The 57671-nt window shown below is 50.8% G+C and carries 49 protein-coding genes, 1 tRNA gene and 2 pseudogenes (2 of these 52 running past the window's edge); 27 read left to right on the forward strand and 25 right to left on the reverse strand.

Annotation, left to right across the window (positions count from 1 at the left end; translation table 11 throughout):
• Nucleotides 1-372: the 5' end (the start) of an MFS transporter gene (locus BGE37_RS05570; protein ID WP_105277057.1), read on the reverse strand. Its footprint begins 837 nt before the window's first position; the window shows 372 of its 1209 coding nt (coding positions 1-372); its start codon is at nt 370-372; the stop codon falls past the left edge of the window.
• Nucleotides 373-455: 83 nt separating this feature from the next.
• Here BGE37_RS05570 and rcdA point away from each other — a divergent pair, with 83 nt between their 5' ends.
• The gene (rcdA, locus tag BGE37_RS05575) at nt 456-992 is read left to right on the forward strand and encodes a DNA-binding transcriptional regulator RcdA (RefSeq protein ID WP_001295289.1); all 537 of its coding nucleotides are present in this window, start codon (nt 456-458) and stop codon (nt 990-992) included.
• A 174-nt stretch (nt 993-1166) separates the two neighbouring features.
• Here rcdA and BGE37_RS05580 read toward each other — a convergent pair whose 3' ends face one another.
• Nucleotides 1167-2852, reverse strand: a complete 1686-nt coding sequence (locus BGE37_RS05580) for an aspartate:alanine antiporter (RefSeq protein ID WP_001024876.1) — start codon at nt 2850-2852, stop codon at nt 1167-1169.
• A 269-nt stretch (nt 2853-3121) separates the two neighbouring features.
• Between BGE37_RS05580 and BGE37_RS05585 the strand changes: the two genes are divergently transcribed.
• The gene (locus BGE37_RS05585) at nt 3122-3496 is read left to right on the forward strand and encodes an inner membrane protein YbjM (protein ID WP_000681109.1); all 375 of its coding nucleotides are present in this window, start codon (nt 3122-3124) and stop codon (nt 3494-3496) included.
• 32 nt (nt 3497-3528) lie between these two features.
• Here the strand turns inward: BGE37_RS05585 and grxA are convergent, their stop codons facing one another.
• Nucleotides 3529-3786, reverse strand: coding sequence for a glutaredoxin 1 (grxA, locus tag BGE37_RS05590; protein ID WP_001195231.1), 258 nt, complete (start codon nt 3784-3786; stop codon nt 3529-3531).
• 159 nt (nt 3787-3945) lie between these two features.
• Here grxA and BGE37_RS05595 point away from each other — a divergent pair, with 159 nt between their 5' ends.
• The 10 genes from BGE37_RS05595 (at nt 3946) to rlmC (ending at nt 12677) form a co-directional block, all read left to right on the forward strand.
• Nucleotides 3946-4233 carry a DUF1418 family protein gene (locus BGE37_RS05595; RefSeq protein ID WP_001201576.1) on the forward strand — a complete coding sequence of 96 codons (288 nt, stop codon included), beginning with the start codon at nt 3946-3948 and terminating at the stop codon, nt 4231-4233.
• Nucleotides 4217-4939 carry a nitroreductase NfsA gene (gene nfsA, locus BGE37_RS05600; protein ID WP_000189133.1) on the forward strand — a complete coding sequence of 241 codons (723 nt, stop codon included), beginning with the start codon at nt 4217-4219 and terminating at the stop codon, nt 4937-4939. Before BGE37_RS05595 ends, nfsA begins: the two co-directional genes overlap by 17 nt.
• A 60-nt stretch (nt 4940-4999) precedes the next feature.
• Nucleotides 5000-5902: a 30S ribosomal protein S6--L-glutamate ligase gene (gene rimK / locus BGE37_RS05605; RefSeq protein WP_000684326.1), complete on the forward strand. Its 903-nt coding sequence runs from the start codon at nt 5000-5002 to the stop codon at nt 5900-5902.
• Between the two features lie 87 nt (nt 5903-5989).
• Nucleotides 5990-6466, forward strand: a complete 477-nt coding sequence (locus BGE37_RS05610; RefSeq protein ID WP_000203025.1) for a YbjN domain-containing protein — start codon at nt 5990-5992, stop codon at nt 6464-6466.
• 349 nt (nt 6467-6815) lie between these two features.
• The gene (gene potF / locus BGE37_RS05620; protein WP_000126061.1) at nt 6816-7928 is read left to right on the forward strand and encodes a spermidine/putrescine ABC transporter substrate-binding protein PotF; all 1113 of its coding nucleotides are present in this window, start codon (nt 6816-6818) and stop codon (nt 7926-7928) included.
• A gap of 94 nt (nt 7929-8022) precedes the next feature.
• Entirely contained in the window at nt 8023-9156 is a 1134-nt protein-coding gene (gene potG, locus BGE37_RS05625; RefSeq protein WP_000996012.1) for a putrescine ABC transporter ATP-binding subunit PotG, read from the forward strand.
• Between the two features lie 9 nt (nt 9157-9165).
• Complete coding sequence (potH, locus tag BGE37_RS05630; protein WP_000105436.1) at nt 9166-10119, forward strand: putrescine ABC transporter permease PotH; 954 nt, start codon at nt 9166-9168, stop codon at nt 10117-10119.
• Entirely contained in the window at nt 10116-10961 is an 846-nt protein-coding gene (gene potI / locus BGE37_RS05635) for a putrescine ABC transporter permease PotI (RefSeq protein WP_001061668.1), read from the forward strand. Before potH ends, potI begins: the two co-directional genes overlap by 4 nt.
• Before the next feature lie 59 nt (nt 10962-11020).
• Complete coding sequence (locus tag BGE37_RS05640) at nt 11021-11509, forward strand: YbjO family protein (RefSeq protein WP_000389258.1); 489 nt, start codon at nt 11021-11023, stop codon at nt 11507-11509.
• Between the two features lie 40 nt (nt 11510-11549).
• Nucleotides 11550-12677 carry a 23S rRNA (uracil(747)-C(5))-methyltransferase RlmC gene (gene rlmC / locus BGE37_RS05645; RefSeq protein WP_105277059.1) on the forward strand — a complete coding sequence of 376 codons (1128 nt, stop codon included), beginning with the start codon at nt 11550-11552 and terminating at the stop codon, nt 12675-12677.
• Between the two features lie 174 nt (nt 12678-12851).
• On the opposite strand, the gene artJ is transcribed toward rlmC, so the two are convergent.
• The 6 genes from artJ to BGE37_RS05675 form a co-directional block, all read right to left on the reverse strand.
• The gene (gene artJ, locus BGE37_RS05650) at nt 12852-13583 is read right to left on the reverse strand and encodes an arginine ABC transporter substrate-binding protein ArtJ (RefSeq protein ID WP_001354873.1); all 732 of its coding nucleotides are present in this window, start codon (nt 13581-13583) and stop codon (nt 12852-12854) included.
• 290 nt (nt 13584-13873) lie between these two features.
• Nucleotides 13874-14542, reverse strand: coding sequence for an arginine ABC transporter permease ArtM (gene artM / locus BGE37_RS05655; RefSeq protein WP_000895400.1), 669 nt, complete (start codon nt 14540-14542; stop codon nt 13874-13876).
• Nucleotides 14542-15258, reverse strand: coding sequence for an arginine ABC transporter permease ArtQ (gene artQ, locus BGE37_RS05660; RefSeq protein WP_039020450.1), 717 nt, complete (start codon nt 15256-15258; stop codon nt 14542-14544). Before artQ ends, artM begins: the two co-directional genes overlap by 1 nt.
• A 6-nt stretch (nt 15259-15264) precedes the next feature.
• Nucleotides 15265-15996: an arginine ABC transporter substrate-binding protein ArtI gene (artI, locus tag BGE37_RS05665; protein WP_000756580.1), complete on the reverse strand. Its 732-nt coding sequence runs from the start codon at nt 15994-15996 to the stop codon at nt 15265-15267.
• 17 nt (nt 15997-16013) lie between these two features.
• Nucleotides 16014-16742 (reverse strand): arginine ABC transporter ATP-binding protein ArtP, encoded by a 729-nt coding sequence (gene artP / locus BGE37_RS05670; protein WP_000027198.1) that lies wholly within the window; start codon nt 16740-16742, stop codon nt 16014-16016.
• 217 nt (nt 16743-16959) lie between these two features.
• On the reverse strand, nt 16960-17475 hold the full coding sequence (locus tag BGE37_RS05675) for a lipoprotein (protein ID WP_001270657.1): 516 nt from the start codon (nt 17473-17475) through the stop codon (nt 16960-16962).
• A 622-nt stretch (nt 17476-18097) separates the two neighbouring features.
• On the opposite strand from BGE37_RS05675, the pseudogene BGE37_RS25410 reads away from it, so the two are divergent.
• From BGE37_RS25410 to amiD, 3 genes and pseudogenes are all read left to right on the forward strand, one after another.
• Nucleotides 18098-19899 (forward strand): annotated as a pseudogene (locus tag BGE37_RS25410) (pentapeptide repeat-containing protein).
• Nucleotides 19900-20108: 209 nt separating this feature from the next.
• Entirely contained in the window at nt 20109-20432 is a 324-nt protein-coding gene (locus BGE37_RS05695) for a heavy metal-binding domain-containing protein (RefSeq protein ID WP_001160732.1), read from the forward strand.
• Nucleotides 20429-21259, forward strand: a complete 831-nt coding sequence (gene amiD / locus BGE37_RS05700; protein WP_001255175.1) for an N-acetylmuramoyl-L-alanine amidase AmiD — start codon at nt 20429-20431, stop codon at nt 21257-21259. Before BGE37_RS05695 ends, amiD begins: the two co-directional genes overlap by 4 nt.
• On the opposite strand, the gene BGE37_RS05705 is transcribed toward amiD, so the two are convergent.
• The 8 genes from BGE37_RS05705 to aqpZ all read right to left on the reverse strand — a co-directional run bounded on the left by BGE37_RS05705 (nt 21256) and on the right by aqpZ (nt 31543).
• Entirely contained in the window at nt 21256-22269 is a 1014-nt protein-coding gene (locus tag BGE37_RS05705; RefSeq protein ID WP_024256718.1) for an NAD-dependent epimerase/dehydratase family protein, read from the reverse strand. The genes amiD and BGE37_RS05705 overlap by 4 nt on opposite strands.
• Before the next feature lie 98 nt (nt 22270-22367).
• Nucleotides 22368-23798 carry an SDR family oxidoreductase gene (locus BGE37_RS05710; protein WP_105277061.1) on the reverse strand — a complete coding sequence of 477 codons (1431 nt, stop codon included), beginning with the start codon at nt 23796-23798 and terminating at the stop codon, nt 22368-22370.
• A 10-nt stretch (nt 23799-23808) separates the two neighbouring features.
• Nucleotides 23809-24810, reverse strand: coding sequence for a low-specificity L-threonine aldolase (gene ltaE, locus BGE37_RS05715; protein WP_105277062.1), 1002 nt, complete (start codon nt 24808-24810; stop codon nt 23809-23811).
• A gap of 37 nt (nt 24811-24847) precedes the next feature.
• Nucleotides 24848-26566, reverse strand: coding sequence for a ubiquinone-dependent pyruvate dehydrogenase (poxB, locus tag BGE37_RS05720; protein ID WP_032302783.1), 1719 nt, complete (start codon nt 26564-26566; stop codon nt 24848-24850).
• A 132-nt stretch (nt 26567-26698) separates the two neighbouring features.
• Nucleotides 26699-27667: an NADH oxidoreductase gene (hcr, locus tag BGE37_RS05725; RefSeq protein WP_105277063.1), complete on the reverse strand. Its 969-nt coding sequence runs from the start codon at nt 27665-27667 to the stop codon at nt 26699-26701.
• Nucleotides 27668-27678: 11 nt separating this feature from the next.
• On the reverse strand, nt 27679-29331 hold the full coding sequence (hcp, locus tag BGE37_RS05730; protein WP_046077410.1) for a hydroxylamine reductase: 1653 nt from the start codon (nt 29329-29331) through the stop codon (nt 27679-27681).
• Nucleotides 29332-29474: 143 nt separating this feature from the next.
• Nucleotides 29475-30374 (reverse strand): L-lysine exporter LysO, encoded by a 900-nt coding sequence (gene lysO, locus BGE37_RS05735; protein ID WP_105277064.1) that lies wholly within the window; start codon nt 30372-30374, stop codon nt 29475-29477.
• Between the two features lie 473 nt (nt 30375-30847).
• Nucleotides 30848-31543, reverse strand: a complete 696-nt coding sequence (aqpZ, locus tag BGE37_RS05745; RefSeq protein WP_000488716.1) for an aquaporin Z — start codon at nt 31541-31543, stop codon at nt 30848-30850.
• A 425-nt stretch (nt 31544-31968) separates the two neighbouring features.
• Here aqpZ and BGE37_RS05750 point away from each other — a divergent pair, with 425 nt between their 5' ends.
• On the forward strand, nt 31969-33627 hold the full coding sequence (locus BGE37_RS05750; protein ID WP_000599806.1) for an ATP-dependent endonuclease: 1659 nt from the start codon (nt 31969-31971) through the stop codon (nt 33625-33627).
• On the opposite strand, the gene BGE37_RS05755 is transcribed toward BGE37_RS05750, so the two are convergent.
• A complete protein-coding gene (locus BGE37_RS05755) occupies nt 33624-34580 on the reverse strand; it encodes a VirK/YbjX family protein (RefSeq protein WP_134736206.1) in 957 nt (318 codons plus the stop codon). The two genes, BGE37_RS05750 and BGE37_RS05755, sit on opposite strands and share 4 nt — an antisense overlap.
• 150 nt (nt 34581-34730) lie before the next feature.
• On the opposite strand from BGE37_RS05755, the gene macA reads away from it, so the two are divergent.
• Together macA and macB are read left to right on the forward strand one after the other, a co-directional pair.
• Nucleotides 34731-35846: a macrolide transporter subunit MacA gene (gene macA / locus BGE37_RS05760; RefSeq protein WP_000746460.1), complete on the forward strand. Its 1116-nt coding sequence runs from the start codon at nt 34731-34733 to the stop codon at nt 35844-35846.
• The gene (gene macB / locus BGE37_RS05765) at nt 35843-37789 is read left to right on the forward strand and encodes a macrolide ABC transporter ATP-binding protein/permease MacB (RefSeq protein ID WP_105277066.1); all 1947 of its coding nucleotides are present in this window, start codon (nt 35843-35845) and stop codon (nt 37787-37789) included. The genes macA and macB overlap by 4 nt, the downstream gene beginning before the upstream one ends.
• A gap of 72 nt (nt 37790-37861) precedes the next feature.
• Here macB and cspD read toward each other — a convergent pair whose 3' ends face one another.
• A complete protein-coding gene (cspD, locus tag BGE37_RS05770; RefSeq protein ID WP_000410785.1) occupies nt 37862-38086 on the reverse strand; it encodes a cold shock-like protein CspD in 225 nt (74 codons plus the stop codon).
• A gap of 149 nt (nt 38087-38235) precedes the next feature.
• On the opposite strand from cspD, the gene yljB reads away from it, so the two are divergent.
• The 3 genes from yljB to clpA all read left to right on the forward strand — a co-directional run bounded on the left by yljB (nt 38236) and on the right by clpA (nt 41036).
• Nucleotides 38236-38310 (forward strand): protein YljB, encoded by a 75-nt coding sequence (yljB, locus tag BGE37_RS25555; RefSeq protein ID WP_001406719.1) that lies wholly within the window; start codon nt 38236-38238, stop codon nt 38308-38310.
• A gap of 98 nt (nt 38311-38408) precedes the next feature.
• Nucleotides 38409-38729 carry an ATP-dependent Clp protease adapter ClpS gene (gene clpS, locus BGE37_RS05775; protein WP_000520781.1) on the forward strand — a complete coding sequence of 107 codons (321 nt, stop codon included), beginning with the start codon at nt 38409-38411 and terminating at the stop codon, nt 38727-38729.
• Between the two features lie 30 nt (nt 38730-38759).
• A complete protein-coding gene (gene clpA, locus BGE37_RS05780; RefSeq protein ID WP_000934050.1) occupies nt 38760-41036 on the forward strand; it encodes an ATP-dependent Clp protease ATP-binding subunit ClpA in 2277 nt (758 codons plus the stop codon).
• Nucleotides 41037-41379: 343 nt separating this feature from the next.
• On the opposite strand, the gene BGE37_RS05790 is transcribed toward clpA, so the two are convergent.
• From BGE37_RS05790 to trxB, 6 genes are all read right to left on the reverse strand, one after another.
• Nucleotides 41380-41467, reverse strand: a tRNA-Ser gene (locus BGE37_RS05790).
• A gap of 258 nt (nt 41468-41725) precedes the next feature.
• Nucleotides 41726-41944 carry a translation initiation factor IF-1 gene (gene infA / locus BGE37_RS05795; RefSeq protein ID WP_001040187.1) on the reverse strand — a complete coding sequence of 73 codons (219 nt, stop codon included), beginning with the start codon at nt 41942-41944 and terminating at the stop codon, nt 41726-41728.
• 284 nt (nt 41945-42228) lie between these two features.
• Nucleotides 42229-42933 (reverse strand): leucyl/phenylalanyl-tRNA--protein transferase, encoded by a 705-nt coding sequence (gene aat, locus BGE37_RS05800; RefSeq protein ID WP_032183842.1) that lies wholly within the window; start codon nt 42931-42933, stop codon nt 42229-42231.
• Between the two features lie 41 nt (nt 42934-42974).
• On the reverse strand, nt 42975-44696 hold the full coding sequence (cydC, locus tag BGE37_RS05805; RefSeq protein WP_105277067.1) for a heme ABC transporter ATP-binding protein/permease CydC: 1722 nt from the start codon (nt 44694-44696) through the stop codon (nt 42975-42977).
• On the reverse strand, nt 44697-46463 hold the full coding sequence (gene cydD / locus BGE37_RS05810) for a heme ABC transporter permease/ATP-binding protein CydD (RefSeq protein ID WP_046083453.1): 1767 nt from the start codon (nt 46461-46463) through the stop codon (nt 44697-44699).
• A gap of 122 nt (nt 46464-46585) precedes the next feature.
• Entirely contained in the window at nt 46586-47551 is a 966-nt protein-coding gene (gene trxB, locus BGE37_RS05815) for a thioredoxin-disulfide reductase (protein WP_105270989.1), read from the reverse strand.
• Nucleotides 47552-48095: 544 nt separating this feature from the next.
• Here trxB and lrp point away from each other — a divergent pair.
• The 6 genes and pseudogenes from lrp to dmsA all read left to right on the forward strand — a co-directional run.
• Nucleotides 48096-48590: a leucine-responsive transcriptional regulator Lrp gene (lrp, locus tag BGE37_RS05825; protein ID WP_000228473.1), complete on the forward strand. Its 495-nt coding sequence runs from the start codon at nt 48096-48098 to the stop codon at nt 48588-48590.
• Nucleotides 48591-48724: 134 nt separating this feature from the next.
• Nucleotides 48725-52753, forward strand: coding sequence for a DNA translocase FtsK (ftsK, locus tag BGE37_RS05830; protein WP_105287855.1), 4029 nt, complete (start codon nt 48725-48727; stop codon nt 52751-52753).
• 158 nt (nt 52754-52911) lie between these two features.
• On the forward strand, nt 52912-53523 hold the full coding sequence (gene lolA / locus BGE37_RS05835; protein ID WP_001295343.1) for an outer membrane lipoprotein chaperone LolA: 612 nt from the start codon (nt 52912-52914) through the stop codon (nt 53521-53523).
• A 10-nt stretch (nt 53524-53533) separates the two neighbouring features.
• Nucleotides 53534-54877, forward strand: coding sequence for a replication-associated recombination protein RarA (gene rarA / locus BGE37_RS05840; protein ID WP_000067769.1), 1344 nt, complete (start codon nt 53534-53536; stop codon nt 54875-54877).
• A gap of 90 nt (nt 54878-54967) precedes the next feature.
• The gene (gene serS / locus BGE37_RS05845) at nt 54968-56260 is read left to right on the forward strand and encodes a serine--tRNA ligase (protein WP_000886683.1); all 1293 of its coding nucleotides are present in this window, start codon (nt 54968-54970) and stop codon (nt 56258-56260) included.
• Nucleotides 56261-56498: 238 nt separating this feature from the next.
• Nucleotides 56499-57671 (forward strand): annotated as a pseudogene (dmsA, locus tag BGE37_RS05850) (dimethylsulfoxide reductase subunit A); it runs 1272 nt beyond the window's last position.

Below are 57671 nucleotides of genomic sequence, written 5' to 3' on the forward strand. Positions count from 1 at the left end.
TATCGCCACTTCTGCAGAACCAAAACTAGCCCCAAAGACGCCGAGACCAACGGCAAAGAGCACGGGCGATGTCAGCCAGAGCGCCAGGCTTAATATCATCATCCCGAGCAATGCGCAGGACATCGTGACCAGGATGACATTACGCGTCCCAAAGCGTTTCACTAACCACGCCGAGCAGAGAATACCGCTCATTGAACCGATCGACAGACCAAAGAGGACTCCGCCCATTTCAGCGATCGAAACAGAAAGAATATCGCGGATAGCAGGTGTACGAGTTGCCCAGGACGCCATTAACAGGCCCGGCAAAAAGAAGAACATAAACAGCGCCCAGGTTCGGCGTTTCAATGCATTACGTGAAGAATTTACGGTCATAGATCACGTCAAAATAAGAAGAGGGAAGACAACATTAGCAAGGTTGTGTACATTTGTACACAATTGCAGAGAGAGGAAATGACATGCGTCGCGCTAACGATCCGCAACGGCGAGAAAAAATTATCCAGGCCACGCTGGAGGCGGTGAAACTTTACGGAATACATGCCGTTACGCACCGCAAAATTGCTACCCTTGCCGGGGTACCGTTGGGGTCGATGACCTACTATTTTTCAGGAATTGATGAGTTGTTGCTGGAGGCGTTCAGCAGTTTTACTGAGATCATGTCCCGGCAATATCAGGCATTTTTTAGCGATGTTAGTGATGCTCCGGGCGCATGCCAGGCTATCACCGATATGATCTACAGCTCACAGGTTGCAACGCCGGATAACATGGAGCTGATGTACCAGCTCTACGCGCTGGCTAGCCGAAAACCGCTATTAAAAACGGTAATGCAAAACTGGATGCAGCGCAGTCAGCAAACGCTCGAACAATGGTTTGAACCCGGAACCGCCCGCGCGCTTGATGCGTTTATTGAGGGGATGACGCTGCATTTTGTCACCGACCGTAAGCCGCTATCGCGCGAGGAGATTTTGAGGATGGTTGAGAGGGTTGCAGGGTAGTAGATAAATTTTAGATAACAAAAAACCCACCAACCTTGAACCAAAATGGCGGGGTTGATGGGCTCCACAAAATGGGGACATCAAAGAAAAGCAGTGGCACTAATTAAGACTGATGCCCTGAGGAAAAGTTCTGCGGTTGTGCAAAAAAATTTCATTTTCAGGGCAACTTCAGTTTTATCCTAATCCTGGCCATACCATGACGATGATTGTCCCAGCCAGCGTTAGCAGAACGTTGGCGATTGCGTAGGTGCCCGCATAGCCCAGCGCCGGGATATTACTGCGAGCTGTATCACTGATGATCTCCATTGCCGGCGCGCAGGTGCGTGCGCCCATCATTGCGCCGAACAACAGTGCGCGGTTCATTCGCAATACATAAGCACCGAACAAGAAGCAGATAACCACTGGCACCAGACTGACAATCAATCCGGCAATCAACATTTGACCGCCAATCGCGCCCAGGCCGTTATTAATACCGCTACCAGCGCTCAGACCAACGCCTGCCATAAACACCATCAAGCCGAACTCCTTCACCATGCTTAATGCACCCTGCGGAATGTAACCGAAGGTCGGGTGGTTAGCGCGCATAAAGCCCAGCATAATTCCGGCGAATAACAACCCGGCAGCGTTCCCCATGCCGAAACTGAATGTGCTGAACTGGAAGGTGATCATCCCGATCATCAGCCCAATAACAAAGAAGGCGCAGAATGCCAGCAAGTCAGTGACCTGGCTGTGAATCGAGATAAAGCCGATGCGATCGGCGATGGTTTTTACGCGACGGGCATCGCCGCTGACTTGTAAAACGTCACCTTTGTTAAGCACGACGTTGTCATCAATCGGCATCTCAATCTGACTACGAATGACGCGGTTGAGGAAGCAGCCGTGATCGGTCAACTTCAGTTGTGCGAGACGTTTGCCAACAGCGTTATGGTTTTTAACGACCACTTCTTCAGTGACGATACGCATGTCGAGGAGGTCGCGATCAAAAACTTCTTTGCCATTACGGAAACTGGGATCGAGTCGGGCGTGGGCGTCGGGATAGCCTACCAACGCTATTTCATCGCCCATTTGTAGTACGGCATCACCGTCTGGATTTGCCAGAATCCCGTTACGACGAATACGTTCAATGTAACAGCCAGTTTGTCGATAAATACCCAGTTCACGCAGATTTTTGCCGTCGGTCCAGGCTACCAGCTCCGGGCCGACGCGGTAGGCGCGGATCACCGGCAAATAAACCTTACGGTTGGCATCTGTGTCCAGGCCACGTTCGCGGGCGATTTGCTGGGCGCTGGTCTGTAAGTCCTGATGCTGCAATTTCGGCAAGTAACGCGCACCAACAATCAAACTCACCAGACCGATTAAATAGGTTAAGGCATACCCGAGGCTCAGATTATCCAGTGCCAGTGAGAGCTGCCTGCTTTCCATGCCGGAATGACGCAGTGTATCGCCAGCACCGACCAAAACCGGTGTTGACGTCATAGAGCCTGCTAACATACCGGCCGTCAGGCCAATATCCCAGCCAAACAGCTTACCTAACCCTAAGGCGATCACCAGCGCACTGCCAACCATCACCAGTGCTAACATTAGGTAATTTTTCCCATCGCGAAAAAAAATGGAAAAAAAGTTCGGTCCAGCTTCGACCCCGACGCAGAAAATAAACAGCATAAAGCCAAGATTAAGCGCGTCGGTGTTAATGCTGAAATGTTGTTGGCCTAATAACAGCGATACGACTAAAACGCCAATGGAATTACCCAGTTGGATCGAACCAAGTCGTAATTTCCCGAGACATAGCCCAAGCGCGAGGACCACAAATAATAACAGAATGTAATTCCCATTTAACAATTCGGCGACGTTTATATTCACGGAGGCTAACTTCTTGTTTACTAGTAAGCTGTTGAAAGAAATGGTAATTTACGATAATGTTTTTTACCAGAATTCAGGGCGCAGATTCATTCAGCGCACCTAAACGATAGTAAAGTAACAATATATTTTACTAGTGTAATCACATTAGGTATCAACGGCTATATGAATTGCGTTGGCCTATATTAGCATGGAATGCGAAGCGGCTTTATCTTACTGAACGCCACACTGGCGAAAAATGTGTTCGATAGACGCAGTGTCAGGAGGAACGAGTGAAACATAAACAACGTTGGGCGGGGGCAATCTGCTGTTTTGTCCTCTTCATTGTGGTGTGCCTTTTTCTGGCGACGCACATGAAAGGCGCTTTTCGGGCTGCCGGGCATCCTGAAATTGGTTTGCTGTTTTTCATTCTTCCTGGAGCGGTTGCCAGCTTCTTTTCACAGCGTAGAGAAGTCCTGAAACCTCTGTTTGGCGCAATGCTGGCGGCACCCTGTTCGATGCTCATAATGCGGCTGTTTTTTTCACCAACGCGCTCATTCTGGCAAGAGCTGGCATGGTTATTAAGTGCGGTGTTCTGGTGTGCGTTGGGGGCATTGTGTTTCTTATTTATCAGCAGTTTGTTTAAATCACAGCACAGAAAAAATTAATTAAGCCCTCAACACGAGGGCTTGTCAGACGCTCAGGCGTCCAGATTCTCTTTCACCCATGCAGCAAAATCGGTATAGCCGCCGATATGTTGCTGATCGACAAAAATCTGCGGCACGGTTTCTACGGGTTTACCTGCCTTTTGTTGTAGATCTTCTTTAGTGATCCCTTCCGCACGAATATCTACATACTGATACTGAAAATCATCGCGTTCATTGCTCAACTTCTCAGCCAGATCTTTTGCACGCACACAGTAAGGGCAACCCGGACGACCAAAAATAACGGTTTGCATTATTTCTCCCCTCATAGACTTATGCCTGTAATGATCACGCTAAAATGTATTCGCTGAAAGTAGGTTTAACCTGTTGCATTAATTGCTAAAAGCTATAACTGTTAAACACAATACAGTGAAAAGTTTTAGACTGAAGGCTCACTTTGCAGAGGGAAGCGTATGCGCGCGATCGGTAAATTGCCTAAAAGCGTGTTGATACTGGAATTTATCGGAATGATGTTGCTGGCGGTGGCGCTGCTGTCGGTAAGCGACTCCCTGTCGCTGCCTGAGCCATTTTCTCGGCCAGAAGTGCAGATTCTGATGATTTTTCTCGGTGTTTTGCTCATGCTTCCCGCTGCGGTGGTGGTTATTCTTCAGGTGGCAAAACGTCTTGCCCCACAGCTGATGAACCGTCCACCGCAATATTCACGTTCAGAAAGAGAAAAAGATAATGACGCCAACCATTGAACTTATTTGTGGCCATCGCTCCATTCGCCATTTCACTGATGAACCCATTTCCGAAGCGCAGCGTGAGGCGATTATTAACAGCGCCCGTGCGACGTCCAGTTCCAGTTTTTTGCAGTGCAGTAGCATTATTCGCATTACCGACAAAGCGTTACGTGATGAACTGGTGACGCTGACCGGCGGGCAAAAACACGTAGCGAAAGCGGCGGAGTTTTGGGTGTTCTGTGCCGACTTTAACCGCCATTTACAGATCTGTCCGGATGCACAACTTGGCCTGGCGGAACAACTGTTGCTCGGTGTCGTTGATACGGCAATGATGGCGCAGAATGCGTTAACCGCAGCGGAATCGCTGGGATTGGGCGGGGTATATATCGGCGGCCTGCGCAATAATATTGAAGCGGTGACGGAACTGCTGAAATTACCGCAGCATGTTCTGCCGCTGTTTGGGCTGTGCCTTGGCTGGCCTGCGGATAATCCAGATCTTAAGCCGCGTTTACCGGCTTCCATTTTGGTGCATGAAAACAGCTATCAACCGCTGGATAAAGACGCACTGGCGCAGTATGACGAACAACTGGCGGAATATTACCTCACCCGTGGCAGCAATAATCGCCGGGATACCTGGAGCGATCATATCCGCCGAACAATCATTAAAGAAAGCCGCCCATTTATACTGGATTATTTGCACAAACAGGGTTGGGCTACGCGCTAAAATCGCCACGCCGATGTATGATACGCGGGCTTTTGACCAGGTCTGACAGAGAGGTGCAGGGTGAAAATTGCCATATTGTCCCGGGATGGAACGCTCTATTCGTGTAAGCGGCTGCGTGAAGCCGCTATACAGCGTGGTCACCTGGTTGAAATTCTTGATCCGCTTTCTTGCTACATGAACATAAATCCTGCGGCGTCTTCAATTCACTACAAAGGCCGCAAGTTACCCCATTTTGACGCTGTGATCCCGCGTATTGGCACCGCCATTACCTTTTATGGGACGGCGGCACTGCGCCAGTTCGAGATGCTGGGGAGCTATCCGCTCAATGAGTCGGTCGCCATTGCCCGGGCGCGTGACAAATTGCGTTCCATGCAACTGCTGGCGCGTCAGGGCATCGACCTGCCTGTCACGGGCATTGCGCATTCGCCGGATGATACCAGCGATTTAATCGACATGGTCGGTGGTGCGCCGCTGGTGGTTAAGCTGGTTGAAGGTACGCAGGGAATTGGTGTCGTGCTGGCGGAGACGCGTCAGGCGGCGGAAAGCGTGATTGACGCCTTTCGCGGTCTGAACGCGCATATTTTGGTGCAGGAATATATCAAAGAGGCGCAAGGGTGCGATATCCGCTGTCTGGTTGTTGGCGATGAAGTGGTCGCTGCGATTGAACGGCGGGCGAAAGAGGGCGATTTTCGTTCCAATTTGCATCGTGGAGGCGCGGCAAGCGTCGCCAGTATCACACCACAGGAGCGTGAAATCGCGATAAAAGCCGCGCGAACGATGGCGCTGGACGTTGCTGGTGTGGATATTCTGCGTGCTAATCGCGGGCCATTGGTGATGGAGGTGAATGCGTCGCCGGGGCTGGAAGGAATAGAAAAAACCACCGGTATCGACATCGCGAGTAAAATGATCCGCTGGATCGAACGCAACGCCACGACAGAATATTGCCTGAAAACGGGTGGTTAGTCGCAATCACATTACTGATCATGGTTTTGCCTGCGCTTTTTGCGTAAGCTGTGCCGGTCTTTTTATCGGAAGAGGTTGTACAAAATTATGACATCGCTGGTCGTTCCTGGTCTGGATACGTTGCGTCAATGGCTCGATGACCTGGGGATGAGTTTTTTTGAATGTGATAACTGTCAGGCTCTGCATCTGCCCCATATGCAGAATTTCGACGGTGTCTTTGATGCCAAAATCGATCTGATCGATAACACGATCCTGTTTTCTGCCATGGCGGAAGTCCGACCTTCAGCCGTATTGCCGCTGGCGGCGGATTTATCCGCCATCAATGCCAGTTCGCTGACCGTGAAAGCATTTCTTGATATGCAGGATGATAATCTGCCAAAGCTGGTGGTTTGCCAGTCTTTATCCGTTATGCAGGGCGTAACCTATGAGCAGTTTGCATGGTTCGTGCGTCAGAGCGAAGAGCAGATTTCGATGGTCATTCTTGAAGCTAATGCCCATCAACTGCTGTTACCGACTGACGATGAAGGGCAAAACAACGTTACCGAAAACTATTTCCTCCACTGATAACTCCTTTCGAGTACGCAGTCGCTGCCGCAGTGACTGCGTGCTGCAAAATTATCTGCTGTTTTTAACCTTTTATTAAAGATTATTTCACTTCTCTTGTGCCGATTTGGCTTTATCACATAGAGCAAATACGCATAAAAATTTGTTAAATACCGTTTTTTAATCCGAGCTATAGTCTCAAACCCTGGCTAAAGTTATTCTTGCGATGCTTTTATATAGCGAGCAGTGCTGGCCGGGAGAGAGTTCTCTTTTCTTACACCGAGCCGATAAAAATATGCACGAATATTGCATATCTTTCAGTGTGACAACTTTTGTTCGTTTGTTAACGAACTTTCAGAAGGAAAGAGATATGACCGCCTTAAATAAAAAATGGCTATCGGGTCTGGTTGCGGGTGCTCTGATGGCCGTCTCTGTCGGCACGCTCGCGGCTGAACAAAAAACACTCCACATTTATAACTGGTCTGATTATATCGCCCCGGATACGGTGGCCAATTTTGAAAAAGAAACCGGTATTAAAGTCGTTTACGATGTTTTCGATTCCAACGAAGTACTGGAAGGAAAATTAATGGCGGGGAGCACCGGCTTTGACCTGGTGGTTCCATCTGCCAGCTTTCTGGAGCGCCAGTTGACTGCGGGAGTTTTCCAGCCACTGGATAAAAACAAATTGCCGGAGTGGAAGAATCTCGACCCGGAACTGCTGAAGCTGGTCGCTAAACATGACCCGGATAATAAATTTGCTATGCCCTATATGTGGGCGACGACCGGGATTGGCTATAACGTCGATAAAGTCAAAGCGGTACTGGGTGAAAACGCGCCCGTCGATAGCTGGGACTTGATCCTCAAACCTGAAAATCTGGAAAAACTGAAAAGCTGCGGCGTCTCTTTCCTTGATGCACCGGAAGAAGTGTTTGCTACCGTGCTGAATTATCTCGGTAAAGATCCCAACAGCACTAAAGCAGATGATTACACCGGACCGGCAACCGATCTGCTGTTAAAGCTGCGCCCGAACATTCGTTATTTCCATTCATCTCAATACATTAACGACCTGGCAAACGGCGATATTTGCGTCGCTATCGGCTGGGCGGGCGATGTCTGGCAGGCGTCAAACCGCGCGAAGGAAGCAAAGAATGGCGTGAATGTCTCGTTCTCGATTCCGAAAGAAGGGGCGATGGCATTCTTTGATGTATTTGCCATGCCTGCGGATGCCAAAAATAAAGACGAAGCTTATCAGTTCCTGAATTACCTGCTGCGTCCGGATGTCGTAGCGCATATCTCTGACCATGTGTTCTATGCCAACGCGAACAAAGAAGCTACGCCGCTGGTAAGCGCGGAAGTGCGTGATAACCCCGGTATTTACCCGCCTGCGGATGTCCGTGCGAAGCTGTTCACTCTGAAAGTGCAGGATCCGAAAATCGACCGTGTGCGCACCCGCGCGTGGACCAAAGTGAAGAGCGGAAAATAATCCGCAGCCGTAGATGCCGGACGGGCGCACCACACCCGCCGGCAATTCGCACCATCAGGGTGCGCTTGCACACATTCAATGCCGGAGAGCAGCCGTGAATGACGCTATCCCTCGCCCCCAGGCGAAAACCCGTAAGGCGCTGACGCCGCTATTAGAAATCCGTAATCTGACTAAATCTTACGATGGTCAGCATGCGGTCGATGATGTCAGCCTGACCATCTATAAAGGCGAAATCTTCGCGCTGCTGGGCGCATCCGGCTGTGGCAAGTCCACGCTGCTGCGTATGCTGGCAGGTTTCGAACAACCTTCTGCCGGGCAGATTATGCTCGATGGCGTCGATTTGTCACAGGTGCCGCCTTACCTGCGCCCCATCAATATGATGTTTCAGTCTTACGCGCTGTTTCCGCATATGACCGTGGAACAGAACATCGCTTTTGGCCTGAAACAGGACAAACTACCGAAAGCGGAAATTGCCAGCCGGGTCAATGAGATGCTTGGGCTGGTGCATATGCAGGAGTTCGCCAAACGCAAACCGCACCAGCTTTCCGGCGGTCAGCGACAGCGTGTGGCGCTGGCCCGAAGCCTTGCCAAGCGCCCGAAACTATTACTGCTCGATGAGCCGATGGGCGCGCTGGATAAAAAGCTGCGTGACCGGATGCAGCTTGAAGTGGTGGATATTCTGGAGCGCGTCGGTGTGACCTGCGTAATGGTCACTCACGATCAGGAAGAGGCGATGACCATGGCGGGGCGCATCGCCATTATGAATCGTGGGAAATTTGTCCAGATTGGCGAGCCGGAAGAGATCTACGAGCATCCGACCACGCGCTACAGTGCTGAATTTATCGGTTCGGTAAACGTCTTTGAAGGTGTACTCAAAGAGCGTCAGGAAGATGGTCTGGTGCTTTATTCGCCGGGGCTGGTGCATCCACTGAAAGTTGATGTAGATGCTTCGGTGGTCGATAACGTGCCGGTGCATGTGGCGCTGCGTCCGGAAAAAATCATGCTTTGTGAAGAACCGCCCGCCAATGGTTGTAACTTCGCGGTGGGGGAGGTGATGCACATTGCCTATCTCGGCGATCTTTCGGTCTATCACGTTCGCCTGAAAAGCGGGCAGATGATCAGCGCCCAGCTACAAAATGCCCATCGTTATCGTAAAGGATTACCCACCTGGGGCGATGAAGTGCGCTTGTGCTGGGAAGTGGACAGTTGTGTGGTGCTGACGGTTTAAGGAGCAAAGATGAGTACACTTGAACCTGCTGCCCAGTCGAAACCGCCGGGCGGATTTAAGCTGTGGTTGTCGCAGCTGCAAATGAAGCATGGGCGCAAACTGGTCATTGCGTTGCCGTATATCTGGTTGATCTTGCTGTTTCTGCTGCCATTTCTGATCGTCTTTAAAATAAGTCTGGCGGAGATGGCGCGCGCTATTCCACCTTATACCGAACTGATGGAGTGGGCTGACGGGCAACTTTCCATCACCCTCAATCTTGGTAATTTCCTGCAACTGACTGACGATCCGCTCTATTTCGATGCATATCTCCAGTCGTTACAGGTAGCGGCGATTTCGACAATTTGTTGTTTACTGATCGGCTATCCGCTGGCGTGGGCGGTGGCGCACAGTAAGCCTTCGACCCGCAATATCTTATTGCTGCTGGTGATCCTGCCGTCGTGGACCTCGTTTCTGATCCGCGTTTATGCCTGGATGGGAATATTAAAAAATAACGGCGTGCTGAATAATTTTCTGCTGTGGCTGGGGGTTATCGACCAGCCGCTGACCATTCTGCATACAAACCTGGCCGTTTATATTGGCATTGTTTATGCCTATGTACCGTTTATGGTGCTGCCGATCTACACCGCCTTGATTCGTATTGATTATTCGCTGGTGGAAGCGGCACTGGATCTCGGCGCTCGACCGCTGAAAACATTCTTTACTGTGATCGTGCCGCTCACCAAAGGGGGTATTATTGCCGGATCGATGCTGGTTTTTATTCCGGCAGTGGGAGAGTTTGTAATCCCGGAGCTGCTCGGCGGTCCGGATAGCATCATGATCGGACGCGTGCTGTGGCAGGAGTTCTTTAACAACCGTGACTGGCCGGTGGCCTCGGCAGTGGCGATCATCATGTTGTTGCTGCTAATTGTGCCGATAATGTGGTTCCACAAGCATCAGCAAAAAAGCGTGGGAGAACACGGATGAATAATTTACCGGTGGTTCGTTCGCCCTGGCGAATTGTGATTTTGCTGTTGGGCTTCACCTTTCTCTACGCGCCAATGCTGATGCTGGTGATCTATTCATTCAACAGCTCGAAGCTGGTGACGGTGTGGGCCGGCTGGTCAACGCGCTGGTATGGCGAATTATTGCGCGATGACGCGATGATGAGTGCGGTTGGTTTAAGCCTGACAATAGCTGCCTGTGCGGCAACGGCGGCGGCGATCCTCGGGACGATTGCGGCGGTCGTGCTGGTGCGCTTTGGCAGGTTTCGCGGATCAAATGGTTTTGCCTTTATGATCACCGCGCCGCTGGTGATGCCAGATGTCATCACGGGCTTGTCGCTGTTGTTGTTATTCGTCGCACTTGCACATGCCATCGGCTGGCCTGCGGAGCGAGGCATGCTCACCATCTGGCTGGCGCATGTCACTTTCTGTACGGCTTATGTGGCAGTCGTTATTTCGTCGCGTCTGCGGGAGCTGGACCGTTCCATTGAAGAAGCAGCGATGGATCTCGGTGCGACGCCGCTGAAAGTGTTTTTCGTCATTACGCTACCGATGATCATGCCCGCGATCATTTCTGGCTGGTTACTGGCTTTTACTCTGTCGCTCGACGATCTGGTGATTGCCAGCTTTGTTTCCGGGCCAGGAGCCACCACGTTACCGATGCTGGTCTTCTCCAGCGTGCGGATGGGGGTGAATCCGGAAATCAACGCCCTGGCAACATTAATCCTCGGCGCAGTCGGAATTGTCGGATTTATCGCCTGGTATCTGATGGCGCGCGCAGAAAAACAGCGGATACGCGACATCCAGCGTGCAAGACGTGGCTGAAGACACTAAAATTTGCCAACCTGGCTACATAATGCCGCGCATGTCGCGGCATTGTTTTCATGGAAGACGAAACGTTGGGATTTTTTAAGAAAACATCTTCATCTCATGCTCGCCTGAATGTGCCTGCGCTGGTGCAGGTGGCGGCGCTCGCCATTATTATGATCCGTGGCCTCGACGTGCTGATGATTTTCAATACGCTGGGCGTGCGCGGTATTGGCGAGTTCATTCATCGCAGTGTACAAACCTGGAGTTTAACACTGGTCTTTTTAAGCAGCCTGGTGCTGGTTTTCATTGAGATCTGGTGTGCGTTTTCACTGGTGAAAGGGCGTCGCTGGGCGCGCTGGCTGTATCTGTTGACACAAATCACGGCCGCCAGTTATTTGTGGGCGGCTTCGCTGGGGTATGGTTATCCGGAGCTGTTCAGCATTCCCGGTGAATCAAAACGTGAAATCTTCCATAGTCTGATGCTGCAGAAGTTGCCGGATATGCTCATCCTGTTGCTACTGTTCGTTCCCTCGACCAGTCGGCGGTTCTTCCAGTTGCAATAATGTGTATAATCGTCGCCCCTGATGATGTGAAGGTCAATGTATGCAGTGCGCACTTTACGACGCGGGTCGCTGTCGTTCCTGTCAGTGGATAACGCAGCTGATTCCAGAGCAACTCTCCGCTAAAACCGCCGATCTTAAAAATCTGCTCGCCGACTTTTCGGTTGAGGAATGGTGCGAGCCGGTGTCAGGCCCGGAGCAAGGGTTTCGTAATAAAGCCAAAATGGTGGTGAGTGGTAGCGTTGAAAAACCACTGCTCGGTATGCTGCATCGCGACGGCACACCAGAAGACCTTTGCGATTGTCCGCTTTATCCCTCCTCATTTGCGCCCGTTTTTGCGGCGTTAAAACCGTTTATCGCCCGTGCGGGGCTAACCCCCTACAATGTGGCGCGTAAGCGTGGCGAACTGAAATACATTCTGCTGACTGAAAGCCAAAGTGATGGTGGCATGATGTTGCGCTTTGTACTGCGTTCCGAAACCAAGCTGGCACAACTGCGTAAGGCGCTGCCGTGGTTACAGGAACAACTGCCGCAGCTGAAAGTCATTACCGCCAATATTCAGCCGATACATATGGCGATTATGGAAGGGGAGACGGAGATTTATCTGAGCGAACAACAGGCGCTGGCTGAGCGTTTTAACGATGTGCCGCTGTGGATCCGTCCACAAAGTTTCTTCCAGACTAATCCGGTAGTCGCCAGCCAGCTGTACGCTACTGCGCGCGACTGGGTACGACAGTTGCCGGTTAAACATATGTGGGATCTGTTCTGTGGCGTGGGCGGCTTTGGTTTACACTGCGCGACGCCTGACATGCAGTTAACCGGGATCGAAATTGCGCCAGAGGCCATTGCCTGTGCGAAGCAGTCAGCTGCTGAACTGGGCTTAACGCGTTTGCAATTTCAGGCGCTGGACTCCACTCAGTTTGTCACCACTCAGGGAGAGGTGCCGGAGCTGGTGCTGGTTAACCCGCCGCGCCGAGGTATTGGTAAACCGCTGTGTGATTATCTTTCAACGATGGCTCCGCGTTTTATCATCTACTCCAGCTGTAACGCCCAAACGATGGCCAAAGATATCCGCGAACTGTCAGGTTATCGTATTGAACGGGTACAGCTTTTTGATATGTTCCCGCACACCGCGCACTATGAAGTGCTGACACTGTTGGTGAAGCAATAAAAAAGCCGCGGCTGCGGCTTCAGATTGCTGATAAGGTGCGCGTTGTTCATGTCGGATGCGGCGTGAGCGCCTTGTTCGGCCTACAAAATCGTGCTAAATCAATGCATTGCAGGGTAAATGTAGGCCTGATAAGCGTAGCGCATCAGGCAATCTTACTTTTGTCATCAGTCCCGATTACTGCGGGAACCACTGGTCATTGATTTTCTGATACGTACCATCTGCTTTAATCGCTGCCAGTGCGTTATTCAGTTTTTCCAGCAGGGCTTTATTATCCGGACGTACAGCGATGCCCAGACCGGTGCCGAAGTACTGCGGGTCGGTTACTTTCTCTGTTGCAACGCCCAGTTGTGGATTGGTTTTCAGCCATTCATTAACCACCGCTGTGTCACCAAATACCCCATCAATACGACCATTTTTCAGGTCGATAAAGGCATTTTGATAACTGTCATAGGAGACAGTTTTTACTTCCGGGTGTTGATCCTGAATATATTTCTGGTGCGTTGTACCGTTTTCCATCCCAATGCGTTTGCCTTTCAGGTCGGCAAACGTTTTGTAGGTATCTTTTTTGGCAATCACAACAGCTGAGTTTTCGTAGTAGGGCGTGGTAAATGATACCTGCTTGCTACGCTCCGGCGTGATATCCATACCGGAGATAACGGCGTCATATTTTCTGAATTTCAGTGACGGGATGAGGCTGTCGAAAGCGTGATTGGTAAAAGTACATTCTGCCTGCATCTGTTTGCATAACGCTTTTGCCAGGTCGATATCAAAGCCGACAATCTCATTATTAGCACCTATAGATTCAAAGGGAGGATAGGTCGCTGATACGCCGAAATTGATTTTCTCTGCCGCAGAAGCGCCGAATGCACAGGATGAAAGTAAAGCGGCAAGAACTAACTTTTTCATGATGGAACTCCCGTCTGTCAATCTTATGATTTTTGGCCGTGTCTGCGGCATGAGATAACAATGCCATTAAGTGAATTTATATGCAATAAATATGATTAAATAATTCGTAATGAATAAAAAAAGACGGACAACTTAGTGGGTTGCCCGTCTTTATTATATTAATCTATGCACTATGTATGCCGGATAAGGCGTACACGCCGCATCCGGCATAGGCACCGTGCTGGTGTCTGATGCGACGCTGGCGCGTCTTATCAGACCTACAAATCATCCGGCATCAGCATGCAGCCATGTCAATTCCGTCGCTCGAACGCCAGCGCTTTGCGCTCGATCAAACGCATCATCAGTGTCAGCAGGCCGTTGACGACCAGGTAAATAATCCCCGCCGCACCGAACACCATGACATCGTAAGTGCGCCCGTACAACAACTGGCTGTATCCCATCACTTCCATCAGCGTAATGGTGTAAGCCAGAGAGGTACTTTTGAACACCAGCACCACTTCGTTGGAATAAGAAGAGAGTGAGCGTTTAAAGGCATACGGCAGCAGGATCGCCAGCGTATCTTTTTTGCTCATCCCCAGGGCGCTACAGGACTGCCACTGACCTTCCGGGATTGCACGAATTGCACCGTAAAATAGCTGCGTGGTATACGCCGCACTGTTCAGCGACAACGCAATCAGCGCGCACAACCACGGTTCTGACAACAGATGCCACAGTGCCGGATACTCCTGCAATGTCGGGAACTGGCCTGGACCGTAGTAAATCAGGAAGATCTGCACCAACAGCGGCGTACCGGTAAACAGCGTGATATAGCCCCGCACCAGCCACACCAGTACCGGCGTTTTCAGCGTCAGGATGATGGTAAAAATCAACGCCAGAATTAGCGCCACAATCAGCGAGGCAATCGTCAGCGTCAGGCTGGTGTGCAGCCCTTTCATCAGTTCGGGTAAATACTCAAGCATCAGCCAGGCCTCCGCTCAAAACGTGTCGCGCGCAGGTCAATGCGTTTGAGAATGTACTGACTGAGCAGGGTAATCACCAGATAGATCGCTGCTGCCACAATGTACCAGGTAAATGGCTCCTGGGTACGAGTGGCGATGCTTTTGGTTTGCAGCATTAAATCATTCACACTTATCAAACTGACCAGCGCGGTATCTTTCAGCAGTACCAGCCACTGGTTACCGAGACCAGGCAGCGCATGACGCCACATCTGCGGCATCACCAGGCGGAAAAAGATAGCCGATTTCGACAGCCCCAGCGCCTGACCGGATTCCCACTGGCCCACCGGCACCGCTTTCAGTGCGCCACGCAGGGTTTGCGAGGCATAGGCGGCATACAGTAGCGACAGGGCGATAACCCCACACAGGAACGGGCTAACGTCGAAGTTCTCAATGTCCATCTGCACCGGGATCTGTACGATCCCAAGATTGATGGTGAAGCCATCCGAAAGCGTCAGCAGTAACTGCGAGGAGCCAAAATAGATAAACAGCACCACCAGAATTTCTGGCAGACCGCGCAGAATCGTCACCAGTGCTGAACCTACCCACGCGACAGGACGCCATTTTGCTGACTCCCACACCGCAAAGAACATCGCCAGCGCCAGTCCGACAATCAATGCACAAACGGCAAGGCCGACGGTCATCCCGGCGGCGCTTGCTAAAGGAAAAAATTCATTCATCAGGTATTACTTCTGGAACCATTTGTTGTAGATGGTTTCGTAAGTGCCATCTTTCTTCACTTTTTCCAGCGCAGTGTTGAATTTCTGCTGCAGTTCAGTGTTGCCCTGACGTACCGCGATGCCGAGGCCAGTACCGAAGTAATCTTTATCGGTCACTTTGTCGCCGACAGCCGCCAGTTTCGGGTTATCTTTCAGCCATTCGGTTACCACTGCGGTGTCACCAAAAACGCCGTCGATACGACCGTTTTGCAGATCGAGTTTCGCGTTCTGGTAGCTATCATAAGGAACCGTGGTGATTTCCGGATGTTTATCCATAATGAATTTCTGGTGCGTCGTCCCGTTCTGAACGCCGACTTTTTTGCCTTTCAGCTGATCAACGCTGGTGTATTTACCTTGTTGACCCACAAACAGGGCAGAGTTGTCATAGTACGGCGTGGTAAACAGCACCTGCTTTTCACGCTCCGGGGTGATATCCATACCAGCCATCACCGCGTCTACGCGACGGAATTTCAGGCTTGGGATCAGGCTGTCAAACGCCTGGTTAGAGAAAGTGCAGGTCGCATCAATCTCTTTACACAATGCCTGCGCCAGGTCGACGTCAAAACCAACGATCTGGTTGTTTGCATCCATTGATTCAAACGGAGGATAGGAGGCTTCGGTGGCAAAACGAATAGTTTCGGCAGCTGTGGCGGAAAGACTAAAACCTGCAATTAACGCGGCAATCAGAACTTTTTTCATTGTTGTTATCCCGAATCTTAGTGAGAGAGATAGTTTTTAAATGCTTCGGTTTGCGGCTCGGTAAAGCAGCGCGCGTCGCCTTGTTCTACGATGTGACCATTTTCCATATACACCACACGGCTGGCGGTTTTACGCGCCACTTCCACTTCGTGGGTGACGATCACCTGGGTAATATTGGTTTCTGCCAGCTCACGAATGATGCTGACGATTTGTGCCGTAATTTCCGGGTCCAGCGCGGCGGTCGGTTCATCGAACAGCAGTACCTGCGGTTCCATCATTAACGCACGCGCAATAGCAACACGCTGCTGCTGACCACCAGAAAGATGCAGCGGATAGCGATCACTGAAAGGTTTCAGGCGCAGACGTTCCAGCAATTTTTCTGCACGGGCCAGCGCCTGATCTTTACTCAATCCCAGTACACGGCAGGGCGCTTCAATCAGGTTTTGCTGCACGGTGAGGTGCGGCCACAGGTTGTATTGTTGAAACACCATACCGACGTTACGACGCAGATCGCGAATCGCTTTGTCTGAGGGCGTTTTAGTGAAATCGAAATGGTTGCCTGCAATGTTGAGCGTACCGGAGCGCGGCATCTCAAGCAGATTGAGTACACGCAGCAGCGAGCTTTTACCCGCGCCACTGGGGCCAAGTAACACCAGCGTTTCGCCCTGTGGGCAATCCAGCGTGATATCGAACAGCGCCTGATGCGCGCCGTAAAAGCAATTAATGCCGTTTAATTGAATACTCATTGACACTCGTATACTGGCAGTCTGATAGCTATTGAGGTCGAAGATAGTACCTTTGACAGAATAATTATGCAATATTTCTGCTTTAAAAGTTAAAAGCAAAGCGCATTATTCACTAAACATAGCACAAAATAACGGGCGCGGTGGGCGGCGAGCATAAATGTCGGCATTCCTCGCGAAATGCCGGACAATTTACGGGGGTTATTGGTTGATCAAGGCGTTAGCGATTCTCGATTGACTGACGGAGTGTACCTGCTGTGGCATGAACGCTGCCGCCTAAGTAGCGCACATCGTCAATCACCCAACACTGGCCTTCCTGAATCATTAGCACTTCATCCTGCCAGCCCTGGTCACCCTGTTTGAGATCCACGCGCAAAGGAATGTTACGGGCATCACGATTAGGGATAGTAGATGCACTGGCAACGTGGGCGCTGTCTGGCAAGGTGGTTCGACTGGAGAACGGATCGCTGCTTAACAATTCACGATGACTATTATCGCGGCTGGCATCGCTAAGTAGGGTTGCCAGTTTGTCACTCAAATAGGGGCGCAGAGCGGTAATGTCATTGCTGCGATGTTGAATGCGGTAGTCATAGAATTGTTGAGCCACGCTGTCAGGTCCACCCTGGACACAGGAACCGGTGCGGGGGCCGTTATCTTTATAAGCTGGCGTGACGGTGGTACAGGCACTCAGCAGCAGTGCACATGGAATAAGTAGAGATAGTGAACGGTAGCGCATAATCATTTCCTTATTGGCTTGCTTTCTGCGTCACACTATGACCAAAAACAATCAGATTATTTAATACATTGTTTTTTATACAATTCTGAAACAATCTGAAGACCCGATTAGGCTTAAGTCCATTGCTGGCTCCCCATTCAAGGTTGATCGTAGCTGACTTACTTAAATTACCCAAACAATAGACAGTGTAAACCATTTGTGAGGCTGAGCGTGTTATAAGACTGAAATGATCATTTAAGGTAAATATGATAGTTCTGAAACGCTGGTATAAATCCTGCTGTAGAAGTTAAGAGCATCTGCAGGAAGCCAGTTGCACATTTATAACGCATGATAGGTGACCAAGATTCATTTCTATTATTGACAAAATTTTAACATATGATGATAGGCCCTAAGATTAAGATGATTGCAAAAATCACAATGTATGTTTGAAATGAGCGAAATTTGATAGTCCCAACTTTAACTTTCGATAATATTATTTTTGTTACGGTTGTGAGTGAAGAATATAATCTTATTAAGCTAATGGATTTGAGTTAAGAATAATATAATTTTTTTCAATGCGCCATTAATTAATATGAATATAGAATGTGTTGTGACTTTATGTTTATAAAGCACAGGGAGTACAGTGGGTTATTGTTTTTTTTGGGTGATTTTTATATGATAAATAATGTCTCTGAACAATCGTCATCATTTCTAAGCACACAACCGAATCAAAGTGATAATCTCATGGCCTCGCTGAGGGAATTTTTTACCATATTAAAATCCAGTCATAAGGATGAGTTATCTACATGGGACACCATCTACTTGAATCTAGTATTAGTAATAAATGCTGATAGTGAAACTATTAAAAATGATATGTCGCTCGGTAACATTATTTATTCAGCAAATAATTATTTTAATTCTTTTTTTAGTAGTGCTTTCGAAACTGGTACTAAAACATACCTTGGTACATCACAAAACAATGAAGTTGAAATAAAAATTGGCAATGAAAGAATCACCATTGGGGTGCGAAATAAAGTCAGCGGAAAAATGGAAAGACAAGAATTTCTTTTTCCTCTGCATTACGAAAATAAACTGCAATGTGAATTGGAGAAGAATTTTACTATTGATTCTTATCCATTGTTATATAGGTATACCCTTGGTTGTAAGATCGCGAATGCGATCTTTGAAAAAGTATACAATCGAATTGTATTTAATAAGGAACAATATATAACAATTATAAAAGACGCATTTATTCATTTCTATGATTATAGCAGGCGATATACAATGAGTGAGGATATCGACAAAGAGTCCGTTATAAATACCATTGCATTGATGAGCACCTTTTGTAACAGTGATAATACATCAGGTGAAATTTTCAGTGATGATATTGCTCTTGAAGACTCATCTGAACCTGACCTAAATGTAGAACATACAATAACACTTGGTTTTGCTAATGACGATCTTAAGTTTAATCCAATTACTTATTCGGAAGTATTAACACGATTTTACGCCTTTCAAAATATTGTATTGAATCTGTGTCCGGAAATGCATTCATCGCATTACAACGATATTTGTAGTGTAAGTGTGGATATGACAAAAGGCAAGCAATGCATGATTCACTTGATGGTCAATGAAGAGGTTTTCATGTCTCTTCCAACCCCTATCACAACTATGGCACGTGAACATGATAGTAATTTAGTCAATCTAAAAACGCTACTCAATGATGGTTGTTTTATTAAATATAGTCATTTTGATGCTGTGGGTTTAATGAAGAAAAACTTAAATCATCTGTATTTATCACATTCTCTTTTAAATGAAAGTATATTGAAGGGATGTTGTTTTGAGAACGGCAGTTTAGGTGATGTTAAGATAACAAATAGTAATTTAACGAAAAACGTATTCAGTAACTTTACGTTTAGAGCGACTAAAATTAATAATGTAAATGCTCATTCTTCAAAATTTGTCCATTGCCATTTTTACAGTGTTGATATGATAAGAGTTAATCTCTATAAATGTCTTTTTCATGAGTGTAGTATGCATGATGTCAAGATAAGACCATGGTTACCAGTAAAATGGACAAAAGAATTAATAAATGATTATTTGTATGGTTGTTTACTATCACTGTACTCTATCTGTGTAAGGGATATATTTAATATGACCGTTGGGAATAACGTAAAGGTTGCAGCGGATGCTTTCATTGAAATCCTTTACTCTCTAAAGAATAAATATTGTATTAAGCTATTAAGCGCTCAGGATCGGGCATTTATTTACGAATTTGCAAAAATGATCTTTGCTTATATTAATGATAGAAGCCTTGAGGTTACATTACTTTCATGTTTTGCGGAGACCGATCAAACAAGAATTCAGAGGTATATTCCTCAGCCTCAAGATGCGGAAAAATTTTGGAATAATTTACAATATAAGGTGACTCTTCCCATTCATTAATGTTGCAGGTACAACATAATATAGCAGGTCAGCGCTATCCCATAATGAAACCAATATCGGGTTAGGAGACGGGTAATCGTAAAGGCATATGCGCTTATTTTTGACACAATGAGATGATTTCCTAAACTGATCAAAACCTTCTTCCCAACATGGCATATCAGCCCGATAATGCTTTGAGATCGAAGGATTAGCAAACAAGGAGATCGATCATGCAATTTTCTACAACCCCAACTCTGGAAGGCCAGACCATCGTTGAATATTGCGGTGTGGTGACAGGCGAAGCGATTTTAGGTGCCAATATTTTCCGTGATTTCTTTGCCGGTATCCGCGATATCGTTGGCGGACGCTCCGGGGCTTATGAAAAAGAATTGCGTAAAGCGCGGGAGATTGCCTTTGAGGAACTTGGTGAGCAGGCGCGGGCGTTGGGGGCCGATGCCGTAGTCGGTATTGATATCGACTACGAAACGGTCGGGCAAAACGGCAGTATGCTGATGGTTAGCGTCAGCGGTACGGCGGTGAAAACACGTCGATGAGAAGAGTCTTCTGGCTGGTCGCCGCTGCTTTGTTACTTGCAGGGTGTGCAGGCGAAAAAGGCATTGTCGAGAAAGAGGGATACCAGCTTGATACCCGACGCCAGGCGCAGGCGGCGTATCCGCGCATTAAAGTGCTGGTGATCCACTACACCGCAGATGATTTTGATAGCTCGCTGGCGACACTGACCGATAAACAGGTCAGCTCGCATTATCTGGTCCCTGCTGTGCCACCGCGATACAACGGTAAACCGCGCATCTGGCAACTGGTGCCGGAACAGGAACTGGCCTGGCATGCGGGGATTAGCGCCTGGCGCGGGGCAACACGCCTTAACGACACCTCTATTGGCATTGAGCTGGAAAACCGTGGCTGGCAAAAATCATCCGGAGTGAAATATTTTGCCCCGTTTGAACCGGCACAGATACAGGCGCTCATCCCCCTGGCGAAAGATATTATTACCCGTTATCACATCAAGCCGGAAAACGTGGTGGCACATGCGGATATTGCGCCGCAGCGAAAAGACGATCCAGGACCGTTATTTCCGTGGCAGCAACTGGCGCAGCAGGGGATTGGTGCCTGGCCGGATGCGCAGCGGGTGAACTTTTACCTTGCCGGGCGTGCGCCGCACACGCCAGTAGATACCGCGCCATTGCTGGAACTGTTGGCGCGCTATGGTTATGACGTTAAACCTGATATGACACCGCGCGAGCAGCGGCGCGTGATTATGGCGTTCCAGATGCATTTTCGCCCGACGTTATACAACGGCGAAGCGGATGCAGAAACTCAGGCGATTGCCGAAGCGTTGCTGGAGAAATACGGTCAGGATTAGCGGGGCAGTTTCCCGTGATCGCGCAGCCAGGCAGCAGTTTTCTCAATGCCTTCATCCAGAGTGATGACTGGCTGATAGCCTAATTCTTCCTGTGCACGCGTCATATCCAGCGTAAAGTCAAAATTCAACTTGGAGACGCCGTAGTGGGTCAGCGGCGGCTCTTTTGCTGACTTGCGACCTAAACGCTCCATGCTGCGGGCGATCATGTCCAGCATCGGGTAAGGCACCGAGCGAATACGGCAATCAATATTCAACTCGTCGATAAGTTTTTGCACGATGCTGCGTAGAGTGCGATGCTCGCCGTTGGTAATGTTATATGCTCGCCCGGAAGGCAGCTTATCGCAGGCTTCCTGACTTGCCAGCCACATGGCGTGCACGGCATTTTCATAGTACGTCATATCGACCAGCGCACTGCCGCCGTGTGGTAACAGAATGCTGCCGTAGTGGTGCATCATATGCGCCAGACGGGGAATAAAGACTTTATCGTGTGGCCCGAACAGACTTTGTGGGCGTAAAATAGTAAAGCGTGTTTGTGGATTCGCCTGCGAAAGCATATTGATCACTTCTTCGCTGGCCGCTTTGCTGCGGGCAAACTCGTTAGCGAAGCGGTGAGGGCGAAAATCTTCTTTAATATCGCGATGGTGGTGATAATCGAAGTACAGGGAGGGGGAAGAGATATGAATAAAGTTACGTACTCCCCAGGCGACAGCCCATTCACCCAGACGGCGAGTGGCGCGAACGTTAGCCAGATCGAAAGCCTGTTGTGTCCCCCACGGAGAGGTAAAGCTGGAGCAGTGCCACAACGTATCAATGCCTGCGAGCATCACTTTAGCTTGTGATGAGACCAGCTCGGTCAGATCCGCCGGAACAAACTCTGCGCCCATTTTTTCCAGCAATTTACCCATTGCCTCGTTGCGACCGGTCGCACGCACGCTGATGCCTTTCTGGCATAAAAACTCTACCGCGTTTCGACCTAAGCCGCTGGTGGCGCCGGTAACCAGTACCTTCATATCAATCCACTGTTGTTGAGAAAATGACGTGCGCATTCTTCCGTGATTTCCCCCTTGATGCAATGGGAAACATGAAAGAATAACGCAGGTTTTGTCGATTAATCTGTGCTTTGTTCTGCCAGTCTGGCGATTCGTTTTGCCATTCCGCGAAAAATAAACAGATGCGCGGGGATCATCAGTAACCAGTAAAACAGCCCCGGCATACCGTGCGGATGCCAGAATGCGCGAACATCGATAGTACGATAGTCACCTTTATCTTCCAGGGTAAAACACAGTCGTCCCAGCCCCGGCGCTTTCATGCCAAATAACAGCGTAAGTTGTTTTTCCGGTTCAACGACAATCACTTTCCAGCTATCCACCGCATCTCCGGTCTGCAAATATTCACGCTCCGGGCGGCCTTTCGCCAGCTTATGACCGATCGCGCGGTCCATCAACGCCCGGGTTTGCCACAAAATATTGCCAAAGAAATAACGCTCTTGACCGCCGATTTGATTCACCACCTGCCATAAAGCCGCAAGGCTGGCGGACGTTTTAACGGTAAACCCCGCCTGTTTGGCGAAATAACCGTACTCCGGTCGCCAGCGGGCAAAGGCCTGAGCGTCGTATCCCCAGTCGCTGGAGTTGACCAGCTTTTCTTCTTCTTTCAGGGTGCGACGTACCGCGTCATCGAAAGCGATCAGCCGTTGTGGGATGAGTGCACGTAGCGCGGTGTCATCCGCCAGCAGATCATGTTTCAGCCCCTGAATCAACGCTTTGGCGGTGGTTGACGGTACGGAAGTAATCACATTGAGAAACCACACCGAAATCCAGCGGGTGGGAAAGGGGATGGGGATTAACCAGCGGCGCTTACCGCTCACCGCCATAAAATGTTCAAACTGTTGCTGATAACTGAGCACCTCTGGTCCGGCGGCTTCGAAGATGCGGTGTTCGCTGGCCGGATGATCTAACAGCGCCACCAGATAGTGCAGCAAGTTTTCCAGCGCGATGGGCGTGGTGCGTGAACGAACCCAGCGTGGCGGCGTTAACACTGGCAGGTTGTACACCATATCGCGCATGACTTCGAACGCCGCTGAACCTGCGCCAACGATAATTCCGGCACGCAATTCGGTCACCGGAACACCCGCTTCACGAAGAATATCCGCCGTAGCCTGACGGGCGCGCAGATGGTCCGACTGCTCGTGAGGCGGGGCCTGCAATGAACTGAGAAAGATTAATTGTTTAACCGGTGCTTCGCGCAGCGCATCGCGGACGTTAAGAGCCACCTGGCGCTCCTGAGCGATAAAATCGCCGCCTTCGCCCATGCTGTGCACCAGAAAATAGACGGTATCGATATTCTGCAACAGGGCCGGAAGGTTATCCGGCCAGCTGAGATCGACTTTATGGCAACTGACGTTTGCCAGTTGCAGCTTTTCAAGCCTGTCGACGTGACGTGCCGCCGCCAGGATCTGATGCCCTTGTTGGCTAAGCGCGTGCACCAGATGCTGACCAATGTAGCCACTGGCACCGAGAACTAAAATGCGTTGCGGCACGTCTCTCTCCTTAACGCGCCAGGAAAGCGCGCCAGTGGGCTGCGACTTCTGCCAGTTGTTCACGCGAGACATCGAGATGGGTTACCAGGCGGACAATCGGCGAGGCGTTAATCAGTATGTTTCTCGCTTTCATGTATTCGCCTAATGCGGCAGCATTTTCTTGTCCGACGCGGACAAACAGCATATTGGTGTCCTGGCGCATGACATCCGCGCCTGCTTCACGCAGTTGCTCCGCCATCCAGGCGGCGTTATCGTGGTCTTCCTGCAAGCGTGCAACGTTATTTTTCAGCGCATACATTCCGGCGGCGGCCAGAATCCCGGACTGGCGCATCCCGCCGCCAGTCATTTTCCGCCAGCGGATGGCGCGTTTAATGTAATCACGATTACCGACAAGTAATGAACCGACTGGCGTACCAAGACCTTTCGACAGACAAATGGTGAACGAATCACAATATTGCGTGATCTCTTTCAGTTCGCAGCCGTAAGCCACCACGGCATTAAAGATGCGCGCACCGTCAACATGCAGTGCCAGATTGCGCTCGCGAGTAAATTCCCATGCTTCTTTCAGGTATTCCCGCGGCAGCACTTTTCCATTGTGGGTGTTTTCCAGACTGAGTAATTTGGTGCGGGCGAAATGGATATCGTCGGGTTTGATTTTCATCGCCACTTTATCCAGCGGTAGCGTACCGTCGGCGTCAGCATCGATGGGTTGCGGCTGAATACTGCCCAGCACCGCTGCGCCACCGGCTTCAAACAGATAGTTATGCGCGGCCTGACCGACAATATACTCTTCGCCGCGTTCGCAGTGACTGAGCAGAGCGACCAGGTTGGCCTGAGTGCCGGTAGGCAGAAAAATGGCGGCTTCTTTCCCGGAAAGCTCTGCCGCATAGTCCTGCAGAGCATTAACGGTAGGGTCGTCTCCGTAAACGTCGTCCCCAACCGGGGCGGCCATCATTGCTTCGAGCATGGCGCGGCTCGGTCGGGTAACGGTATCACTGCGTAAATCAATCATGGCATGTCCTTATTTATGACAGGAAATGCCACCCTTTTTACCTTAGCCAGTTCGTTTTCGCCAGTTCGATCACTTCGTCACCGCGTCCGCTGATGATTGCGCGCAACATATACAGGCTAAATCCTTTGGCCTGTTCGAGTTTGATCTGCGGCGGAATGGCTAACTCTTCTTTCGCGACTACCACATCCACCAGCACCGGGCCGTCGATGGAAAAGGCGCGTTGCAAGGCTTCATCGACTTCAGCGGCTTTTTCTACGCGGATGCCCGTAATACCGCACGCTTCAGCGATACGGGCAAAGTTGGTGTCGTGCAGTTCGGTGCCGTCTGTCAGGTAGCCTCCGGCTTTCATCTCCATCGCTACAAAGCCCAGCACGCTGTTGTTAAAGACGATAATTTTCACTGGCAGCTTCATTTGTACCACTGAGAGAAAATCGCCCATCAACATACTGAAACCACCATCACCGCACATGGCGACCACCTGACGTTCTGGCTCTGTCGCCTGAGCACCCAGCGCCTGCGGCATGGCGTTGGCCATTGAACCGTGGTTAAACGAACCTAACAGGCGGCGCTTGCCGTTCATTTTCAGATAACGCGCCGCCCATACCGTTGGTGTGCCGACATCACAAGTGAAAATGGCGTCATCGGCAGCAAAATGGCTAATTTGCTGCGCCAGATATTGCGGGTGAATGGCTTTCTCACTCGGTTTAGCTAAATCGTCCAGCCCTTTGCGGGCATCGCGGTAATCTTCCAGCGCTTTATCCAGAAATTTTCGATCGGTTTTTTCTTCCACTAAAGGCAGCAATGCACGCAGAGTCGATTTGATATCACCGACCAGTGCCATATCCACCTTACTGTGCGCGCCGATGCTGGCCGGGTTGATATCAATCTGAATAATTTTGGCATCGGTCGGGTAGAACGCACGGTAGGGGAATTGGGTGCCGAGCAGCACTAACGTGTCGGCGTTCATCATGGTATGAAAACCTGACGAGAAGCCGATTAATCCCGTCATTCCGACATCATACGGATTATCGTATTCGACATGTTCTTTACCGCGCAGGGCATGAACAATAGGCGCTTTAATTTTTCCGGCAAACTCGACGAGCTCTTTATGCGCCCCCGCGCAGCCGCTACCGCACATCAGGGCGATATTGCTTGAGTAACGCAGCAGTTGCGCCAGTTTGCGTAACTCTTCCTCTTCTGGGGTGACGACTGGTTGTGGCGCATGATACCAGTGCGTGGTTGCCCCTTCCGGTGCCGGTTTTAACGCCACGTCGCCCGGTAACACGACAACGGAAACGCCACGGTTTAGCACCGCTTTACGCATAGCAATCGCCAGCACTTGTGGGATCTGCTCCGGGCTGGAAACCAGCTCGCAATAATGGCTACATTCGCGGAATAACTCTTGCGGGTGGGTTTCCTGGAAATAGCCGCTGCCAATTTCGCTGGAAGGGATATGAGCGGCAATTGCCAGTACCGGAACGTGATTACGGTGACAATCGAACAAACCGTTGATTAAGTGCAGGTTGCCAGGTCCGCATGATCCGGCGCAGACCGCCAGTTCCCCGCTAAGTTGGGCTTCAGCGCCAGCGGCAAAGGCCGCCACTTCTTCATGACGGGTGGACATCCACTCTATGGTGCCCATGCGATTAAGACTGTCGCTAAGACCGTTCAGAGAGTCGCCCGTGACTCCCCAAATGCGTTTTACCCCTGCTGATTCGAGTGTTTTGGCGATATAAGCTGCAACCGTTTGTTTCATGGTTCTCCATCTCCTGAATGTGATAACGGTAACAAGTTTAGTTCATCTGACGGAGGGGGATGGGGTGGGAGAAAAATGAGGCACTAACGGTTAAACTGCCCGATGACAGGTATATCATCGGGCATAATACGATTATGCGAGAACCAAATCCCCCTGCGGATGGCAGGAGCAGGCCAGTACATAACCTTCTGCGATTTCGGCGTCGGTCAGCGTCATTGTGCTACTCACCGTATATTCACCGGAAACCACTTTCGTCTTACAGCAGCCGCAAACACCTGCACGGCAGGCGGCGACAACCGGAACTTTGTTGCTTTCCAAAGCCTCCAGCAGTGTGGTGCCAACAGGTGCGTAAAATTCTTGCGCCGGTTGCAGTTTGGTGAATTTCAGACCGCTGGTTGCTGCTTCCGCCACTGGCGTAAAGAACTTCTCTTTAAAGAAACGCGTCACGCCGAGCGCTTTCACTTCCTGTTCTACCCAATCCATATACGGAGCCGGGCCACAGGTCATTACAGTACGCGAGGCTAAATCAGGAACGCGGGCCAGCAGTTCGCGAGTCAGGCGTCCGGCAACGAATCCCTCGGTAACATTATTTTCCGCCACCAGTGTCACCGGGTAATTACGCCACTCATCCGCGAAAATGACATCCTGCGGCGTACGCACGTTGTAGATCACCTGCACATCAGCCTGCGGACGGTTTTTCGCCAGCCAGCGACGCATCGACATAATCGGCGTGACGCCGCAGCCGGCCGCCAGCAACAGGAATTTATCTTCTGCTTTATCGTCGCAGGTAAATTCCCCCATCGCGTCCGAAAGCCAGAGGTAGTCACCGCGTTTTACATCGCGGGTCAGCCACTGGGAACCGACACCGTCATCAATCCGCCGCACGGTCAGAGTGATGTAATCACTCACGCCTGGTGTGGAGGAAATGGTGTAAGCACGCAGCGTTTCCGCTGAGTTACGCACGCTGACCAGCGCATATTGCCCGGCGCGATACGGGTAGTAATCGTGGCAAATCAGGGAAATCGTCCACACATCCGGCGTTTCTTGCGTAATGTGATGAACCTGCATCCGCCACGGGCATTGATTGGTTGGCATCGTCATCGACAAACTCCTTACGCGCTCAACAGTTGCTTCATGTCTTCTTCAACAGTGGTGATAGAACGTAGGCCGAATTTCTCGTTCAGTACCGCCAGCAGGTCTGGCGTCAGGAAGCCAGGTGCAGTCGGGCCGGTAACGATATTTTTCACGCCCAGAGAAAGCAGCGTCAGCAGAATAACAATCGCTTTTTGTTCGAACCAGGAGAGTACCAGCGACAACGGCAGATCGTTGACACCGCAGCCCAGTTTTTCTGCCAAAGTGACAGCCAGAATAATCGCTGAGTAAGCATCGTTACATTGACCAGCATCTACCAGACGCGGCAGACCTTCGATATCGCCGAACTCAAGTTTGTTAAAGCGATATTTACCGCAGGCGAGAGTCAGGATCAGGCAGTCATCTGGTACGCTGGTGGCGAAATCGGTGAAGTAGTGGCGCTCGCCGCGTGCGCCGTCACAGCCACCGAGCAGGAAGATATGACGCAGTTTTTCACGGCTCACCAGATCAATCAGCGTATCCGCCGCGCCAAGCAGCGTCTGACGACCAAAGCCCACGGTAATCAGGTGCGGAATTTCGCTGTACGGGAAGCCCGCCATTTGTTGCGCCTGGGCGATGACTGCTGAGAAATCATCACCATCCAGATGACGCACACCCGGCCAGCCAACGATGCTGCGGGTCCAGATACGATCGTCATAAGCCCCTACGGTTGGGTCGATGATGCAGTTCGAGGTCATCACGATAGGTCCAGGGAAGCGAGCGAACTCTACTTGCTGATTCTGCCAGCCGCTGCCGTAGTTACCGACCAGATGCTTGAATTTACGCAGCTCCGGGTAGCCGTGGGCAGGCAGCATTTCGCCGTGGGTGTAGACATTAACACCCGTGCCTTCGGTCTGTTCCAGCAAGTTGTAGAGATCTTTGAGATCGTGACCGGAAATCAGAATGCATTTACCCGCCGTCGCTTTGACGTTGACCTGAGTTGGCGTCGGGTGACCGTATTTACCTGTTTCGCCTGCGTCCAGAATGCTCATCACTTTGAAGTTCATCTGGCCGATTTCCATGGAGCACTCGAGAAGTGCGTTCATATCGGCAGGCCAGGTACCCAGCCATGCCATGATTTTATGGTACTGGGCGTAAATATCGTTGTCATATTGACCGAGAACGTGCGCGTGTTCCATATAGGCGGCAGCACCTTTCAGGCCATACAGGCAGAGCAGACGCAGGCCGAGAATGTTTTCGCCAATCGCCGCTTTATCTTTATTGGGAGTAAATTCCGCCGCCTGACGTTGCAGCTCGCCGAGATCGTCACTCACCAGTTGCAGGTCAGCCATCGGGTTATCGACGCGGGCGTTGGCATCTACAGCCAGGCACTGTGCTTTCAGCGCCTCACGCAGGGCAATTGCTTCACGGGCGTAGCCGACAATACGCGGAGAATCGAAATTAACGTTGGTCAGGGTTGAGAAAAATGCGCGCGGCGCGAAGCTGTCAACGTCATGGTTGATGATGCCGTATTCACGCGCTTTTACCGCCCAGGCTGAAAGCCCTTGCAGCGCCGCGATGAGTAAATCCTGAAGGTCAGAGGTTTCCGCCGTTTTACCACACATCCCCTGCGCGTATGAGCAGCCGTTTCCTGCCGGAGTACGGATAGTTTGTTCACATTGCACACAAAACATGATCACACCTTTTAAAGTTATATTTAATATACATGTTTAAGGTTAAGACGCTTAACGCGGGGATAAAAGGGATTTTTCATGCAACTTTAAGGGAGATTGATTTAGCGCAATTTTGGCGGCAGGGATCTACCGCCAGAGAGGTATTATGCAGAGAAAAAGGCGATGAGGATCGGCACTAACAGGCTAAGAATAAAACCGTGAACAATCGCCGCCGGGACCATATCCAGTCCGCCAGTACGTTGAAGAACGGGCAGTGTGAAATCCATCGACGTCGCACCGCATAAGCCCAGTGCAGTAGAGCGGCTACGGCGAATCAGCCCAGGGATCAACATAATAGCAAGCAGCTCACGGGCCAGATCATTAAAAAACGCCGCGCTCCCGATTACCGGACCAAAAGATTCGGTCAATAAAATACCGGAAAGAGAATACCAGCCGAAACCGGAAGCCATTGCCAGCGCGGTATTGATGGGAAGATCAAGAATAAAGGCGTTAATTAAACCACCAATTAAAGAACTGGCCACCACCACCACAGCGACAATCATTCCCCGGCGATTAAGGACAATCTGCTTTAAGGTCATGCCATTATTGCGCAACTGAATACCGACGAGGAAAAGTAGCAGAATTAACGTGTATTCGCTGGCTTCCGTAGCGTGTTGTAAGAAACCTAATCCGCTAAGGCCAATAGCAAAGCCAATCACCACCACACCGCAGAGCTTGAGGGACTCCAGCGCCATCGCAATACGTGACGGGAGTTTTTCTTGCTGATGGTGGTTGCGCCACGGTAGGCCTCGCTCCAGCCACATCAGGGCGGCAATATTACACAGTAAAATAACGGTAATACTGACGGCGGAATAATGCAGAATCGCCAACAGGTTACTGGCGAGGTTATCGAGAAACGCCAGACTGATACCCATAAAAAAGAGAATGAGGTAAACCATCCAACTTAATAGCTGATTAATAACTTTTAATGCAGCTTTTTGGCGAAGCGGAATGAGGTAACCCACAATCAGGGGAACCAGAATGATTAACAGCCCAGAAAACATGAAAAACCAGTCCTTGCAAAGAAAGAAGTCGAAATGCGCGATGACACACTACTGAAAGCGGAAGGACGAGTAAAGTTGCAATTAAAAGGAAATGTTATGCATAAGGATCGGTAGGGTATTCATTTTCATTTAAAGATATTCTTGCGCTTTAATTACAAACCGCACCGGTGTTGGTGGCGTCAAAATCGCCGAGGTGTTCCCTGAAGGCCGGGGCAGCCCACATGGATGTGGGCTGAGGGCGCGTTTTACCGGGATGTTACCTCGCGCCCGACCCGGTAGCCGCAAGGGATAAGTCGAGGGCACCGCGCAGCGGCGATTTTGTTCGCCAGAGCCCGGGGGTGCAGGGGGCGGCGGCGATTGGCCGCCCCCTGCGCCAGTGACTATATGTGGCTTAACACATCAAGGAGCGCAACAGGAAGATGAATCAATATATTTAAAAAAGGCCTGACATTGCGCCAGGCCTTCTGCGTTAATTAATTACGCTTTTCCAGCAGAGTCCGGTAAATCAGACCACCGATAATGCCGCCGACAATTGGCACCACCCAGAAGAACCACAGTTGTTCTAACGCCCAGCCGCCCTGGAAGATGGCAACCGCAGTACTGCGCGCCGGGTTAACGGAAGTGTTAGTCACCGGAATACTGATTAAGTGAATCAGCGTTAATGCCAGACCAATGGCAATTGGCGCAAAACCCGCCGGAGCGAATTTGTCGGTTGCGCCGTGGATCACCAGCAAGAAACCTGCACTCAATACCAGTTCAACTACCAGCGCGGAAAGCATGGAATAACCGCCTGGTGAATGCTCGCCATAACCGTTAGAAGCAAAACCGCTGGCTGCCGCGTCAAATCCCGTTTTACCACTGGCAATTAAATACAGCAGCGCCGCTGCAACAATACCGCCGACAACCTGGGCAATTACGTAGCCAACGACTTCTTTTGCCGGAAAACGTCCGCCAGCCCATAAGCCAATAGTGACCGCCGGGTTAAAATGACCACCAGAAATATGACCAACAGCGAAGGCCATCGTCAGAACGGTTAAACCGAATGCCAGCGCCACGCCGGCAAAACCAATGCCTAATTCCGGGAAGCCTGCGGCCAGTACGGCACTACCACAGCCACCAAAAACAAGCCAGAAAGTACCAAAACATTCAGCTGCTAATTTTCTGAACATATCCACCTCAATTAAAAATTGACCCTGTGAAAAATATGGTCGTTTTATAGGGTCGTCGTAAAAAAGTGACGACGGAAATAATGCGCGGCTATTTTAAAAACGAAGGCGAGTCATTCACCAGATAAATAAATCCAGTAAATTTGATTTAGGGCAACAGCGGGTTGCCCCATATAGTCATTTGTCTGATTGACAGTGTAGTGCAAGCAAAAGATTTAATCCTTTAGGCGTAATAAAAAATAATTTATCATGCTAATTATTTGATTTTGTTGTTTTTGCAGACTTATCAGCAAGAGGGAGTATAACGCGATTATTCGCTCATTTTTCAGACATTTGCCATGCTTAAATGTGATGTCATCACGTATTAGCACGGCCTTTCCCGTTATACTGCCAGCGTAAAGGATAAGTCACATATTTCTGGAGGGGATATGATTCTTGAGCGCGTTGAAATTGTGGGTTTTCGCGGTATCAACCGTTTATCGTTGATGCTGGAACAAAACAACGTCCTGATTGGGGAGAACGCGTGGGGTAAATCCAGCTTGCTGGACGCCTTAACCCTGCTGCTATCGCCAGAATCAGATCTCTACCATTTTGAGCGCGACGATTTCTGGTTTCCGCCGGGAGATATCAACGGGCGGGAACATCATCTGCATATTATTTTGACCTTCCGCGAATCGCTGCCAGGCCGTCATCGGGTACGCCGCTATCGACCGTTGGAAGCATGCTGGACGCCATGCACCGATGGTTATCATCGAATTTTTTATCGCCTGGAAGGGGAGAGTGCGGAAGATGGCAGTGTGATGACACTCCGCAGTTTTCTCGATAAAGACGGACATCCGATTGATGTCGAGGATATTAACGATCAGGCACGCCATCTGGTGCGTTTAATGCCGGTGCTGCGCTTGCGTGATGCCCGTTTTATGCGCCGTATTCGTAACGGCACGGTGCCAAATGTCCCTAATGTGGAAGTCACCGCGCGCCAACTCGATTTCCTCGCCCGTGAATTATCCTCACATCCGCAAAATCTCTCTGATGGACAGATTCGTCAGGGACTTTCCGCAATGGTGCAGCTGCTTGAGCATTATTTCTCTGAGCAGGGGGCCGGACAAGCGCGATATCGTTTAATGCGGCGGCGGGCCAGTAATGAGCAACGAAGCTGGCGCTATCTGGATATCATCAACCGGATGATTGACCGGCCTGGAGGGCGCTCGTATCGGGTTATTTTGCTCGGCCTGTTTGCTACTTTATTGCAGGCAAAAGGCACATTGCGGCTGGATAAAGACGCACGTCCATTATTGCTGATTGAAGATCCAGAAACGCGTTTACACCCCATTATGCTTTCAGTTGCCTGGCATCTGTTGAATCTTCTGCCATTGCAGCGCATTGCCACCACCAACTCTGGCGAGCTGCTTTCGTTAACGCCGGTAGAGCATGTTTGCCGACTGGTACGTGAGTCCTCTCGCGTTGCCGCCTGGCGTCTGGGGCCGAGTGGCTTGAGTACCGAAGATAGCCGACGTATCTCTTTCCACATTCGTTTTAACCGTCCGTCATCGCTGTTTGCTCGCTGCTGGCTGCTGGTGGAAGGCGAAACGGAAACCTGGGTTATCAATGAACTGGCGCGTCAGTGTGGACATCATTTTGATGCCGAAGGGATCAAGGTCATTGAGTTTGCCCAGTCCGGGCTAAAGCCACTGGTTAAATTCGCCCGTCGAATGGGGATTGAATGGCATGTGCTGGTCGATGGCGATGAAGCCGGGAAGAAGTATGCCGCTACGGTACGCAGCCTGTTGAATAACGATCGGGAAGCCGAACGAGAACATTTAACGGCGTTACCGGCGCTGGATATGGAACATTTTATGTATCGCCAGGGATTTTCCGATGTGTTCCACCGCGTGGCGCAGATCCCGGAAAATGTGCCGATGAATCTGCGTAAAATTATCTCGAAAGCGATCCATCGCTCTTCCAAACCCGATCTTGCCATTGAAGTGGCAATGGAGGCCGGCCGTCGTGGTGTGGACTCCGTACCGACGCTGCTGAAAAAAATGTTCTCACGCGTGCTGTGGCTGGCGCGCGGTCGCGCGGATTAACCGCGAAACATCGTGGCCATTTGTGGCTGAATAGCGTCGAGCATCTCATAGCGCCGACGGTATTCAGCCCGTTTTTTACTGGCGATTTCGGCAATCTCTTTTCGTGCTATCTGTGCCGGAAGGCGGTAATGGCGTTCAGCATCACATACGCCGCCAACCGACTCCCAGAACGCGTTGTAATCAGCATGGATCTTGCCTTCTTTATCGCGATAACGCAGGCTGCGGTAAATATGTGTTTCATTGCTGACGGCAATGATCTGCTCTACCTGCAAACGTTGGGCAAACAGACAGGCCGCTTCCATCACGAGACGTTTGGGAAATAGCCCGTGGCAGGCTTTCGTCGCATTCTGGATTTCCTGATGTGGAATTTCCCATTTCGCACCTTGCAGCCCGCCAATAAACATTGTTCTTTTCCCCTGGTATTCACACAGAGTAAAGGTGATCTCTGCCAGAGGAATACCTTCGCTGTTGCGGAACAGGATTGTGCTGTCACCTTCTTTATCCATTGAGATCATCATGGTCAGCTCAAGTGTGAACTGCTCGCCGTTTTTGCCTTCCAGCTTCGCCAGTTGCAGCCCGGGAGTATTCAAATATAAGCTGAATTCTTCTGCCGACATGCAGGCACGAAGCAATGCATAATGGTAACGTAACGCCTCCAGCAATTGCTTGCGGCTAAGATTCGCCGCAAGGTAAGGGCGATGCAGACGCACAGGCAGTCGCGGCTGGCGCGTTAACAACACATGGAGATTCGGCCAGTGGGAAAGTTCGTTCATCCACTCAACGCTTAAACGCGGCATAATCAACGAGCGCAGCAAAAATTTCTGGCGAAAACTACGGCGATGCCAAAATTTACCCGGCCGACACTGTCCACGTGCCAGACTAAGAAAAAGTGACAGGCTGCTGAGAGATTCAGATGGCGTAAAGGTCCGTTCAGTTAGCTGCGACATATTCATGAAATCAATGGTTGTACATAACGTCGATTTCACCATGGCGTATCTTAACCAAACATCAATAGTGTGATTACTAACGTAAATTTTAGGGTTTTGTTGATATTTCGTTGAAGTTAATGACCCGGATTGGCATATGGAGTATTCAGAATATTTATGAAAAAGCGGAAAACCGTGAAGAAGCGTTACGTTATTGCGCTGGTGATAGTCATTGCCGGGCTGATTACGTTATGGAGAATTCTTAACGCACCCGTGCCGACTTATCAGACGCTGATTGTGCGCCCCGGTGATTTACAGCAAAGCGTGCTGGCGACCGGAAAGCTGGACGCGCTGCGTAAGGTTGATGTGGGCGCGCAGGTCAGCGGTCAGTTGAAAACGCTGTCGGTGGCGATTGGCGATAAAGTAAAAAAAGACCAGCTTTTAGGGGTTATTGATCCTGAACAAGCTGAAAACCAGATCAAGGAGGTGGAAGCAACGCTGATGGAGCTACGCGCGCAGCGGCAGCAGGCGGAAGCGGAGCTGAAACTGGCGCGGGTGACGTATTCCCGTCAGCAACGTCTTGCACAAACGCAGGCGGTTTCACAGCAGGATCTCGATACCGCCGCGACGGAGATGGCTGTGAAACAGGCGCAAATTGGCACCATTGACGCGCAAATCAAGCGTAATCAGGCCTCACTCGATACGGCTAAAACCAATCTCGATTACACCCGCATCGTTGCCCCGATGGCCGGGGAAGTCACGCAAATCACCACTCTGCAAGGCCAGACGGTGATTGCCGCACAACAAGCACCGAACATTCTGACGCTGGCAGATATGAGCACCATGCTGGTAAAAGCGCAGGTTTCTGAAGCGGATGTAATCCACCTGAAGCCGGGGCAAAAAGCCTGGTTTACGGTGCTTGGCGATCCGCTGACGCGCTATGAGGGGCAAATCAAGGATGTGCTACCGACGCCGGAAAAGGTTAACGACGCTATTTTCTATTACGCCCGTTTTGAAGTACCCAACCCCAATGGTTTGCTGCGGCTGGATATGACCGCGCAAGTGCATATTCAGCTCACCGATGTGAAAAATGTGCTGACGATCCCTCTGTCGGCGTTAGGCGATCCGGTTGGCGATAATCGTTATAAAGTCAAATTGTTGCGTAATGGTGAAACACGCGAGCGTGAAGTGACGATTGGTGCACGTAACGACACCGATGTTGAGATTGTCAAAGGGCTGGAAGCGGGCGATGAAGTGGTGATTGGTGAGGCCAAACCAGGAGCTGCACAATGACGCCCTTGCTCGAATTAAAGGATATTCGTCGCAGCTATCCTGCCGGTGATGAGCAGGTTGAGGTGCTGAAGGGCATCACCCTCGATATTTATGCTGGTGAGATGGTGGCGATTGTCGGCGCTTCGGGTTCCGGTAAATCGACCCTGATGAATATTCTCGGCTGCCTGGATAAGGCCACCAGCGGCACCTATCGCGTCGCCGGTCAGGATGTTGCCATGCTGGACGCCGATGCGCTGGCGCAACTGCGTCGCGAACACTTCGGCTTTATTTTCCAGCGTTACCATTTGCTTTCACATTTAACCGCCGAGCAGAATGTTGAAGTACCCGCCGTCTATGCGGGTCTTGAGCGGAAACAGCGACTGCTTCGTGCCCAGAAGTTATTGCAACGACTGGGGCTTGAAGACCGTACAGAGTATTATCCGGCACAGCTTTCGGGTGGTCAGCAACAGCGCGTCAGCATCGCGCGGGCATTGATGAACGGCGGTCAGGTAATTCTTGCCGATGAACCGACAGGCGCACTGGACAGCCATTCCGGTGAGGAGGTAATGGCGATCCTGCATCAGCTGCGCGATCGCGGGCATACGGTGATTATCGTTACCCACGATCCGCAGGTCGCTGCTCAGGCCGAGCGGGTGATCGAAATTCGCGACGGCGAAATTGTGCGCAATCCTCCCGCCATTGAAAAAGTGAATGTTGCTGGCGGGACGGAGCCTGTTATCAACACGGCGTCTGGCTGGCGGCAGTTTGTCAGCGGTTTTAACGAGGCGCTGACGATGGCGTGGCGGGCGCTGGCAGCGAATAAAATGCGTACTTTACTGACCATGCTGGGGATTATTATCGGTATTGCGTCGGTGGTTTCCATTGTCGTGGTCGGCGACGCCGCCAAACAAATGGTGCTGGCGGATATTCGTTCTATTGGTACGAATACTATTGATGTCTATCCCGGGAAAGATTTTGGCGATGACGATCCGCAATATCAGCAGGCGCTGAAGTACGACGACTTAATCGCCATCCAAAAACAACCGTGGGTCGCCTCAGCCACACCTGCCGTCTCGCAAAACCTGCGCCTGCGTTATAACAATGTCGATGTGGCTGCCAGTGCCAATGGCGTGAGCGGCGATTATTTTAATGTCTATGGCATGACCTTCAGTGAAGGGAACACCTTTAATCAGGAACAGCTGAATGGCCGTGCGCAAGTCGTGGTTCTCGACAGTAATACTCGCCGTCAGCTTTTCCCCCATAAAGCAAATGTGGTTGGCGAGGTTATCTTGGTTGGTAATATGCCAGCGAGAGTCATCGGCGTGGCAGAGGAAAAACAGTCGATGTTTGGCAGTAGTAAAGTGCTGCGCGTGTGGTTACCTTACAGCACGATGTCCGGGAGAGTTATGGGCCAGTCGTGGCTGAACTCTATTACTGTCAGGGTGAAAGAGGGCTTTGACAGCGCCGAGGCGGAACAGCAACTCACGCGTTTACTTTCACTGCGCCACGGTAAGAAGGATTTCTTTACCTGGAACATGGACGGCGTCTTGAAAACCGTTGAAAAGACCACACGTACTTTACAACTGTTTCTGACGCTGGTGGCGGTGATTTCGCTGGTGGTGGGCGGTATTGGTGTAATGAATATTATGCTGGTGTCAGTGACCGAGCGGACGCGGGAAATTGGCATTCGCATGGCTGTAGGTGCGCGAGCAAGCGATGTTTTGCAACAGTTTCTGATCGAAGCCGTGCTGGTTTGTCTGGTCGGCGGTGCGTTGGGAATAACACTGTCACTGTTAATTGCTTTCACCTTGCAGCTTTTCTTACCCGGTTGGGAGATCGGTTTTTCACCGTTGGCACTGCTGCTGGCGTTTCTCTGCTCGACGGTCACCGGGATTTTATTTGGCTGGTTACCCGCACGAAATGCGGCACGACTGGATCCAGTAGATGCTTTGGCACGAGAGTAATTTTTGAGATAAAAATGCCAGCCGATCGGGCTGGCATTTTGCCTGTAGGATGTACACAATGAGACAGAAGAGCTATGCGACTGCCGCTTCTACTTCGACGGGCACAATAACACTGGCGTGATTGCCTTTTGGCCCCTGGTGGACATCAAACTGAACGGATTGTCCAGCTTTTAGCGTTCTGTAACCATCCATCTGAATGGTGGAATAATGAGCGAAAATATCTTCGCCGCCGCCTTCAGGGCAGATGAAACCAAACCCTTTGGCATTGTTGAACCACTTAACAGTACCCTTTTCCATGCTTCGACATCCTTCGCAAATCTTATACAAGTAAGATGGAATAAACCGGGGTCAGAGAGGGGGCTGTTCAAAACCTCGCCAACTCTAGAAATACAATTTAGAGAATTAGGGCGAGCCGTCAAGCATTTGACAGGGGCCAGGGGGCAGGTATGAATCAAAAATTTGAAGCAGTTAACGCTATTGACAGGAATGTGACAGATGTCGCTGATGCCAACGATAGATGATAGTTATCTATCATGTGGAGTAGATTGGTCAGGCAAATAAGCTCTTGTCAGCGGCAGGGCGTTCTGCCGATAACCGTAACCGAAGATGATAACTGACAATGGGTAAAACGAACGACTGGCTGGACTTTGATCAACTGGCGGAAGAAAAAGTTCGCGACGCGCTAAAACCGCCATCTATGTATAAAGTGATATTAGTCAATGATGATTACACTCCGATGGAGTTTGTTATTGACGTGTTACAAAAATTCTTTTCTTATGATGTAGAACGTGCAACGCAATTGATGCTCGCTGTTCACTACCAGGGGAAGGCCATTTGCGGAGTCTTTACCGCCGAGGTTGCAGAAACCAAAGTGGCGATGGTGAACAAGTACGCGAGGGAGAATGAGCATCCATTGCTGTGTACGCTAGAAAAAGCCTGAATGCAGGCATAAAAATTGGGGGAGGTGCCTATGCTCAATCAAGAACTGGAACTCAGTTTAAATATGGCTTTCGCCAGAGCGCGCGAGCACCGTCATGAGTTTATGACCGTCGAGCACTTGTTACTGGCGCTGCTCAGTAACCCATCTGCCCGGGAGGCGCTGGAAGCGTGTTCTGTGGATTTGGTTGCGCTCCGTCAGGAACTGGAAGCCTTTATTGAACAAACCACACCCGTTCTGCCTGCCAGTGAAGAGGAGCGCGACACACAGCCAACGCTGAGTTTTCAGCGTGTACTGCAACGTGCGGTCTTCCATGTCCAGTCCTCCGGTCGCAATGAGGTTACCGGTGCAAACGTTCTGGTCGCTATCTTTAGCGAACAGGAGTCGCAGGCGGCATATCTGTTGCGCAAACATGAAGTCAGCCGTCTCGATGTGGTGAACTTTATCTCTCATGGCACGCGTAAAGACGAGCCGACACAGTCTTCTGATCCTGGCAGCCAGCCAAACAGCGAAGAACAAGCTGGTGGGGAGGAACGTATGGAGAATTTCACGACGAACCTGAATCAGCTTGCGCGTGTGGGCGGAATCGACCCACTGATTGGTCGTGAGAAGGAGCTGGAGCGTGCTATTCAGGTTCTCTGCCGTCGCCGTAAAAACAACCCGCTGCTGGTGGGGGAATCCGGTGTCGGCAAAACCGCGATTGCGGAAGGTCTTGCCTGGCGAATTGTTCAGGGCGATGTGCCGGAAGTGATGGCTGACTGTACGATTTACTCTCTCGATATCGGTTCTCTGTTAGCGGGCACAAAATATCGCGGCGACTTTGAAAAACGTTTTAAAGCGTTGCTCAAGCAGCTGGAGCAGGACACTAACAGCATCCTGTTTATTGATGAGATCCACACCATTATCGGTGCGGGTGCAGCCTCTGGTGGTCAGGTTGATGCGGCTAACCTGATCAAACCGTTGCTCTCAAGCGGTAAAATTCGCGTAATTGGTTCGACAACCTATCAGGAGTTCAGCAACATTTTCGAGAAAGACCGTGCTCTGGCGCGTCGCTTCCAGAAAATTGATATTACTGAACCGTCGATTGAAGAAACCGTACAGATCATCAACGGCCTGAAACCGAAGTACGAAGCGCACCATGACGTGCGTTATACCGCAAAAGCGGTGCGTGCAGCGGTAGAGCTGGCGGTGAAATACATTAACGATCGTCATCTGCCGGATAAAGCCATTGACGTTATCGACGAAGCGGGCGCTCGCGCACGCCTGATGCCGGTAAGCAAACGCAAGAAAACCGTTAATGTGGCGGATATTGAGTCCGTGGTGGCCCGTATTGCGCGCATTCCAGAGAAGAGTGTTTCTCAGAGTGACCGCGATACCCTGAAAAACCTCAGCGATCGCCTGAAAATGCTGGTCTTCGGTCAGGATAAAGCCATTGAGGCGCTGACTGAAGCCATTAAGATGGCGCGTGCAGGTTTAGGTCACGAACATAAACCAGTCGGTTCGTTCCTGTTTGCCGGCCCTACCGGGGTCGGGAAAACAGAGGTGACGGTACAGCTTTCGAAAGCTTTGGGCATTGAGCTTCTGCGCTTTGATATGTCCGAGTATATGGAACGCCATACCGTCAGCCGTCTGATTGGTGCGCCTCCGGGATACGTTGGTTTTGATCAGGGCGGTTTGCTGACTGATGCGGTCATCAAGCATCCTCATGCGGTGCTGCTGCTGGACGAAATCGAGAAAGCGCACCCGGACGTGTTCAATATTCTGTTGCAGGTGATGGACAACGGTACGCTGACCGATAACAACGGACGCAAAGCGGACTTCCGTAACGTGGTGCTGGTGATGACCACTAATGCCGGGGTACGGGAAACTGAGCGTAAATCCATTGGTCTTATCCACCAGGATAACAGCACCGATGCGATGGAAGAGATCAAGAAGATCTTTACACCGGAATTCCGTAACCGTCTCGACAACATTATCTGGTTTGATCATCTGTCAACCGACGTGATCCATCAGGTGGTGGATAAGTTCATCGTCGAGTTACAGGTTCAGCTGGATCAGAAAGGTGTTTCTCTGGAAGTGAGCCAGGAAGCGCGTAACTGGCTGGCCGAGAAAGGTTACGACCGGGCAATGGGCGCACGTCCGATGGCGCGTGTCATCCAGGACAACCTGAAAAAACCGCTCGCCAACGAACTGTTGTTTGGTTCGCTGGTGGACGGCGGTCAGGTGACGGTTGCGCTGGATAAAGAGAAAAATGAGCTGACTTACGGATTCCAGAGTGCACAAAAGCACAAGGCGGAAGCAGCGCATTAATCTGATTGTTAGGTAGGTTTGTGAAGTCCGTAATCTCGTCAGGGGTTACGGACTTTTTATTTGTAGGGTGGAATGGTGAAAACCCTATTTTTGGAGGTGAAGGTAAGTTGTTGATAATTAATGGTGCTGGAAGGTAAGAATAAAAAAGGGTGGCAGCAGGAAAATGAGATGATTTTTCTTTATTAACAACGAGCTAAACGTGTAGTATTTGAGTTCACTGCCGTACAGGCAGCTTAGAAAGCCAACCGAAAGAAAAACTCGATTTTTATACCGTTCACTGCCGTACAGGCAGATAAAATGCGAAAAAAAAGCCCGTACTTTCGTACGAGCTCTTCTTCAAATATGGCGGTGAGGGGGGGATTCGAACCCCCGATACGTTGCCGTATACACACTTTCCAGGCGTGCTCCTTCAGCCACTCGGACACCTCACCAAATTGTTTTGCTGCCTGACCTCATGGGGGGCAACGGGGCGCTACTATAGGGAGTTGGAGTAAAACGGTCAAGAAGAATTTTAATGATAATTATTGTTTGCTCATACTGTAAACAAGTTGTGCAGTATATCTACATCGAGACAAGTTATGTTATGGACTTATACTTCCAAAGTACTTCATACATATCACAAAATAAAAAGGCCGGTTAAACCGACCTTTTACTCGTTCTTTCTCTTCGCCCATCAGGCGGTAAAACAATCAGCGACTACGGAAGACAATGCGGCCTTTGCTCAGGTCGTACGGGGTCAGCTCAACAGTCACTTTGTCGCCCGTCAGGATGCGGATGTAGTTTTTACGCATTTTACCGGAGATGTGTGCAGTAACCACGTGACCGTTTTCTAACTCTACGCGGAACATGGTGTTAGGCAACGTTTCAAGAACGGTACCTTGCATTTCAATATTGTCTTCTTTGGCCATCTAATCCTCTGGGGTATCACTACCGTAATTTGAACCGGCAAGATAATGCCGAAGTTCTGTAAATAAGTAAAGATTTGCGCGCTAAATCGCAACAAACAGGTTCGGCACATTACTCCGAAAACACACGGCTAAGCCGCACCAAAAGCGCAACGTATAAGGGAGCGGTGAGATAAACGATGGGCGTTACCTGACGCGAAAAATTCCTTATCGGCAGCGGGGTAATGAGCGTAACCAACTCTGCGACCGCAATTATAACACTCTGGGGAGAAATGTGCCGAAAACATTCATTCTTGTGGTGAAAACAAGCACCGTGGTACCCAGAAATTATTCGGCAATCGTCCGAGGCGCATTTGATTGAGATAATTTAGATAATCCCGGCGGGGAATTTCGCAGGCACCAAGCGAAGCTGTGTGATCGTTAAGGACCTGGCAGTCGATAAGTTTGCCACCGTGACGGATAAATTCATCACAGAAGACCAGTAGCGCTGTTTTGGACGCGTTTTCCATCCGGCTGAACATAGACTCGCCACAAAATAGCGTTCCCTGGGCCACGCCGTACATACCGCCGACAAGCTCATCTTCACACCAGACTTCGATGGAGTGGGCATGACCGAGTTCGTGAAGGCGATGGTAGGCTTCGACCACGCCACGCGTGATCCAGGTTCCTTCTTCGCGATCGCTGGCACAGCCTTCAATGACCTGACCAAAGGCGTAATTCATCGTGACACGATAGGGCGAGCGTTTATGAAATCGTTTCATACTACGGCTGATATGCAATGATTCAGGCCATAGTACCGCGCGAGGATCGGGCGACCACCAGAGGATGGGGTCGCCTGGAGAAAACCACGGAAAAATACCACGCTGATAAGCCATTAACAGGCGCGCAGGGCTAAGATCGCCCCCCAGTGCCAGCAGGCCGTTAGGCTCACGTAATGCGCCTTCCGGGGAGGGGAAGGCTATTGAATGGCGAGAAAGCTGAACCAGGCGCATGACCGCAAAACTCCACGCAAGTCGGATCGTTCAATAATAGCTTACAAACCCTGCTTAAACTGGTAATAACGCCCCTGTCGGGCAAGCAGTTCTGCGTGAGTACCTTGCTCAATAATTTGCCCGTTGTCCATCACTATTATTTGCTGGAAACGAGAGAGCCCGCGAAGTCGATGGGTGACCATTAACACCGTTTTCTCACGCATCATTTCTGCAAGTAATTCAAGGATCTGACTTTCAGTTGTGGCATCTAAGCCTTCGGTAGGTTCATCCAGCAATACCAGTGGCGCATCATGTAACAGCGCACGGGCGATAGCCAGACGGCGCAGTTCACCACCGGAGAGCTGGCGTCCGCCTTCACCTAACCAACTGTTGAGACCTGCATCCTCGAGCAGCTTCTCCAGACCAACTCGACGCAAGATCTCCGCCAAAACTTCATCACTACTGCCAGGCGAGGCGAGTAACAGATTATCACGCAGTGTGGCGCTAAACAGATGCACTCGCTGTGGCACAACGCTGATGGTCTGTCGTAGAGTTGCTTCGTTCAGGCTGGCTATGGGGCTATCGTTAAGTAAAATCTCGCCCTGTTGCGGGTCCCATGCGCGGGTCAGCAGTTGTAACAATGTTGATTTACCGCATCCGGTTCGCCCGAGAATCGCAATATGTTCTCCGGCGTTTACTTGAAGAGAAATCCCTTTCAGTGCTTGTTGGGATTGCTCCGGATAAGTGAACTGAACATCCCGTAACGTCAGCGAAACGCAATCGGCAACACGGGTTTGGGTATCAGGGAAGGTGACTTCAGGTTTTTGATCCGTTAAATCGGTGATCCGTACGGCAGAGGCAATGACTTGCCCCAGATGCTGAAATGCACCCGTTACTGGTGCCAGTGCTTCAAACGCGGCTAACGCACAGAAGACAAACAGGGCAATTAACGCGCCTGGTTGAGTATTGCCACCAACGCCGCCAGACGCCATCCACAGCATCAGGATCACCGCTAACGCGCCAATTAACAGCATTATTGCTTGCGACAAAGCTGTCAGTTCAGATTGACGGCGTTGCGCTTCCAGCCACTGAATTTCAGTATTCTCTAATTGCGTGCGATAACGATCGCTGGCACCAAAAATGGTCAGCTCAGCTTGCCCTTGCAGCCAGGCTGTCAGTTGTTGGCGATACTGCCCGCGAAGATGAGTCAGATTTTGCCCGGTGCTTTTTCCCGCACGATAAAACAGCGGTGGCATCAGCAAAAGCGTCAGTAACATAATGCCGCCCAGCGTAAAGGCGAGGGTGAAATCAAGGAAACTTAACCCGATTGTCACCACCATAATCACCACAAAAGCGCCCACCAGCGGCGAGATAACGCGCAGGTAAAGATGATCGAGCGTATCAACATCCGCCACCACGCGGTTGAGCAATTCGCCCTGACGATAGCGCGCCAGTCCGGCAGGGGAGAGGGGGAGCAATTTGCTGAAGGTGTAAATGCGCAGATGCTGCAACACGCGGAAAGTCGCGTCATGGCTCACCAGACGTTCAAAATAACGCCCGGCGGTACGGGTGATTGCTGCGCCACGCACGCCTGCAGCGGGTAGCATATAGTTGAAGCTATACAGTCCTGCAACGCCCGCCACCGCTGAGGCGGAGAGGAACCAGCCGGAAAGTGTCAACAGACCGATACTGGCGAGCAGTGTGACAATTGCTAGCACAATGCCAAGGCTTAACATCCATTTATGACGTTTATACAGAGCCAGATAGGGTAGCAAAGCGCGCATTTAAATCTCCTCCTGACGATGGGCCAGCAATGTGGCAAAAGGACCGTTAGCCACGCTTAATTCCGCGTAACGTCCTTGCTCGATAATCTGACCATCCTGCATTACCCAAATGACATCCCAGTCAGCAAGATCTTCTAACTGGTGGGTGACCATTAACGTTGTCTGGCGCAGAGAGGCGGCATTCAGCGCCTCCATTACGCGCTGTTCACTGTGAGCATCAAGGCTTGCTGCGGGTTCATCCAACAGTAATAGCGAACAGGGATTCAGTAATGCACGCGCCACCGCCACACGTTGTGCCTGGCCTACGGAAAGGCGGGCAGCCTGGTCGCCAACAGGCGTATCAACTCCTTGTGGCAGGAGCGGTAGAAACTCACTGACCCACGCGTTATCCAGTGCTGTTTGTAACTCTTGTTCGCTGGCATCAGGTCGTGCCAGCAGTACGTTATCTCGTAGTGTTGCTGCTGGTAATTGTGGGTTTTGCCCAACCCAGGAGAGATGTTTACGCCATGATTCCGGTGATAAATCGCGTAATTCTATCCCGTTGATTCGTAGCGATCCCTGATATGAGAGAAAACCAGAAAGCGCGTTCAGCAGTGAGCTTTTACCTGAACCGCTGCGACCAACCAACACTGCACGTTGGCCTGCTGGCAAAGTAAAGTTCAGCGGTCCGGCCAGCGTTTTACCTTCTGGTGATGTAATAAACAGATCCTCGGCCTCAATGGTCACCGGATCGGTCGACGTTAATTCAGCCTCACCGCGCTGCGGATGGGCGAGCGGGGTTTCCATAAACGTTTTCAGACTGTCTGCCGCGCCAACAGCCTGGGCTTTAGCATGATAAAACGTACCCAGATCGCGCAATGGCTGGAAAAACTCCGGCGCAAGGATCAGGGCCAGAAACCCCGCAGCCAGCGTCACGCCAGTATCGTAGTGCCCAAAATCCAGCTCACCGAGATAGGAAAAACCAAAGTAGACCGCGACCAGAGCAATTGACAGCGAGGTAAAAAATTCGAGAATGCCGGAGGATAAAAACGCCAGCCGTAGCACTTCCATTGTCCGTTGGCGGAAATCTTCCGAAGCAGAACGAATACTTTCAATTTCAGCTTCACCACGACCAAAAATACGCAATGTTTCCATGCCGCGCAGGCGATCGAGGAAATGTCCACTTAAGCGAGCAAGAGCGAGAAAGTTGCGTCGGTTAGCATCGGCAGCCCCCATTCCAACCAGCGCCATAAATAACGGAATTAACGGAGCAGTGCCCAGCAGAATGAGCGCCGCAGCCCAGTTAGAGGGGAAGATCGCCACCACAATCAGCAACGGCACCGACACTGCCAGCGCCATTTGCGGCAGGTAGCGTGCATAGTAATCATGCATATCGTCAATTTGCTCGAGTACCAGCGTCGCCCAGCTCCCCGCCGGTTTACCCTGAATCCACGCTGGCCCTGCTTGTTGCAGACGGTCGAGAACCTGACGTCGGATGGCAAAGCGGATATGCTGCCCGGCGTGATAACCCACCCGTTCTCGTAACCAGACCACCCATGCGCGCAGTACAAAGGTCAGAACCAGTAACGTAAAGGGAAGCAGCAGGGCTTCACGGGGAATATTCTCCATAATCATATGTTGCAGAATTCGCGCCATGAACCAGGCCTGGGCAATGATCAATATGCCGCTCACAAAGCCCAGCAGACGAGAAATATTCAGCCAACGTTGGGAGATGACGCTTTGCTGTTTTAACCAGCGGGTTAACTCTTTTTGACGGGATTTATTCATTGCACGCTTAGCAGGTGAGTTATCAGAATTATTTGCAGAGCAATGTTACAACGAGGAAAAAATAAAGGCGACCCATAGTCGCATGGTGTCGCCTTCTTTACTTTTGTTACTGATTTGTAAAATTATTTTGCGTCAGCTAAACCATCGAGGTAGCGTTCCGCATCAAGTGCTGCCATGCAGCCTGTACCCGCAGATGTAATGGCCTGGCGATAAATGTGATCCATCACGTCGCCTGCGGCAAAGACGCCAGGGATGCTGGTCTGGGTGGCATTACCATGAATACCCGACTGCACTTTGATGTAGCCGTTTTCCAGTTCCAGCTGCCCTTCGAAAATAGCCGTGTTCGGGCTGTGGCCGATAGCAACAAACAGACCGGCAACGTCGAGTGACTCGATATTATCGGTGTTTTGCGTATCGCGCAGACGAACGCCAGTGACGCCCATCTGATCGCCGGTCACTTCTTCCAGCGTACGGTTGGTGTGCAGAATAATGTTGCCGTTCTCCACTTTATCCATCAGACGCTTAATGAGGATTTTTTCCGCGCGGAAACCATCTCGGCGGTGAATCAGATGAACTTCCGAAGCGATGTTAGACAGATACAGCGCCTCTTCAACCGCGGTATTGCCGCCGCCGATGACCGCAACTTTCTGGTTACGATAGAAGAAACCGTCGCAGGTTGCACAAGCAGAAACCCCACGCCCTTTAAAGGCTTCTTCAGAGGGCAGGCCGAGATAGCGAGCAGAAGCTCCAGTGGCAATAATCAGCGCATCACAAGTGTATTCGCCGCTATCGCCAGTCAGACGGAACGGGCGATTCTGCAAATCTACTTTGCTGATGTGATCAAAAATGATTTCAGTTTCAAATTTAGCGGCATGTTCGTGCATGCGCTCCATTAATAACGGACCGGTCAGATCGTTTGGATCGCCTGGCCAGTTTTCCACTTCCGTGGTGGTGGTCAGTTGGCCGCCTTTTTCCATGCCGGTAATCAGCACAGGTTGCAGGTTGGCGCGCGCCGCGTAGACAGCAGCGGTGTATCCCGCCGGGCCTGAACCCAGGATAAGCAGTTTACTGTGTTTGGTCGTGCCCATGAGATCCCCATAGTTGTTGGCAGACAATGGGCAGGATTGTAGGGAATTTACAGACGTAAAAAAAGAGTATGACGATTTTGTTAACAATTTGTGCAATCGGCAGTATCGATAAGTAGGTCAAACTCCCTCCGGCATTATCACCTCTGCTACTTAAATTTCCCGCGTTATAAGCCGATTAAATGATGAATAAACGCCCCTGTTAATGAATATCTGGCATGTTGTACTAAAAATCGATGTTTTGCTTTGACAATCCCCTGGTGTTTTGCGAAAACATTCGAGGAAGAAAAAAAACAGTATTCTTATATGCGCATAACCATGCATGTAAATACCATGTTTACCGTGCTAGTGAAATCTACGTATGGCGTGGACAGACGCCATTCGTGATGTCGATAGCTGCCACCAGGCAACGGTCTTCTCACCGTAGACCAGGCATTGCGCGCCGTGAATCTTAATGATTTCGGTCTATCGTGACGGGTAGCGACTCTGAACAGTGATGTTTCAGGGTCAGACAGGAGTAGGGAAGGAATACAGAGAGACAATAATAATGGTAGATAGCAAGAAGCGCCCTGGCAAAGATCTCGACCGTATCGATCGTAACATTCTTAATGAGTTGCAAAAGGATGGGCGTATTTCTAACGTCGAGCTTTCTAAACGTGTGGGACTTTCCCCAACGCCGTGCCTTGAGCGTGTGCGTCGGCTGGAAAGACAAGGGTTTATTCAGGGCTATACAGCGCTGCTGAACCCCCATTATCTGGATGCATCACTTCTGGTATTCGTTGAGATTACTCTGAATCGTGGCGCACCGGATGTGTTTGAACAATTCAATACCGCTGTACAAAAACTTGAAGAAATTCAGGAGTGTCATTTAGTATCCGGTGATTTCGACTACCTGTTGAAAACACGCGTGCCGGATATGTCGGCTTACCGTAAGTTGCTAGGGGAAACCCTGCTGCGTCTGCCTGGCGTCAATGACACGCGGACATACGTTGTTATGGAAGAAGTCAAGCAGAGTAATCGTCTGGTTATTAAGACGCGCTAACACGGAACAGGTGCAAAATCGGCGTATTTTGATTACACTCCTGTTAATCCATACAGCAACAGTACTAGGGTAACCTGGTACTGTTGTCCGTTTTAGCATCGGGCAGGAAAAGCCTGTAACCTGGAGAGCCTTTCTTGAGCCAGGAATACACTGAAGACAAAGAAGTCACATTGACAAAGTTAAGTAGCGGCCGCCGACTTCTGGAGGCGTTGCTGATCCTTATTGTCCTGTTTGCCGTCTGGTTGATGGCTGCCTTACTAAGCTTTAACCCTTCGGACCCCAGCTGGTCGCAAACGGCCTGGCATGAGCCTATCCATAATTTAGGTGGAATGCCCGGTGCGTGGCTGGCAGATACGCTGTTCTTTATTTTTGGCGTGATGGCTTACACCATTCCCGTCATTATCGTCGGCGGTTGTTGGTTTGCCTGGCGTCATCAGTCCAGTGACGAATACATTGATTATTTTGCCGTTTCGCTACGCATCATTGGCGTTTTGGCGCTAATCCTTACCTCTTGTGGTCTGGCGGCAATCAACGCTGACGATATCTGGTATTTTGCCTCCGGTGGCGTCATCGGCAGCTTACTAAGCACTACGCTACAACCACTGCTACACAGTAGCGGGGGAACTATTGCGCTGCTCTGCGTTTGGGCAGCGGGCCTGACGCTGTTCACCGGTTGGTCATGGGTGACCATTGCTGAAAAACTCGGCGGCTGGATTTTAAACATTCTCACCTTCGCCAGTAATCGTACCCGTCGCGATGATACCTGGGTCGATGAAGATGAGTATGAAGACGACGAAGAATATGAAGATGAAAATCACGGCAAACAGCATGAATCGCGCCGTGCCCGTATTCTTCGCGGCGCGCTAGCACGTCGTAAACGTCTGGCGGAAAAATTCATTAATCCGATGGGGCGGCAAACAGATGCTGCGTTGTTCTCCGGTAAGCGGATGGATGATGAAGAAGAGATTACCTACACTGCACGCGGTGTGGCTGCCGACCCTGACGACGTCCTCTTTTCGGGCAATCGTGCAACGCAGCCAGAATATGACGAATACGATCCATTATTAAACGGTGCGCCAATTACCGAACCTGTTGCTGTAGCAGCTGCTGCTACCACGGCGACACAAAGCTGGGCTGCACCGGTTGAACCTGTGACTCAGACGCCGCCAGTTGCCTCTGTTGATGTTCCACCTACGCAACCTACAGTAGCCTGGCAGCCTGTACCGGGGCCGCAAACGGGAGAACCGGTTATTGCACCTGCACCGGAAGGTTACCCACAGCAGTCACAATATGCGCAGCCTGCAGTGCAATATAATGAGCCGCTGCAACAACCTGTACAGCCACAGCAGCCGTATTATGCGCCTGCAGCTGAACAGCCTGTGCAACAACCTTACTACGCTCCTGCGCCGGAACAGTCTGCGCAACAGCCGTATTACGCCCCTGCGCCAGAACAACCGGTGGCAGGTAACGCCTGGCAAGCCGAAGAGCAGCAATCCACTTTTGCTCCACAGTCTACATACCAGACGGAGCAAACTTATCAGCAGCCAGCCGCTCAGGAGCCGTTGTACCAACAGCCGCAACCCGTTGAACAGCAGCCTGTTGTGGAGCCTGAACCCATTGTAGAAGAGACAAAACCCGCGCGTCCGCCGCTTTACTATTTTGAAGAAGTGGAAGAGAAGCGTGCCCGTGAACGTGAACAACTTGCGGCCTGGTATCAACCGATTCCTGAACCGGTTAAAGAACCAGAACCGATCAAATCTTCGCTTAAAGCACCTTCTGTTGCAGCAGTACCTCCAGTGGAAGCCGCTGCCGCTGTTTCCCCTCTGGCATCTGGCGTGAAAAAAGCGACACTGGCGACGGGGGCTGCCGCAACCGTTGCCGCACCAGTCTTCAGTCTGGCAAATAGCGGTGGACCGCGTCCGCAGGTCAAAGAGGGGATTGGCCCGCAGTTGCCACGACCGAAACGTATCCGCGTGCCAACTCGTCGTGAACTGGCGTCATATGGCATTAAGCTGCCCTCACAGCGTGCAGCAGAAGAAAAAGCCCGTGAAGCCCAGCGCAATCAGTACGATTCTGGCGATCAGTACAACGATGATGAAATCGATGCGATGCAGCAGGATGAACTGGCACGTCAGTTCGCCCAAACGCAGCAGCAACGCTATGGCGAACAGTATCAACATGATGTGCCCGTGAACACAGAAGATGCAGATGCTGCGGCAGAGGCAGAACTGGCTCGTCAGTTTGCTCAAACTCAACAACAACGTTATTCCGGCGAACAACCGGCTGGGGCGAATCCGTTCTCGCTGGATGATTTTGAATTTTCGCCAATGAAAGCGTTGCTGGATGATGGTCCACACGAACCGCTGTTTACGCCAATTGTTGAACCTGTACAGCAGCCGCAACAACCGGTAGCACCGCAGCAACAATATCAGCAGCCGCAACAACCAGTTGCGCCGCAGCAACAATATCAGCAGCCGCAACAACCGGTTGCACAGCAGCCGCAATATCAGCAGCCGCAACAGCCGGTTGCACCACAGCCGCAGTATCAGCAGCCACAACAGCCGGTTGCACCACAGCAGCAATATCAGCAGCCGCAACAGCCAGTTGCGCCGCAGCCGCAGGATACCCTGCTTCATCCGCTGTTAATGCGTAATGGCGACAGCCGTCCGTTGCATAAACCTACGACGCCGCTGCCTTCTCTGGATTTGCTGACACCGCCGCCGAGCGAAGTGGAGCCGGTAGATACCTTTGCGCTTGAACAAATGGCGCGTCTGGTGGAAGCGCGTCTGGCTGATTTCCGTATTAAAGCCGATGTCGTCAATTATTCTCCGGGGCCGGTTATCACTCGCTTTGAATTGAACCTGGCACCGGGCGTAAAAGCGGCGCGTATTTCTAACTTGTCACGTGACCTTGCCCGTTCACTTTCGACGGTGGCGGTGCGTGTCGTTGAAGTTATTCCTGGCAAACCTTATGTAGGTCTGGAGTTACCGAATAAAAAACGACAAACCGTTTATCTGCGCGAAGTTTTGGATAACGCCAAATTCCGCGATAATCCGTCGCCATTAACCGTGGTGCTGGGTAAAGATATCGCCGGTGAGCCGGTGGTTGCCGATCTGGCGAAAATGCCGCACTTGTTGGTTGCGGGGACTACCGGTTCCGGTAAATCTGTCGGTGTGAACGCGATGATCCTGAGCATGCTTTATAAAGCACAGCCAGAAGATGTGCGTTTCATCATGATCGACCCGAAAATGCTGGAGCTTTCGGTTTATGAAGGCATTCCGCACCTGTTAACGGAAGTCGTTACCGATATGAAAGATGCCGCCAACGCGCTGCGCTGGTGTGTTAACGAGATGGAGCGTCGTTATAAACTGATGTCTGCACTGGGTGTGCGTAATCTGGCGGGTTATAACGAAAAAATTGCTGAAGCCGATCGCATGATGCGTCCGATTCCAGACCCGTACTGGAAGCCGGGTGACAGTATGGATGCCCAGCATCCGGTGCTGAAAAAGGAACCGTACATTGTGGTGTTGGTGGACGAATTTGCCGACCTGATGATGACGGTAGGTAAAAAAGTGGAAGAGCTGATAGCACGTCTGGCGCAAAAAGCCCGTGCTGCAGGTATCCACCTCGTACTGGCAACTCAGCGTCCATCGGTTGATGTTATTACTGGTCTGATTAAAGCGAATATTCCGACCCGTATCGCCTTTACCGTATCCAGTAAGATTGACTCACGTACCATTCTTGATCAGGCTGGCGCGGAATCACTGCTGGGTATGGGGGATATGCTTTACTCTGGGCCGAACTCCACGTTGCCGGTACGTGTTCATGGTGCTTTTGTTCGCGATCAGGAAGTTCATGCCGTGGTGCAGGACTGGAAAGCGCGTGGTCGCCCACAGTATGTTGACGGCATCACCTCCGACAGCGAAAGCGAAGGTGGTGCGGGTGGTTTCGATGGCGCTGAAGAATTGGATCCGTTGTTCGATCAGGCAGTGCAGTTTGTCACTGAAAAACGCAAAGCGTCAATTTCAGGCGTACAGCGTCAGTTCCGCATTGGTTATAACCGTGCGGCGCGGATTATCGAACAGATGGAAGCGCAGGGGATTGTCAGCGAACAGGGGCACAATGGTAATCGTGAAGTATTGGCCCCACCTCCGTTTGACTAATTAGAGTATCGTAGGCCGGATAAGATGCGATAGCATCGCATCCGGCAATCTGGTAACTGAAAATTCAGTATTTTCTTCTTTCCTCAAGCTGATTATTAGCCTGGAATAGAGAGTAGAGGGAACTCCCGGTCGGGAGTGACGTAATTTGAGGAATAATGATGAAAAAAATTGCCATCACCTGTGCATTACTCTCAAGCTTAGTAGCAAGCAGCGTTTGGGCTGATGCCGCAAGCGATCTTAAAAGCCGCCTGGATAAAGTCAGCAGCTTCCACGCCAGTTTCACACAAAAAGTGACTGACGGTAGCGGCGCGGCGGTGCAGGAAGGTCAGGGCGATCTGTGGGTGAAACGTCCAAACTTATTCAACTGGCATATGACTCAACCTGATGAAAGCATTCTGGTTTCTGACGGTAAAACACTGTGGTTCTATAACCCATTCGTTGAGCAAGCTACGGCAACCTGGCTGAAAGATGCTACCGGTAATACGCCGTTTATGCTGATTGCCCGCAACCAGTCCAGCGACTGGCAGCAGTACAATATCAAACAGAATGGCGATGACTTTGTCCTGACGCCGAAAGCCAGCAATGGCAATTTGAAGCAGTTCACCATTAACGTGGGGCGTGATGGCACAATCCATCAGTTTAGCGCGGTGGAGCAGGACGATCAGCGCAGCAGTTATCAACTGAAATCCCAGCAAAATGGGGCTGTGGATGCAGCGAAATTTACCTTCACCCCGCCGCAAGGCGTCACGGTAGATGATCAACGTAAGTAGAGGCACCTGAGTGAGCAATCTGTCGCTCGATTTTTCGGATAATACTTTTCAACCTCTGGCCGCGCGTATGCGGCCAGAAAATTTAGCACAGTATATCGGCCAGCAACATTTGCTGGCTGCCGGGAAGCCATTGCCGCGCGCTATCGAAGCTGGGCATTTGCATTCTATGATCCTCTGGGGGCCACCGGGTACCGGCAAAACAACCCTCGCTGAAGTTATAGCCCGTTATGCGAACGCTGATGTGGAACGTATTTCTGCCGTCACCTCTGGCGTGAAAGAGATTCGCGAGGCGATCGAGCGCGCTCGGCAAAACCGCAATGCTGGTCGCCGCACTATTCTTTTTGTTGACGAAGTTCACCGTTTCAACAAAAGCCAGCAGGATGCATTTCTGCCACATATTGAAGACGGCACCATCACTTTTATTGGCGCAACCACTGAAAACCCGTCGTTTGAGCTTAATTCGGCACTGCTTTCCCGTGCCCGTGTCTACCTGTTGAAATCCCTGAGTACAGAGGATATCGAACAGGTACTGACTCAGGCGATGGAAGACAAAACCCGCGGTTATGGTGGTCAGGATATCGTTCTGCCGGGTGAAACAAGACGCGCCATCGCTGAACTGGTGAATGGCGACGCGCGCCGCGCGTTAAATACGCTGGAAATGATGGCGGATATGGCTGAAGTCGATGATAGCGGTAAGCGAGTCCTGAAGCCTGAATTACTGACCGAAATCGCCGGTGAGCGTAGCGCCCGCTTTGATAACAAAGGCGATCGCTTTTACGATCTGATCTCTGCACTGCATAAATCGGTGCGTGGGAGCGCACCCGATGCGGCGCTGTACTGGTATGCGCGAATTATTACCGCCGGTGGAGATCCGTTATATGTCGCGCGTCGCTGCCTGGCGATTGCGTCTGAAGATGTGGGTAATGCTGACCCACGGGCGATGCAGGTGGCTATTGCGGCCTGGGATTGCTTTACTCGCGTTGGTCCGGCTGAAGGTGAACGTGCCATTGCTCAGGCGATTGTTTACCTGGCCTGCGCGCCAAAAAGTAACGCTGTCTATACCGCATTTAAAGCCGCGCTGGCCGATGCTCGCGAACGTCCGGATTATGACGTGCCGGTTCATTTGCGTAATGCGCCGACAAAATTAATGAAGGAAATGGGCTACGGTCAGGAATATCGTTATGCTCATGATGAAGCAAACGCTTATGCTGCCGGTGAGGTTTACTTCCCGCCGGAAATAGCACAAACACGCTATTATTTCCCGACAAACAGGGGCCTTGAAGGCAAGATTGGCGAAAAGCTCGCCTGGCTGGCTGAACAGGATCAAAATAGCCCCATAAAACGCTACCGTTAATGTTATCGTTGCGGTAATGTTGTTACTGTATCCCTGTGGTCGCAGGCTGTGGCCACATCTCCCATTTAATTCGATAAGCACAGGATAAGCATGCTCGATCCCAATCTGCTGCGTAATGAGCCAGACGCAGTCGCTGAAAAACTGGCACGCCGGGGCTTTAAGCTGGATGTAGATAAGCTGGGCGCTCTTGAAGAGCGTCGTAAAGTATTGCAGGTCAAAACGGAAAACCTGCAAGCGGAGCGTAACTCCCGATCGAAATCCATTGGCCAGGCGAAAGCGCGCGGGGAAGATATCGAGCCTTTACGTCTGGAAGTGAACAAACTGGGCGAAGAGCTGGATGCAGCAAAAGCCGAGCTGGATGCTTTACAGGCTGAAATTCGCGATATCGCGCTGACCATCCCTAACCTGCCTGCAGATGAAGTGCCGGTAGGTAAAGACGAAAATGACAACGTTGAAGTCAGCCGCTGGGGTACCCCGCGTGAGTTTGACTTTGAAGTTCGTGACCACGTGACGCTGGGTGAAATGCACTCTGGCCTCGACTTTGCAGCTGCAGTTAAGCTGACTGGTTCCCGCTTTGTGGTAATGAAAGGGCAGATCGCTCGCATGCACCGCGCACTGTCGCAGTTTATGCTGGATCTGCATACCGAACAGCATGGCTACAGTGAGAACTATGTTCCGTACCTGGTTAACCAGGACACGCTGTATGGTACGGGTCAGCTGCCGAAATTTGCTGGCGATCTGTTCCATACTCGTCCGCTGGAAGAAGAAGCAGACACCAGTAACTATGCATTGATCCCAACGGCAGAAGTTCCGCTGACCAACCTGGTACGTGGTGAAATCATCGATGAAGATGATCTGCCAATTAAGATGACCGCCCACACCCCATGTTTCCGTTCTGAAGCAGGTTCATATGGTCGTGACACCCGTGGTCTGATCCGTATGCACCAGTTCGACAAAGTTGAAATGGTGCAGATCGTGCGCCCGGAAGACTCAATGGCGGCGCTGGAAGAGATGACTGGTCATGCAGAAAAAGTCCTGCAACTGCTGGGCCTGCCGTACCGTAAAATCATCCTTTGTACCGGCGACATGGGCTTTGGCGCTTGTAAAACTTACGACCTGGAAGTATGGATCCCGGCACAGAACACCTACCGCGAGATCTCTTCCTGCTCCAACGTTTGGGATTTCCAGGCGCGTCGTATGCAGGCACGTTGCCGCAGCAAGTCGGACAAGAAAACCCGTCTGGTTCATACCCTGAACGGTTCTGGTCTGGCTGTTGGCCGTACGCTGGTTGCGGTAATGGAAAACTATCAGCAGGCTGATGGTCGTATTGAAGTACCAGAAGTTCTACGTCCGTATATGAACGGACTGGAATATATTGGCTAATACCCAATTTTTCTGAATCTAAAAAGCGCCTGCGGGCGCTTTTTTTGTCTCCCTTTGATACCGAACAATAATTACTCCTCACTTACACGTAATACTACTTTCGAGTGAAAATCTACCTATCTCTTTGATTTTCAAATTATTCGATATATACAAACCTATATAGCGAACTGCTATAGAAATAATTACACAATACGGTTTGTTACTGGAATCAATCGTGAGCAAGCTTGAGTGAGCCATTATGAAAACGAAAATCCCTGATGCGGTATTGGCTGCTGAGGTGAGTCGCCGTGGTTTGGTAAAAACGACAGCGATCGGCGGCCTGGCAATGGCCAGCAGCGCATTAACATTACCTTTTAGTCGGATTGCGCACGCTGTTGATAGTGCCCTTCCGGCAAAGTCAGACGAAAAGGTAATCTGGAGCGCCTGTACAGTTAACTGTGGTAGCCGCTGCCCGCTACGTATGCACGTTGTGGACGGTGAAATTAAATATGTTGAAACGGATAATACCGGCGATGACAACTATGACGGCCTGCACCAGGTGCGCGCCTGTCTGCGTGGGCGTTCCATGCGTCGCCGTGTCTACAATCCGGACCGCCTGAAATATCCGATGAAACGAGTCGGGGCGCGCGGTGAAGGCAAATTCGAGCGCATTAGCTGGGAAGAAGCCTACGACATCATCGCGACCAATATGCAGCGCCTGATCAAAGAGTACGGCAACGAGTCTATCTATCTGAACTATGGTACCGGTACGCTGGGCGGCACCATGACCCGCTCCTGGCCGCCGGGAAATACCCTGGTCGCTCGCCTGATGAACTGCTGCGGCGGTTATCTGAACCATTACGGTGACTACTCTTCCGCGCAAATTGCGGAAGGTTTGAACTATACCTACGGCGGCTGGGCGGATGGTAACAGCCCGTCAGATATTGAAAACAGTAAGCTGGTGGTACTGTTTGGTAATAACCCTGGCGAAACGCGAATGAGCGGTGGTGGGGTGACTTATTACCTTGAGCAGGCTCGTCAGAAATCCAACGCTCGTATGATCATTATCGATCCGCGCTATACCGACACCGGTGCAGGGCGTGAAGATGAGTGGATCCCCATTCGTCCGGGAACAGATGCCGCACTGGTTAATGGTCTGGCGTACGTCATGATCAGCGAAAATCTGGTTGATCAGGCATTCCTCGATAAATATTGCGTTGGCTACGACGAGAAAACACTGCCAGCCAGTGCGCCGAAAAATGGTCACTATAAAGCTTATATTCTGGGTGAAGGGCCAGATGGCGTGGCTAAAACGCCGGAATGGGCCTCGCAAATCACCGGTGTTCCGGCAGACAAAATCATCAAATTGGCTCGTGAAATCGGTAGTACCAAACCGGCGTTTATCAGCCAGGGATGGGGCCCGCAGCGTCAC

The organism is Escherichia sp. MOD1-EC6300, from assembly GCF_002965045.1.
Taxonomy (GTDB): domain Bacteria; phylum Pseudomonadota; class Gammaproteobacteria; order Enterobacterales; family Enterobacteriaceae; genus Escherichia; species Escherichia coli_F.

Coding starts and splice junctions, on each gene's coding strand:
- rcdA (WP_001295289.1), top strand. CDS start 456: ATGCGTCGCGCTAACGATCCGCAACGGCGAGAAAAAATTATCCAGGCC.
- grxA (WP_001195231.1), bottom strand. CDS start 3,786: ATGCAAACCGTTATTTTTGGTCGTCCGGGTTGCCCTTACTGTGTGCGT.
- BGE37_RS05595 (WP_001201576.1), top strand. CDS start 3,946: ATGCGCGCGATCGGTAAATTGCCTAAAAGCGTGTTGATACTGGAATTT.
- nfsA (WP_000189133.1), top strand. CDS start 4,217: ATGACGCCAACCATTGAACTTATTTGTGGCCATCGCTCCATTCGCCAT.
- BGE37_RS05610 (WP_000203025.1), top strand. CDS start 5,990: ATGACATCGCTGGTCGTTCCTGGTCTGGATACGTTGCGTCAATGGCTC.
- potF (WP_000126061.1), top strand. CDS start 6,816: ATGACCGCCTTAAATAAAAAATGGCTATCGGGTCTGGTTGCGGGTGCT.
- potH (WP_000105436.1), top strand. CDS start 9,166: ATGAGTACACTTGAACCTGCTGCCCAGTCGAAACCGCCGGGCGGATTT.
- potI (WP_001061668.1), top strand. CDS start 10,116: ATGAATAATTTACCGGTGGTTCGTTCGCCCTGGCGAATTGTGATTTTG.
- BGE37_RS05640 (WP_000389258.1), top strand. CDS start 11,021: ATGGAAGACGAAACGTTGGGATTTTTTAAGAAAACATCTTCATCTCAT.
- rlmC (WP_105277059.1), top strand. CDS start 11,550: ATGCAGTGCGCACTTTACGACGCGGGTCGCTGTCGTTCCTGTCAGTGG.
- artJ (WP_001354873.1), bottom strand. CDS start 13,583: ATGAAAAAGTTAGTTCTTGCCGCTTTACTTTCATCCTGTGCATTCGGC.
- artM (WP_000895400.1), bottom strand. CDS start 14,542: ATGCTTGAGTATTTACCCGAACTGATGAAAGGGCTGCACACCAGCCTG.
- artQ (WP_039020450.1), bottom strand. CDS start 15,258: ATGAATGAATTTTTTCCTTTAGCAAGCGCCGCCGGGATGACCGTCGGC.
- artI (WP_000756580.1), bottom strand. CDS start 15,996: ATGAAAAAAGTTCTGATTGCCGCGTTAATTGCAGGTTTTAGTCTTTCC.
- artP (WP_000027198.1), bottom strand. CDS start 16,742: ATGAGTATTCAATTAAACGGCATTAATTGCTTTTACGGCGCGCATCAG.
- BGE37_RS05675 (WP_001270657.1), bottom strand. CDS start 17,475: ATGCGCTACCGTTCACTATCTCTACTTATTCCATGTGCACTGCTGCTG.
- BGE37_RS05695 (WP_001160732.1), top strand. CDS start 20,109: ATGCAATTTTCTACAACCCCAACTCTGGAAGGCCAGACCATCGTTGAA.
- amiD (WP_001255175.1), top strand. CDS start 20,429: ATGAGAAGAGTCTTCTGGCTGGTCGCCGCTGCTTTGTTACTTGCAGGG.
- BGE37_RS05705 (WP_024256718.1), bottom strand. CDS start 22,269: ATGAAGGTACTGGTTACCGGCGCCACCAGCGGCTTAGGTCGAAACGCG.
- ltaE (WP_105277062.1), bottom strand. CDS start 24,810: ATGATTGATTTACGCAGTGATACCGTTACCCGACCGAGCCGCGCCATG.
- poxB (WP_032302783.1), bottom strand. CDS start 26,566: ATGAAACAAACGGTTGCAGCTTATATCGCCAAAACACTCGAATCAGCA.
- hcr (WP_105277063.1), bottom strand. CDS start 27,667: ATGACGATGCCAACCAATCAATGCCCGTGGCGGATGCAGGTTCATCAC.
- hcp (WP_046077410.1), bottom strand. CDS start 29,331: ATGTTTTGTGTGCAATGTGAACAAACTATCCGTACTCCGGCAGGAAAC.
- lysO (WP_105277064.1), bottom strand. CDS start 30,374: ATGTTTTCTGGGCTGTTAATCATTCTGGTTCCCCTGATTGTGGGTTAC.
- aqpZ (WP_000488716.1), bottom strand. CDS start 31,543: ATGTTCAGAAAATTAGCAGCTGAATGTTTTGGTACTTTCTGGCTTGTT.
- BGE37_RS05750 (WP_000599806.1), top strand. CDS start 31,969: ATGATTCTTGAGCGCGTTGAAATTGTGGGTTTTCGCGGTATCAACCGT.
- BGE37_RS05755 (WP_134736206.1), bottom strand. CDS start 34,580: ATGAATATGTCGCAGCTAACTGAACGGACCTTTACGCCATCTGAATCT.
- macA (WP_000746460.1), top strand. CDS start 34,731: ATGAAAAAGCGGAAAACCGTGAAGAAGCGTTACGTTATTGCGCTGGTG.
- macB (WP_105277066.1), top strand. CDS start 35,843: ATGACGCCCTTGCTCGAATTAAAGGATATTCGTCGCAGCTATCCTGCC.
- cspD (WP_000410785.1), bottom strand. CDS start 38,086: ATGGAAAAGGGTACTGTTAAGTGGTTCAACAATGCCAAAGGGTTTGGT.
- clpS (WP_000520781.1), top strand. CDS start 38,409: ATGGGTAAAACGAACGACTGGCTGGACTTTGATCAACTGGCGGAAGAA.
- clpA (WP_000934050.1), top strand. CDS start 38,760: ATGCTCAATCAAGAACTGGAACTCAGTTTAAATATGGCTTTCGCCAGA.
- infA (WP_001040187.1), bottom strand. CDS start 41,944: ATGGCCAAAGAAGACAATATTGAAATGCAAGGTACCGTTCTTGAAACG.
- aat (WP_032183842.1), bottom strand. CDS start 42,933: ATGCGCCTGGTTCAGCTTTCTCGCCATTCAATAGCCTTCCCCTCCCCG.
- cydC (WP_105277067.1), bottom strand. CDS start 44,696: ATGCGCGCTTTGCTACCCTATCTGGCTCTGTATAAACGTCATAAATGG.
- cydD (WP_046083453.1), bottom strand. CDS start 46,463: ATGAATAAATCCCGTCAAAAAGAGTTAACCCGCTGGTTAAAACAGCAA.
- trxB (WP_105270989.1), bottom strand. CDS start 47,551: ATGGGCACGACCAAACACAGTAAACTGCTTATCCTGGGTTCAGGCCCG.
- lrp (WP_000228473.1), top strand. CDS start 48,096: ATGGTAGATAGCAAGAAGCGCCCTGGCAAAGATCTCGACCGTATCGAT.
- lolA (WP_001295343.1), top strand. CDS start 52,912: ATGAAAAAAATTGCCATCACCTGTGCATTACTCTCAAGCTTAGTAGCA.
- serS (WP_000886683.1), top strand. CDS start 54,968: ATGCTCGATCCCAATCTGCTGCGTAATGAGCCAGACGCAGTCGCTGAA.